General features: G+C 67.3%; 54 protein-coding genes and 2 tRNA genes (1 of these 56 running past the window's edge). 29 read left to right on the forward strand and 27 right to left on the reverse strand.

Annotated features, from left to right (window positions below):
• Window positions 1-103: 103 nt before the first annotated feature.
• Both AWB94_RS06125 and AWB94_RS06130 read left to right on the forward strand, forming a co-directional pair.
• A complete protein-coding gene (locus AWB94_RS06125) occupies window positions 104-2,275 on the forward strand; it encodes a cellulase family glycosylhydrolase (protein ID WP_085122400.1) in 2,172 nt (723 codons plus the stop codon).
• A gap of 669 nt (window positions 2,276-2,944) precedes the next feature.
• The gene (locus AWB94_RS06130) at window positions 2,945-5,029 is read left to right on the forward strand and encodes a cellulase family glycosylhydrolase (RefSeq protein ID WP_165605386.1); all 2,085 of its coding nucleotides are present in this window, start codon (window positions 2,945-2,947) and stop codon (window positions 5,027-5,029) included.
• 150 nt (window positions 5,030-5,179) lie between these two features.
• On the opposite strand, the gene AWB94_RS06135 is transcribed toward AWB94_RS06130, so the two are convergent.
• Window positions 5,180-5,256: transfer RNA gene (locus tag AWB94_RS06135), tRNA-Leu, on the reverse strand.
• A 126-nt stretch (window positions 5,257-5,382) separates the two neighbouring features.
• Between AWB94_RS06135 and AWB94_RS06140 the strand changes: the two genes are divergently transcribed.
• The 6 genes from AWB94_RS06140 to AWB94_RS06165 all read left to right on the forward strand — a co-directional run bounded on the left by AWB94_RS06140 (window position 5,383) and on the right by AWB94_RS06165 (window position 11,327).
• Window positions 5,383-5,994, forward strand: a complete 612-nt coding sequence (locus tag AWB94_RS06140) for a two-component system response regulator PdtaR (RefSeq protein WP_191262636.1) — start codon at window positions 5,383-5,385, stop codon at window positions 5,992-5,994.
• A 198-nt stretch (window positions 5,995-6,192) separates the two neighbouring features.
• The gene (locus AWB94_RS06145; protein ID WP_062658999.1) at window positions 6,193-7,404 is read left to right on the forward strand and encodes a branched-chain amino acid ABC transporter substrate-binding protein; all 1,212 of its coding nucleotides are present in this window, start codon (window positions 6,193-6,195) and stop codon (window positions 7,402-7,404) included.
• A 90-nt stretch (window positions 7,405-7,494) separates the two neighbouring features.
• Complete coding sequence (locus AWB94_RS06150; protein ID WP_062658998.1) at window positions 7,495-8,532, forward strand: branched-chain amino acid ABC transporter permease; 1,038 nt, start codon at window positions 7,495-7,497, stop codon at window positions 8,530-8,532.
• A gap of 29 nt (window positions 8,533-8,561) precedes the next feature.
• The gene (locus AWB94_RS06155) at window positions 8,562-9,755 is read left to right on the forward strand and encodes a branched-chain amino acid ABC transporter permease (protein ID WP_062658997.1); all 1,194 of its coding nucleotides are present in this window, start codon (window positions 8,562-8,564) and stop codon (window positions 9,753-9,755) included.
• Between the two features lie 56 nt (window positions 9,756-9,811).
• Window positions 9,812-10,600, forward strand: a complete 789-nt coding sequence (locus AWB94_RS06160) for an ABC transporter ATP-binding protein (protein WP_234811643.1) — start codon at window positions 9,812-9,814, stop codon at window positions 10,598-10,600.
• On the forward strand, window positions 10,587-11,327 hold the full coding sequence (locus AWB94_RS06165) for an ABC transporter ATP-binding protein (protein ID WP_062658996.1): 741 nt from the start codon (window positions 10,587-10,589) through the stop codon (window positions 11,325-11,327). The genes AWB94_RS06160 and AWB94_RS06165 overlap by 14 nt, the downstream gene beginning before the upstream one ends.
• A gap of 6 nt (window positions 11,328-11,333) precedes the next feature.
• Here the strand turns inward: AWB94_RS06165 and AWB94_RS06170 are convergent, their stop codons facing one another.
• The 4 genes from AWB94_RS06170 to AWB94_RS06190 all read right to left on the reverse strand — a co-directional run bounded on the left by AWB94_RS06170 (window position 11,334) and on the right by AWB94_RS06190 (window position 15,615).
• Window positions 11,334-11,555, reverse strand: a complete 222-nt coding sequence (locus tag AWB94_RS06170) for a DUF167 domain-containing protein (RefSeq protein ID WP_234811640.1) — start codon at window positions 11,553-11,555, stop codon at window positions 11,334-11,336.
• Between the two features lie 853 nt (window positions 11,556-12,408).
• On the reverse strand, window positions 12,409-13,605 hold the full coding sequence (locus tag AWB94_RS06180; RefSeq protein ID WP_062658995.1) for a lipid-transfer protein: 1,197 nt from the start codon (window positions 13,603-13,605) through the stop codon (window positions 12,409-12,411).
• A complete protein-coding gene (locus AWB94_RS06185; protein ID WP_062658994.1) occupies window positions 13,602-14,042 on the reverse strand; it encodes a Zn-ribbon domain-containing OB-fold protein in 441 nt (146 codons plus the stop codon). Before AWB94_RS06185 ends, AWB94_RS06180 begins: the two co-directional genes overlap by 4 nt.
• A gap of 55 nt (window positions 14,043-14,097) precedes the next feature.
• On the reverse strand, window positions 14,098-15,615 hold the full coding sequence (locus tag AWB94_RS06190; protein ID WP_062658993.1) for an Ig-like domain-containing protein: 1,518 nt from the start codon (window positions 15,613-15,615) through the stop codon (window positions 14,098-14,100).
• A 296-nt stretch (window positions 15,616-15,911) separates the two neighbouring features.
• Here AWB94_RS06190 and AWB94_RS06195 point away from each other — a divergent pair, with 296 nt between their 5' ends.
• Complete coding sequence (locus AWB94_RS06195; RefSeq protein WP_062658992.1) at window positions 15,912-16,262, forward strand: hypothetical protein; 351 nt, start codon at window positions 15,912-15,914, stop codon at window positions 16,260-16,262.
• On the opposite strand, the gene AWB94_RS06200 is transcribed toward AWB94_RS06195, so the two are convergent.
• Window positions 16,256-16,927, reverse strand: coding sequence for an alpha/beta fold hydrolase (locus AWB94_RS06200; protein WP_062658991.1), 672 nt, complete (start codon window positions 16,925-16,927; stop codon window positions 16,256-16,258). The two genes, AWB94_RS06195 and AWB94_RS06200, sit on opposite strands and share 7 nt — an antisense overlap.
• Complete coding sequence (locus tag AWB94_RS06205) at window positions 16,924-18,045, reverse strand: FAD-dependent monooxygenase (RefSeq protein ID WP_062658990.1); 1,122 nt, start codon at window positions 18,043-18,045, stop codon at window positions 16,924-16,926. The genes AWB94_RS06200 and AWB94_RS06205 overlap by 4 nt, the downstream gene beginning before the upstream one ends.
• Before the next feature lie 71 nt (window positions 18,046-18,116).
• On the opposite strand from AWB94_RS06205, the gene AWB94_RS06210 reads away from it, so the two are divergent.
• Window positions 18,117-19,007, forward strand: coding sequence for a LysR family transcriptional regulator (locus AWB94_RS06210; RefSeq protein WP_062658989.1), 891 nt, complete (start codon window positions 18,117-18,119; stop codon window positions 19,005-19,007).
• A 4-nt stretch (window positions 19,008-19,011) separates the two neighbouring features.
• Window positions 19,012-21,726, forward strand: coding sequence for a DNA polymerase I (gene polA / locus AWB94_RS06215; protein ID WP_062659012.1), 2,715 nt, complete (start codon window positions 19,012-19,014; stop codon window positions 21,724-21,726).
• A 64-nt stretch (window positions 21,727-21,790) separates the two neighbouring features.
• On the opposite strand, the gene AWB94_RS06220 is transcribed toward polA, so the two are convergent.
• Complete coding sequence (locus AWB94_RS06220; protein ID WP_062658988.1) at window positions 21,791-22,942, reverse strand: PrsW family intramembrane metalloprotease; 1,152 nt, start codon at window positions 22,940-22,942, stop codon at window positions 21,791-21,793.
• Between the two features lie 148 nt (window positions 22,943-23,090).
• On the opposite strand from AWB94_RS06220, the gene rpsA reads away from it, so the two are divergent.
• The 3 genes from rpsA (at window position 23,091) to coaE (ending at window position 27,071) form a co-directional block, all read left to right on the forward strand.
• On the forward strand, window positions 23,091-24,536 hold the full coding sequence (rpsA, locus tag AWB94_RS06225) for a 30S ribosomal protein S1 (protein WP_062658987.1): 1,446 nt from the start codon (window positions 23,091-23,093) through the stop codon (window positions 24,534-24,536).
• A gap of 112 nt (window positions 24,537-24,648) precedes the next feature.
• Window positions 24,649-25,878, forward strand: a complete 1,230-nt coding sequence (aztD, locus tag AWB94_RS06230; protein WP_062658986.1) for a zinc metallochaperone AztD — start codon at window positions 24,649-24,651, stop codon at window positions 25,876-25,878.
• A gap of 29 nt (window positions 25,879-25,907) precedes the next feature.
• Window positions 25,908-27,071, forward strand: a complete 1,164-nt coding sequence (gene coaE / locus AWB94_RS06235) for a dephospho-CoA kinase (protein ID WP_062658985.1) — start codon at window positions 25,908-25,910, stop codon at window positions 27,069-27,071.
• 1 nt (window position 27,072) lies between these two features.
• On the opposite strand, the gene AWB94_RS06240 is transcribed toward coaE, so the two are convergent.
• Genes AWB94_RS06240 through AWB94_RS06250 form a run of 3 tightly spaced genes read right to left on the reverse strand, consistent with a single transcriptional unit; the run spans window position 27,073 to window position 28,405 of the window.
• The gene (locus tag AWB94_RS06240) at window positions 27,073-27,594 is read right to left on the reverse strand and encodes a hypothetical protein (protein WP_084395418.1); all 522 of its coding nucleotides are present in this window, start codon (window positions 27,592-27,594) and stop codon (window positions 27,073-27,075) included.
• Between the two features lie 11 nt (window positions 27,595-27,605).
• Window positions 27,606-28,115, reverse strand: a complete 510-nt coding sequence (locus tag AWB94_RS06245; protein ID WP_474630412.1) for a ribonuclease FAU-1 family protein — start codon at window positions 28,113-28,115, stop codon at window positions 27,606-27,608.
• The gene (locus AWB94_RS06250) at window positions 28,112-28,405 is read right to left on the reverse strand and encodes a hypothetical protein (protein WP_062658984.1); all 294 of its coding nucleotides are present in this window, start codon (window positions 28,403-28,405) and stop codon (window positions 28,112-28,114) included. Before AWB94_RS06250 ends, AWB94_RS06245 begins: the two co-directional genes overlap by 4 nt.
• A 59-nt stretch (window positions 28,406-28,464) precedes the next feature.
• Here AWB94_RS06250 and uvrB point away from each other — a divergent pair, with 59 nt between their 5' ends.
• Entirely contained in the window at window positions 28,465-30,636 is a 2,172-nt protein-coding gene (uvrB, locus tag AWB94_RS06255) for an excinuclease ABC subunit UvrB (protein ID WP_062659009.1), read from the forward strand.
• On the opposite strand, the gene AWB94_RS06260 is transcribed toward uvrB, so the two are convergent.
• On the reverse strand, window positions 30,629-32,422 hold the full coding sequence (locus AWB94_RS06260) for a BCCT family transporter (RefSeq protein ID WP_062658983.1): 1,794 nt from the start codon (window positions 32,420-32,422) through the stop codon (window positions 30,629-30,631). The genes uvrB and AWB94_RS06260 overlap by 8 nt on opposite strands.
• 220 nt (window positions 32,423-32,642) lie before the next feature.
• Here AWB94_RS06260 and AWB94_RS06265 point away from each other — a divergent pair, with 220 nt between their 5' ends.
• The gene (locus AWB94_RS06265) at window positions 32,643-34,079 is read left to right on the forward strand and encodes an MFS transporter (protein WP_062658982.1); all 1,437 of its coding nucleotides are present in this window, start codon (window positions 32,643-32,645) and stop codon (window positions 34,077-34,079) included.
• Here AWB94_RS06265 and AWB94_RS06270 read toward each other — a convergent pair.
• Window positions 34,055-34,789, reverse strand: a complete 735-nt coding sequence (locus tag AWB94_RS06270) for an MgtC/SapB family protein (protein WP_062658981.1) — start codon at window positions 34,787-34,789, stop codon at window positions 34,055-34,057. The genes AWB94_RS06265 and AWB94_RS06270 overlap by 25 nt on opposite strands.
• Window positions 34,790-34,880: 91 nt before the next feature.
• Between AWB94_RS06270 and AWB94_RS06275 the strand changes: the two genes are divergently transcribed.
• Complete coding sequence (locus AWB94_RS06275) at window positions 34,881-35,633, forward strand: DUF899 domain-containing protein (protein WP_062658980.1); 753 nt, start codon at window positions 34,881-34,883, stop codon at window positions 35,631-35,633.
• 60 nt (window positions 35,634-35,693) lie between these two features.
• Window positions 35,694-35,767, forward strand: a tRNA-Cys gene (locus AWB94_RS06280).
• 12 nt (window positions 35,768-35,779) lie between these two features.
• On the opposite strand, the gene AWB94_RS06285 is transcribed toward AWB94_RS06280, so the two are convergent.
• From AWB94_RS06285 to AWB94_RS06300, 4 genes are all read right to left on the reverse strand, one after another.
• The gene (locus AWB94_RS06285; RefSeq protein ID WP_062658979.1) at window positions 35,780-37,048 is read right to left on the reverse strand and encodes an MFS transporter; all 1,269 of its coding nucleotides are present in this window, start codon (window positions 37,046-37,048) and stop codon (window positions 35,780-35,782) included.
• The gene (locus tag AWB94_RS35495; protein ID WP_084395416.1) at window positions 37,045-37,488 is read right to left on the reverse strand and encodes a hypothetical protein; all 444 of its coding nucleotides are present in this window, start codon (window positions 37,486-37,488) and stop codon (window positions 37,045-37,047) included. The genes AWB94_RS06285 and AWB94_RS35495 overlap by 4 nt, the downstream gene beginning before the upstream one ends.
• A 155-nt stretch (window positions 37,489-37,643) precedes the next feature.
• Window positions 37,644-38,150, reverse strand: coding sequence for a hypothetical protein (locus AWB94_RS06295; protein ID WP_062658977.1), 507 nt, complete (start codon window positions 38,148-38,150; stop codon window positions 37,644-37,646).
• A gap of 76 nt (window positions 38,151-38,226) precedes the next feature.
• Entirely contained in the window at window positions 38,227-38,787 is a 561-nt protein-coding gene (locus AWB94_RS06300; RefSeq protein ID WP_062658976.1) for an RNA polymerase sigma factor, read from the reverse strand.
• 140 nt (window positions 38,788-38,927) lie between these two features.
• Between AWB94_RS06300 and AWB94_RS06305 the strand changes: the two genes are divergently transcribed.
• From AWB94_RS06305 to AWB94_RS06335, 7 genes are all read left to right on the forward strand, one after another.
• A complete protein-coding gene (locus AWB94_RS06305) occupies window positions 38,928-39,392 on the forward strand; it encodes an Asp23/Gls24 family envelope stress response protein (protein ID WP_062658975.1) in 465 nt (154 codons plus the stop codon).
• Window positions 39,389-39,694, forward strand: coding sequence for a hypothetical protein (locus tag AWB94_RS06310; protein WP_062658974.1), 306 nt, complete (start codon window positions 39,389-39,391; stop codon window positions 39,692-39,694). Before AWB94_RS06305 ends, AWB94_RS06310 begins: the two co-directional genes overlap by 4 nt.
• A complete protein-coding gene (locus AWB94_RS06315) occupies window positions 39,691-39,870 on the forward strand; it encodes a hypothetical protein (RefSeq protein WP_062658973.1) in 180 nt (59 codons plus the stop codon). Before AWB94_RS06310 ends, AWB94_RS06315 begins: the two co-directional genes overlap by 4 nt.
• 207 nt (window positions 39,871-40,077) lie before the next feature.
• Window positions 40,078-40,290 carry a CsbD family protein gene (locus AWB94_RS06320; protein ID WP_062658972.1) on the forward strand — a complete coding sequence of 71 codons (213 nt, stop codon included), beginning with the start codon at window positions 40,078-40,080 and terminating at the stop codon, window positions 40,288-40,290.
• A gap of 126 nt (window positions 40,291-40,416) precedes the next feature.
• Window positions 40,417-41,022 (forward strand): TetR/AcrR family transcriptional regulator, encoded by a 606-nt coding sequence (locus AWB94_RS06325; protein ID WP_062658971.1) that lies wholly within the window; start codon window positions 40,417-40,419, stop codon window positions 41,020-41,022.
• A 138-nt stretch (window positions 41,023-41,160) separates the two neighbouring features.
• Window positions 41,161-41,745 carry a DUF308 domain-containing protein gene (locus tag AWB94_RS06330; protein ID WP_109762530.1) on the forward strand — a complete coding sequence of 195 codons (585 nt, stop codon included), beginning with the start codon at window positions 41,161-41,163 and terminating at the stop codon, window positions 41,743-41,745.
• A 154-nt stretch (window positions 41,746-41,899) separates the two neighbouring features.
• The gene (locus tag AWB94_RS06335) at window positions 41,900-42,535 is read left to right on the forward strand and encodes a LysE family translocator (protein ID WP_062658969.1); all 636 of its coding nucleotides are present in this window, start codon (window positions 41,900-41,902) and stop codon (window positions 42,533-42,535) included.
• 78 nt (window positions 42,536-42,613) lie between these two features.
• On the opposite strand, the gene AWB94_RS06340 is transcribed toward AWB94_RS06335, so the two are convergent.
• Window positions 42,614-44,194 (reverse strand): Na+/H+ antiporter, encoded by a 1,581-nt coding sequence (locus AWB94_RS06340; protein ID WP_062658968.1) that lies wholly within the window; start codon window positions 44,192-44,194, stop codon window positions 42,614-42,616.
• 66 nt (window positions 44,195-44,260) lie between these two features.
• On the reverse strand, window positions 44,261-44,866 hold the full coding sequence (locus AWB94_RS06345) for a hypothetical protein (protein ID WP_062658967.1): 606 nt from the start codon (window positions 44,864-44,866) through the stop codon (window positions 44,261-44,263).
• 127 nt (window positions 44,867-44,993) lie between these two features.
• Between AWB94_RS06345 and AWB94_RS35020 the strand changes: the two genes are divergently transcribed.
• Complete coding sequence (locus AWB94_RS35020) at window positions 44,994-45,143, forward strand: hypothetical protein (protein ID WP_165576293.1); 150 nt, start codon at window positions 44,994-44,996, stop codon at window positions 45,141-45,143.
• Between the two features lie 51 nt (window positions 45,144-45,194).
• On the opposite strand, the gene AWB94_RS06350 is transcribed toward AWB94_RS35020, so the two are convergent.
• From AWB94_RS06350 to AWB94_RS06375, 6 genes are read right to left on the reverse strand one after another with little or no spacing between them, the layout of a single operon-like run.
• Window positions 45,195-46,283, reverse strand: coding sequence for an NADH:flavin oxidoreductase/NADH oxidase (locus AWB94_RS06350; protein ID WP_062658966.1), 1,089 nt, complete (start codon window positions 46,281-46,283; stop codon window positions 45,195-45,197).
• Window positions 46,280-47,257 (reverse strand): amidohydrolase family protein, encoded by a 978-nt coding sequence (locus AWB94_RS06355; RefSeq protein ID WP_062658965.1) that lies wholly within the window; start codon window positions 47,255-47,257, stop codon window positions 46,280-46,282. The genes AWB94_RS06350 and AWB94_RS06355 overlap by 4 nt, the downstream gene beginning before the upstream one ends.
• On the reverse strand, window positions 47,254-47,691 hold the full coding sequence (locus tag AWB94_RS06360) for a cupin domain-containing protein (RefSeq protein ID WP_062658964.1): 438 nt from the start codon (window positions 47,689-47,691) through the stop codon (window positions 47,254-47,256). Before AWB94_RS06360 ends, AWB94_RS06355 begins: the two co-directional genes overlap by 4 nt.
• A 27-nt stretch (window positions 47,692-47,718) precedes the next feature.
• Window positions 47,719-48,918, reverse strand: a complete 1,200-nt coding sequence (locus AWB94_RS06365) for an FAD binding domain-containing protein (RefSeq protein ID WP_062658963.1) — start codon at window positions 48,916-48,918, stop codon at window positions 47,719-47,721.
• The gene (locus tag AWB94_RS06370; protein ID WP_062658962.1) at window positions 48,915-50,282 is read right to left on the reverse strand and encodes an MFS transporter; all 1,368 of its coding nucleotides are present in this window, start codon (window positions 50,280-50,282) and stop codon (window positions 48,915-48,917) included. The genes AWB94_RS06365 and AWB94_RS06370 overlap by 4 nt, the downstream gene beginning before the upstream one ends.
• Before the next feature lie 30 nt (window positions 50,283-50,312).
• Window positions 50,313-51,803 (reverse strand): aldehyde dehydrogenase, encoded by a 1,491-nt coding sequence (locus tag AWB94_RS06375; protein WP_062658961.1) that lies wholly within the window; start codon window positions 51,801-51,803, stop codon window positions 50,313-50,315.
• Between the two features lie 106 nt (window positions 51,804-51,909).
• On the opposite strand from AWB94_RS06375, the gene AWB94_RS06380 reads away from it, so the two are divergent.
• The 3 genes from AWB94_RS06380 to AWB94_RS06390 all read left to right on the forward strand — a co-directional run bounded on the left by AWB94_RS06380 (window position 51,910) and on the right by AWB94_RS06390 (window position 54,841).
• Window positions 51,910-53,694, forward strand: coding sequence for a helix-turn-helix domain-containing protein (locus tag AWB94_RS06380; RefSeq protein ID WP_234811641.1), 1,785 nt, complete (start codon window positions 51,910-51,912; stop codon window positions 53,692-53,694).
• 61 nt (window positions 53,695-53,755) lie between these two features.
• A complete protein-coding gene (locus AWB94_RS06385) occupies window positions 53,756-54,379 on the forward strand; it encodes a flavin reductase family protein (protein ID WP_062658960.1) in 624 nt (207 codons plus the stop codon).
• 153 nt (window positions 54,380-54,532) lie between these two features.
• On the forward strand, window positions 54,533-54,841 hold the full coding sequence (locus AWB94_RS06390; RefSeq protein WP_062658959.1) for a hypothetical protein: 309 nt from the start codon (window positions 54,533-54,535) through the stop codon (window positions 54,839-54,841).
• Here the strand turns inward: AWB94_RS06390 and speB are convergent.
• A complete protein-coding gene (gene speB, locus AWB94_RS06395) occupies window positions 54,802-55,755 on the reverse strand; it encodes an agmatinase (RefSeq protein ID WP_062658958.1) in 954 nt (317 codons plus the stop codon). The genes AWB94_RS06390 and speB overlap by 40 nt on opposite strands.
• Window positions 55,752-56,993 carry the 3' portion of a purine-cytosine permease family protein gene (locus tag AWB94_RS06400; protein WP_062658957.1) on the reverse strand. The gene runs 222 nt beyond the window's last position, so 1,242 of the gene's 1,464 nt are visible here — the last part of the coding sequence; its start codon lies beyond the right edge, outside the window; it ends in the stop codon at window positions 55,752-55,754. Before AWB94_RS06400 ends, speB begins: the two co-directional genes overlap by 4 nt.

Raw genomic sequence — 56,993 nt, forward strand, 5'->3', positions numbered from 1 at the left:
CACACCCAGCCAACCAGACACCCCAATCACAGGCCGACAGCAGCTGACCGTTCTACACCCTCAATCATGAAGAGCCCGTATTGGGGTCCGTTCCGTAATTGGTTTGACCACCGCCGCCATTGTTGCGGCGACGGGCAGCCATTTCGTCATGCCTCGGGTTCAACCCGTCGTCGCGTACCAGATCGAGAACACCGCCGCGATCGACGACTCCCCGTCGACGGTGGGGATTTCCGAGGGCTCGGACTTCTATATCGCGATCAACAACGCCCTCGCAGCGCCGGACGCCGACCCGGTGGCGATCCTTGCCGAGGTGAACGCTCGCCTCCAGCAGATGCAGGACCTGGGTGTTGAGAACGTCCGGCTGCTGGTGCCGTGGGCCGGCGTGCAGCCGCTGGATCCGGCGCTCGGTTCACCCGCGGGCGACCCGAATTGGGGTGCCCTCGATCTGATCGTCAACGCCGCCCACGACAAGGGCATGGGCATTCTCGGTGTGCTCAACTCGACGCCGTGGTGGGCGACGGAATCGACTCCCATCAACGGTCAGCCGGCCGACTTCAACGAATTCGCCGACTTCGCCAAACAGGTGGCTCTGCGCTACGGCGAGAAGATCGGCGCCTACGAGGTCTGGAACGAGCCGAATGCGGCGTTCTTCTGGAACCCGGTCGATCCGGTCGACTACACCAACATGTTGAAGGTCACCTATACCAAGCTCAAAGAGGCGTCCGCTGAGCTCGGAGTGGATATCACGGTGATCGGTGCCGTCGTCGGCGCGGGGTTGACCAGGGGCGACTTGTCGATGAATCCGGTTGACTTCGTCCAGGCCATGTACAACGCCGGTGCCAACGGCTATTTCGACGCGCTTTCGTTCCACCCCTACAAGTACGACCTGAAATTCTCCGAGGGCGACACCGTGCCTTGGTACACCGACACACCGCTCTACCAGGCCCAGCAACTACGCGCTTTGATGGATTCCTATCTCGCGCCCGGTCAAGAGCAACTCAAGATGTGGATAAGCGAGTACGGACTGCCGACCAATGTGGTGTCTGAAGAACAGCAGCGCGATTACATCGTCGATTTTCTCAAGTACTGGCAATCCTTTGCAGGTGCCGGGCCGGTGTTCCTCTACACCACCCAGGACACGGCCAACCCTGGTGAAGACATTTACAACGACCAAGCGCATTTCGGGCTCTACAACGCCGATGGGTCGCCCAAGGCGATCGCGCTCATCCTCAAAGACCTGATCAAGTCCCTTCAGCCGGAAACCCCGACGAATCCGGTGTCGTCCTTGCTACAGATGCTCGGTCAGCTCATCAGTAATGTGCTGGCATTCGTCCCGAACCTCGTCAGCGCGGTCGTGACCTCGGTGGTGAATGCCGTCAAGCAGTTGTTCAGCGCCATCGGTGGATTGCTGGGCGGGCAGAGTGCCGTGACGACGAGCGCGCTCAGCGCGGCGCGCGCGGGCACCTCGATCGACGCGGCGATCGCCGAGGACGTCGCGCAGGACGCGGCGGTGGACGAGACGGCCGCCGCGGCTTCCGGCGAGCCGGCAGCGGACGAGAAGACCGTCGATGACAAGACCAAGGGCACGACCGAGGCGGTGAGCGCCGAGACGCAAGCCGCGGACGGCACCGTCGCCGAGGAGCCGGTTGCGGCGGAAGCCGTTGTCACGGAACCTGCCGTCACCGAGCCCGTGGTGACTGAGCCTGTGGTGACCGAGCCTGCTGTGACCGAACCTGTGGTCACCGAGCCCGCCGTGACGGAGCCCGTCGTGACCGAGCCCGAAACACCTGCTGCCACCGAGGAATCGGGGACGACGACCGAACCCGGGGAGACCGGCACGGAGACCGAACCCGCCAAGCCGGAGGCCAGCGAGCCCGAAGCCGCGAAGCCTGAGACCGCCAGTCCCGGGACCAAGCCGGAGACCTCGGCGCCCGAAACGAAACCGGACACCTCGACGTCCGAGGCGACCAAGCCCGACACGACGAAGCCAGAATCGACCAAGCCCGACACGACGAAGCCAGAATCGACCAAGCCCGGCACCGGCACGTCGGACTCGAGCAAGCCAGGTGCGTCCGAGCCGGACAGCCCCAAGCCGGGCAGCTCGACGGTGAAAACAGGTCACGGGGCCACCGCGCAAACGGGCCCGAAGCCCGGCGTCAGCGACAAGCCGCGCCACGGTGCGACGTCGACCCCAGCCGCGGCGACGCCGTCGCAGCGGGACAACGACGGGGCGAAGTCGGGCGCGGCATCGTCAGGAGCCGGCGGCTCCGAGTAGCAGGCGAGTGGAAATGAAGGGCCGCGGACCGCGCGGTCCTTCCGGCCAAAAGATCTGACCGGTGACGTGGACGGCAACGTAGTACGAGTCGGTCGGGTCGGCGCAGTCGCGGTGATGGATGGCCCTGTGCACCAGGCCGTGGCGGCCGCGACGAGTGCCGACGCCGAGACCGGCGCGCCGCTGCCGGGTGCTGGCAACGTTGTGCAGGTTGCCGACGACGCGGGGTGATCAGTCGAACGTATAACCGTGCACCGTTCTTTGCTGTCCGGTCTCGTGGCGGCAGGGCCCGTCTCTCGCCGAGTGCGAGAGGCGGCGATGGTCCCCGGATGCTGCGGATGAGAGAGGCGGCTCTCACCCGGCCGATTCTGGTGCTTGGACCGTCGGGCGCTACGGCTGGCGGCCACCGCGGGGGGGTGGGCGCCAACCCCGTGGAGTCCGACCGATCGCTGATTTTCGAAACGGTCAGATGTTTGCCAGAATTGCGTAATTCGGGCCAAACAATGACGTTCGGATCTTACTTTCCGGTAGGTCGATGCCTTTTGTCTCCGGCTTGCTGTCATTCGGCCCTTACCGTTCGGTAGGTATCGCCAGTGGCAGTTCCGCGTGGTTAATTTCCAGCAAAGTCAAAGCCACATCCCGATGGCTCGGCGGAAAACTGAGGTGATCAAAATGTTCGAGCGTATTCCAGTGAGGGGTCGCGGTATTGTGATCCGAGCCCTGGTGGGTTTGACCGCCGCGTCGGTTATTGCCGCAACCGGCAGCCATTTCGTGATCGACGACCGAAAGCGGCTCGATACGAACCAGATCAAGCTGACCGCCGCGATTGACGACTCGTCCTCGACGGTAGGGATCTCGGATTCCAACCTATACTTCAGCACCGATATCGACGCGGTAAACGCCCAACTCGACCTCATGAAGTCGTTGGGTGTCACCAACGTGCGGATCATGATCCCCTGGGCGGGCGTACAGCCGGCGGACCCTGACCTCGGTTCGCCGTGGGGCGATCCGCAGTGGGGCCAGGTCGACATGATCGTCAACGCTGCCCGCGCGAAGGGCATGGGCATCCTGGGGGTGCTCAACTCGACGCCCTGGTGGGCGACGGAATCGACTCCGATCAACGGTCATCCGGCCGATGTCAACGAGTTTGCGGCCTTTGCCAAGTCGGTGGCGCTTCGCTACGGCGACGCCATCCAGGCGTACGAAGTCTGGAATGAGCCGAACGCGTTCTTCTTCTGGAACCCGGTCGATCCGGTCCAATACACCAACATGCTCCAGGTCACCTATGTCGCGCTCAAGCAGGCATCCGTCCAGATCGGGGTGCCGATCACCGTAATCGGAGCCGTCGTCGGCGCCGGCCTAACATGGGGCGATCTGACGATGAATCCCGTCGACTTCGTTCAAGCGATGTATGCGGCGGGGGCGAACGGATATTTCGACGCCTTATCTTTCCATCCATACAAATATGACTTGAAGTTTTCCGAAGGCAACACCGTTCCCTGGTATCCGCAAACACCTCTGTATCAGGTCGAGCAATTGCGGCAACTGATGGATTCCTATCTCGCACCCGGCCAGGAACAACTCAAGATCTGGATTAGCGAGTACGGTCTGCCCACAAATCGCGTCTCGGAAGATCAACAGATGGCATACATCCAGGATCTCGTCGAGTATTGGCAGACATTTTCTGGAGCTGGTCCAATTTTCCTGTACACCACGAAGGACACCGCAGCGCCGAACGAAGACCTCGCCAACGACGAGGCGCACTTCGGACTGTTCAACTCCGACGGCTCACCGAAAGCCGTTGCGCTCATTCTCAGACAGCTCATCGAATCGTTGCAGTCGTCGTCTCCGACCGATCCCCCCGTCCCGTCGATGCTCGACATGCTCGGGCAGCTCATAAAGAATGCGCTGGCCTTCATCCCGAACATCGTCGTGTCGGTGGTCAAGTCGGTGGTGAACGCTGTTGCCCAGCTATTCAAGGCGATCGGTCAGCTGGTATCGGGTCTGACCGGCCAGACCCTGGCGCCAGCTACCACCTTCAGCGCCGCCCGGGTGAGTGGCGGCAGCGCCCTCACCGCGGACGACTCGTCGGCCGGCGGCGTGGTCGGCGATCCTGCCGCCGTCGATGCATCCCCGACCGAGGCGACCGCCGCTGATGATCCGGCCACCACCGGTGAAGCCGAGACGACCGAGTCGTCGGGACCGCAGCAGCTTGCGACATCCGAGGACGTCGTGACGGCCAGTGCGGAGCAGGCTCCCGTCGCCGAGGAGCCGGCGACGTCGGCTCCGATGACCTCGCTTGGCCTGGCGAGCGCGGAGCCTGCCGGGACGATTACTGCAGCCGAGCCGGCTGAATCAGCCGATCCGGCGACGTCGCCGGAATCGGGTGAGGCCGCCGCTTCCGGCGCCGACACTACGGTCGCAGCCGAAAAAGCGGACGCGACAACGGTTTCCGGTTCGAAGGTCGATACAGCCAAGGCCGATACCGGCAAAGTCCGCACCGGCAAGGTCGGCATCCCGAAGCCGGCCGTCGCGCAGCCCGACGGTGCGACCGCCGGGAAGGATGCAACAGGTTCGACAGGTTCGGCTACCAAGCCGCGGCATCCGGTGCGCGACGGCAAGTCCGAAGCCGCGCCGAAGCCTGTCACAGGGGACGTGCCCCGGACCGCCGTCACAGGAGCACCGCCGGTGAACTCGTCGCACCGAGAGAACGCCGGTGCGGCGTCAGCCGCTACGGGCGGCGCCGCCGCAGAGTAGCCGATCTGACCGTTCCACCAGTGTTGGGCCGCGCTCGGCGCGGCCCAACACTGTGCGAGTGATCCTGTCGGCGGAACGTCGGGCGGTCACCGGTAGAGGTCCGCTTTGCCGGCCTCGGTGGCTGAGCGACCCGATGCTGGCTGGTATTTCTGGTGCCCTCGGTGAGATTCGAACTCACACTGCACGGGTTTTGAATCCGTTTCCTCTGCCAGTTGGGATACGAGGGCAGTACTGCTGCGGACTCCCACCATAGAGGATGCCGACACCGGCTCTTGCGACCAGGGACCCCCGCCGCGACGCGCCCATTCACCCCGAGGTCGCTGTCCGGCTACTCTCACGCGACAATGTCTGACATGACCGACGCTCCCGCTCCACGCCGCGTCCTCGTCGCCGAGGACGAAGCACTGATCCGACTCGACCTGGCCGAAATGCTGCGCGAGGAAGGCTATGAGGTCGTCGGGCAGGCCGGGGACGGCCAGGAAGCGGTGGATCTGGCCGAAAGCCTCAAACCCGACCTGGTGATCATGGACGTCAAGATGCCGCGGCGCGACGGTATCGACGCCGCCTCGGAGATCGCCGCCAAGCGCATCGCACCCATCGTCATCCTGACCGCCTTCTCGCAGCGCGAACTCGTCGAGCGGGCCCGCGACGCCGGCGCCATGGCCTATCTGGTCAAACCGTTCTCCATCACCGACCTGATCCCGGCCATCGAGGTCGCCGTCAGCCGGTTCAGTGAGATCAGCGCGCTGGAGAGCGAGGTCGCCAACCTGTCCGACCGGCTGGAGACGCGCAAGCTGGTCGAGCGGGCCAAGGGTTTGCTGCAGGCCAACCAGGGGATGACCGAGCCCGAAGCGTTCAAATGGATCCAGCGGGCGGCGATGGACCGGCGCACCACCATGAAGCGGGTTGCCGAGGTGGTGCTGGAAACCCTCGACACGCCCGGCGGCGAATCCTCGTCTGCCTGATCGCTGTGGCCCAGCTGGGTTAACACTGCGTTTCCGGTCTGCTGCTATCGCCTGCTCGCGACGCCGACGCGCAATGGCCAATCCTTCAACATCACGCAACGCGGCGACCGGTTGGCTAGTGTCTACCCGAAGCGTCAGCGACCGGCCCACCTGGCCGAATCGTTGATGCCGTCGAAATCCATGACCCGGAGGTGAAGCGTGCGCGGTCGCGTGGCACGGAATGCATTTGCGCTCGGTGGTGCTGGCCTGCTGGTACTCGGTATTGCCGGGTGCAACCAGTCCGCCCCCGAACAGGGCACGTCCAAGGCGGACCTGAAGATCGTCGAGCAGGTCCAGATCGACGAGAACGGCGCGGAGGTCAAGACCGCAAGCGGCGCCGCCCCGGCCGATCCCGCCGGTGACGGCAAGGCCACCTGCCCGCCCGTGTCCATCGCGATGGCCGGCGCGCTCAACGGCCCGGACGCCGCGCTCGGCATCAACATCAAGAACGGCGTGCAGCTGGCGATCGACAAGCACAACGCCGCCAACCCGGGCTGCCAGGTGCAGCTCAAGCCGTTCGACACCGAGGGTGACCCGCAGAAGGCAACGGCCATCGCCCCGCAGATCGTCGACGACCAGTACACCATCGGCCTGGTCGGTCCGGCCTTCTCCGGCGAGACCAAGGCCACCGGCACGGTGTTCGACCAGGCCGGCCTGGTCGCCGCCACCGCGTCAGCCACCAACCCGACGCTCAGCCAGAACGGCTGGAAGACCTTCTTCCGCGGCCTGGCGAACGACGCCGTGCAGGGCCCGTCGGTGGCCAACTACTTGAAGAACACGTTGGGCTTCAAGAAGATCTGCGTCATCGACGACAGCACCGACTACGGCCTCGGTCTGGCCACCGCGGTGCGCGAGACCCTGGGCCCGGTCGCCGATCCGGGCTGCAACATCTCGGTGAAGAAGGGCGACAAGGACTTCTCCGCCACGGTCACCCAGGTCAAGGGTGTCAGCCCGGACGCCGTGTTCTACGGCGGCTACTACTCCGAGGCGGCCCCGCTGGTCCAGCAGCTGCGCGACGGCGGCTACACCGGCGTCTTCTCTTCGGCCGACGGCACCAAGGACCCGGAGTTCGTCAAGCAGGCTGGCGAGGCCTCCAAGGACGCCATCCTGGCGTGCCCGTGCGGCCCGGCCACCGGCACCTTCGCCGAGGAGTACAAGAAGAAGTTCAACACCGACGCGGGCACCTACAGTGCGGAGGGCTATGACCTCGGCACCATCCTGCTCAAGGGCATCGACTCGGGCGCCATCACCCGGCCGGCGCTGCTGGACTTCGTGAAGAAGTACAACGGTCAGGGCATTGCCCGTAACTACCAGTGGACCGACAAGGGTGAGCTCACCACCAACCTGATCTGGATCTTCAAGGTCCAGTAGGGACTTGCTGACGGAACGCGTCCGGGACCCCGGTTCCGGACGCGTTCTTGTTCCAGACAGCCGCACCAGCGATCAGGAGTTCGCCACCGGATGACCCCCGACTGCATCGGTCAGTACGTCTGCACCGCAGCCAATATCAACTTCAACGTCGACAACCTGGTGAACGGGTTCGGCCAGTTGACCATTGACGGACTGTCGTGGGGGGCGATCTACGCGCTCGTGGCGGTCGGCTACACCCTCGTGTTCGGTGTGCTGCGGTTGATCAACTTCGCCCACTCCGAGATCTTCATGCTCGGCATGTTCGGCGCCTACTTCGCGCTCGACATCATCCTGGGCTTCACCCCGAGTGGCACGCCCTACAACAAGGGCATCGCGCTGACGGTGCTGTATCTGGCGATCGCCATGGTGGTCGCCATGCTGGTCTCGGGTGCGGCCGCGGTCGGGCTGGAGGTGGTGGCTTACCGGCCGCTGCGCAAACGCAATGCCCGGGCACTGACCTTCCTGATCACCGCGATCGGCATGTCGTTCGTGCTGCAGGAGTTCGTGCACTTCGTGTTGCCCAAGATCATCACGGGCTACGGCGGCAGTAACGCCCAGCAGCCGATCATCTTGGTACAGCCCAAGACTCAGTTCACGATCTTCGGGGCCACCGTCTCCAACGTGACCATCGTGATCGTCGTCGCGGCGCTGGTGCTGGCGGTGCTGACCGATATCGCGATCAACCGCACCAAGTTCGGCCGCGGTATCCGCGCCGTCGCGCAGGATCCCACCACCGCGACGTTGATGGGGGTGTCCCGGGAACGGGTCATCATGACGACGTTCCTCATCGGTGGTCTGCTCGCCGGTGCCGCCGCGTTGCTCTACATCATGAAACTGCCGCAGGGCATCATCTACTCGGGCGGATTCCTGTTGGGTATCAAGGCATTCTCGGCCGCGGTGCTCGGTGGCATCGGTAACCTGCGCGGCGCCTTGCTCGGCGGTCTGATCCTGGGCGTCATGGAGAACTACGGTCAGGCGCTGTTCGGCACGCAATGGCGCGACGTGGTTGCCTTCGTGCTGCTGGTTCTGGTGTTGCTCATCCGGCCGACAGGCATACTCGGTGAGAGCCTGGGGAAGGCGCGCGCATGAGCCGGGCGAGAAGCGGAGCGGGATCGCGCATGAACGACGATCAGCAGACGACGGGGTGGCGTCGCACCGTGCTGGCCCCCGGAGATGGCCTGCGCCAGTGGTGGTCCGAACTCAGTCGGCCGATGAAGTGGATCTTCGGTGTGGTGCTGTTCGTGGTCGTCGGGCTACTGCCGTTGTACACACCTGGCTTCCTGGACACCCCGGGTATCAGCTTCGGTGGCACCATGGCCCAGTTCGCCATGGTCGCCATCATCGCGATCGGCCTGAATGTCGTGGTGGGGCAGGCCGGCCTGCTCGACCTGGGCTACGTGGGGTTCTACGCCGTCGGCGCCTACACAGTGGCGCTGCTCACCAGCCCGGACAGCCCATGGAACAAGGTCGGCCCGGAGGGCTTCTTCAGCAAGGACTGGGCCTGGCTGTCCTGCGTGCCGATCGCGATGGCGGTGACGGCGCTGGCCGGCCTGATCCTCGGCACTCCGACACTGCGGCTGCGCGGCGACTATCTGGCCATCGTCACGCTCGGCTTCGGTGAGATCATCCGGCTGCTCGCCGACAACCTCACCGACATCACCAACGGCCCGCGCGGGCTCAACGAGATCGCCTACCCGCGGTTGGGGGAGAACGAGCACCTCCCCAATGGTGTGTTCTCCAGCGGTAATTCCGGTGGTGACGCGAACTACGGCACCTGGTGGTTCTGGCTGGGACTGGTGCTGATCGTCATCGTGCTGCTGCTGGTCGGCAACCTGGAACGCAGCCGGGTGGGCCGCGCCTGGGTGGCCATCCGCGAGGACGAGGACGCCGCCGAAGTCATGGGCGTCAACACCTTCAAGTTCAAACTGTGGGCCTTCGTCATCGGCGCGGCCATCGGTGGCCTGTCCGGTGCGCTGTATGCCGGGCAGGTGCAATACGTCGCGCCGCCGACGTTCAACATCATCAACTCGATGCTGTTCCTGTGTGCGGTGGTGCTCGGTGGACAGGGCAACAAGCTGGGCGTCATCTTCGGCGCCTTCATCATCGTGTACCTGCCCAACCGCCTGCTCGGCGTGCATTTCCTGGGCATCAACCTGGGTGACCTGAAATATCTGTTCTTCGGCCTGGCGCTGGTGGTGCTGATGATCTTCCGCCCGCAGGGCCTGTTCCCGGTGCGCCAGCAGTTGTTGGCGTACGGCAAGTCCGCGCGGAATCTGCTCAGCAAGGCCGACGACTCGAAGGCGGCAGCGTGACCACCCCCGACATCGACGTGGAAATCGACGAGGAAAAGGCTGCCCTGCACCGCGACATGAAGGCGGCCGAGGGTGAGAAGCTGCTGGAGACAAAGGATCTCACCGTGAAGTTCGGCGGCCTCACCGCACTGGATGCGGTGTCGTTCGACATCCGGCGTGGCGAGATCCTGGGTCTCATCGGCCCCAACGGGGCCGGCAAGACCACCTGCTTCAACGCCATCACCGGTGTCTACCGGCCCAGCTCGGGCAGTGTCACGTTCGACGGCGCCCCGCTGGGCAAGATCAAACGCAACCAGATCACCCGCCGCGGTATTGCCCGCACCTTCCAGAACATCCGGCTCTGGGGCGAGATGACCGCGCTGGAGAACGTGGTGGTCGGCACCGACGCCCGGCACCAGACCTCGGTGCCCGGTGCGCTGTTCCGCACCCCGCGGCACCGGCGCGAGGAGAAGGACGCCATCGAGCGGGCGGCGGCACTGCTCCAGTTCGTCGGCATCGCCCACCGTGGTGAGGAAAAGGCCAAGAACCTGTCCTACGGGGATCAGCGCCGCCTGGAGATCGCCCGCGCCCTGGCCACCGAACCGAAGTTGTTGTGCCTGGACGAGCCGGCGGCGGGATTCAACCCCAGCGAGAAGGCAGCGCTGGTCGACCTGATCCGGGCGATCCGGGACGACGGTTACACCGTGCTGCTGATCGAGCACGATATGCGCCTGGTCATGGGCGTGACCGATCGCATCGTGGTGCTGGAGTTCGGGCGCAAGATCGCCGACGGGCTGCCCGCCGAGATCCGCGAGGACCCCAAAGTCATTGCCGCCTACCTGGGAGTGCCCGATGACGAGCTCTGATCCGCGCCCGGTGCTGCTGGAGGTCCGCGACGTCGTCGTGCACTACGGCAGAATTCAAGCGCTGCACGGTGTTTCGCTGGTGGTGCACGAGGGTGAGCTGGTCACCCTGCTGGGCTCCAACGGTGCGGGCAAGACCACCATGATGCGGGCCATCTCGGGCCTGCGGTCGCTGACGTCGGGTTCGGTGTGGTTCGACGGACAGGATGTCTCCAAGGTCAAGGCGCACCAGCGGGTGGCGCAGGGGCTGATCCAGGCCCCGGAGGGGCGCGGGGTGTTTCCCGGGATGACGGTGGTCGAGAACCTCGAAATGGGTTGCTATGGACGTAAATTCCCGTCCAAGAAGGACCATGACGAGCGACTGGATTGGGTGCTGACGACGTTCCCGCGGCTGGCCGAGCGGCGCAGCCAGGTCGGTGGCACGCTGTCCGGCGGCGAGCAGCAGATGCTGGCCATCGGCCGCGCCTTGATGGCCCGGCCCAAGGTGCTGCTGCTCGACGAACCGTCGATGGGGTTGGCCCCCATGGTGATTTCGCAGATCTTCCGGATCATCTCCGAGATCAACAGTCAGGGCACTACGGTGCTGCTGGTCGAGCAGAACGCCCAGCAGGCGCTCAGTCGGTCCGATCGGGCCTACATCCTGGAGACCGGGGCCGTGACGCGCAGCGGCGACGCCCGCGAACTGCTCAAGGACGACAGCATCCGGGCGGCGTATCTCGGGGTGGCCTGAACCGCGTCAGGGTGTCACGCGAAATCGTTTCACCCGCGCGCCGGCTCCCGACACCAGTTGCAGCCGGGTCTTGGGGACACCGAGGTGTGCGGCAAGCAGCTTGATGACCGCCTCGTTGGCTTTGCCGTCGACGGCGCGCTCCTGCACATAGATGGTCAGCGCCCCGTCGGCATCCGTCTGCACCAGCGGGCCCTTCTTGCTGCCGGGCTTGACGTTGACGGTGATCACGGCCGCCGAGTCTAGTGCCGCGGTACGGAGCAGCTCTGCGACGCCGGCGACACAGCGTCGACACAGAAAGCTCATATCCGGCCATAGCCTGCTCATGGCTCACGCTGATGTACCCCCGCGAGAATCGATTTCGGTTGGGACTCGGTGAACGGAGCACATGAACCCATGAACATAGGCGTCAAAGTGGCGGCGAGCTCGGCTGTCGTGGCCGGTCTGACCGCCGGAGTGCTGTTCGGTGGAGCAGCTGTGGCGACCGCGGCGCCGCAGTGCCCACCGGGAGTGCAGAACTGCCAGGGCGGTGGGCCGGGCGGTCCCGGTGGGCCGGGCGGCCCTGGCGGCCCCGGCAGGCATGACGACGGTCCCGGTGGTCCCGGAGGGCCGGGCGGTCCTGGTGGGCCGGGAGGCCCCGCTGGTCCGGGTGGACCTGACAACGGTCCCGGCGGCCCGGGTGGTCCGGGCTGGCATGACAACGGTCCCGGCGGCCCTGGTCGACCTGATAATGGCCCGGGTGGTCCCGGTGGCGGGCCGCAGCACGACGGAACCCCGGGGTGGCATCCCGATCGGCCGCCGGCGTTGCCGCCCGGCCAATTCGACCGCCCCGCACCTCCGGATGGTGACCCCGCGTGGGGATGGGGGCCGGGGCAGGGCGACGTGCCGATCTGGGCTCACGAACGGCCTGCGCCACCGTGGTGGGCGCCGTTTGCCCGCGTCTTCTGGTCAGATGTGCGCAATTCGTGGGGCTTCTGGTGGGGTCCGTTCTGGTTCCCCGCCTGACCCGACCGACCGAACGTGAACTCGTGCCGGTGAATCCGCGAGGATTTCGCGCCCGAGTTCACGTTCGGCGCAGGGATGGCTAGCGGGCGACGATCACCGACGAGCCGTGCCCGAACAAGCCCTGGTTGGCGGTCACGCCGACCTTGGCGCCCTCGACCTGGCGGCCGGTGGCCTGACCCTTGAGCTGCCAGCTGAGTTCGCACACCTGCGCGATGGCCTGCGCCGGAATGGCTTCCCCGAAACTGGCCAGCCCGCCCGAGGCGTTGACCGGGATCCGGCCGCCGATCGTGGTGGCGCCGCTGCGCAGCAGCCCTTCGGCCTCGCCCTTGGGGCACAGACCCAGGTGTTCGTACCAGTCCAACTCCAGGGCGGTGGACAGGTCGTACACCTCGGCCAGGCTGACGTCCTCGGGGCCGATCCCGGCCTCGGCGTAGGCGGCGTCGAGGATCTGGTCCTTGAATACCCGGTCCGGACCCGGTACCACCGCGGTGGAATCGGTTGCGATATCCGGCAATTCGGGAAGATGCTGTGGGTATTGCGGGCTTTGCAGGCTCACCGCGCGCACCGACGGGACACCTTCGACCGATCCGAGGTGCTTCTCGGCGAAGGACTTGCTGGCCACGATCAGCGCGGCGGCACCGTCAGAGGTGGCGCAAATGTCCAGCAGCCGAAGCGGATCCGACACCACCGGGCTGGCCAGCACGTCCTCGACGGTGGCCTCCTTGCGGTAGCGCGCGTTGGGGTTGTTCAGCCCATGTTTGGCGTTCTTGACCTTCACGTTCGCGAAGTCTTCGACGGTGGCGCCGTAGAGGTCCATCCGGCGCCGGGCCAGCAGCGCGAAGTACACGGTGTTGGTGGCGCCGATCAGGTGGAATCGCTGCCAGTCCGGATCGTTCTTGCGTTCCCCGCCGACCGGGGCGAAGAAGCCTTTGGGCGTGGTGTCGGCGCCGATCACCAGCGCGACATCGCAGAACCCCGCCAGAATCTGCGCCCGAGCGCTCTGCAGCGCCTGCGACCCGCTGGCGCACGCCGCGTAACTGGAGGTGACGGGCACACCGTTCCAGCCCAACTTCTGGGCGAAGGTCGCGCCGGCGACGAATCCCGGATAGCCGTTGCGGATGGTGTCCGCACCGGCGACCAACTGGATCTGGCGCCAGTCCAGGCCGGCTTCGGCGAGCGCGGCGCGGGCGGCGACCACGCCGTACTCGGTGAAATCGCGACCCCATTTGCCCCAGGGGTGCATGCCCGCACCGAGGATGTATACAGGCTCACTCATTGCGCGATCCTCCAGGCGTGGGTCGTCCGGACGACGCCGTCGTCGTCGGTGTAGAGCGGCATCGTGGTCAGCTCCATCTCCATGCCGACCGCGAGATCGGCCGCCAAGGTGCCCTCGACCACCTTGCCGAGCACGATCAAGCCTTCGTCGGCCAGCTGCACCGCGGCCACCGCGAACGGCTCGAACGGGTCGGGCGACGGGTACGGCGGCGGGGGTGCGTAGCGGTTCTCGGTGTAGCTCCACAGGGTGCCGCGCCGCGACAGCGGAACCTGCTCCAGCACGTCGCTGTCACATGCCGGGTTGGGGCAGTTGTTGGCCCGCGGCGGGAAGACGTACGTCGCGCACTGCGGGCACTTGGCCCCGATCAGGTGGGTGGCGCCGGCGTCGTCGGTGGCGAACCACCCTTCGACGGCGGGTTGCGAGGATGCTGCTGGCACGAGGCTCAGCGTACCCAGTTCCGACGCAAAACTGAAACGTGTTGCAGTTTGACGATCAGGTGCTGGTGGGTGGAACGACGGGACCGATGGGCACGCGGATGGAAGCTCCACTTATGGCCCAGGTCAACGCGTCGTAGGGCGGCCAGGAGTAGCTGTAGGAGGGGACCAGGGCTCGCGCAAAATTGCCCAGCGTCGATTGCACGATGAAGTCCTGGATCTGCGGGAGGCCGTGGAAGTGGTCGTTGGCGTTCGTCTCGACCGCCGAGACGAAGAGCGAGAACACCGAGTTCGGCGTCGTCAACGCGGCCTCCGACGGGATGAACGTGTAGGTATAGGTGCCGTTGCCATGATCGGTATAGGTGATGGTGCCGTTGCGCGTCGGGGTCAGATTGACTTGTAGCGGGTCGCCGTCGATATCGGTCGCGGTGATCTGACCCGTATAGCTGCCGTCGGCGTTCTTGGTGGGTGCGCTCATGGTCACGGTGGGGAGGGTGTTGTTGAACGTTCGGTTGAACCATCCCTGCAGGCCGTAGACCAACGTGGTCAGCGGGTCGGTGAATGCGGTGGCGGTGGGGGCCGACGCGGCGGTCAGCTTCGCCGATACCTTCACGCCCGCAGTCGGATCGGTGTTGCCCCACGGCACGCCGGGGACGGTGGCGCGCGTGGTGGCGTAATCAGGTGCGCTGTACGGCGGGTAGTGCAGCTGCCCGAATGCATTGTGCAGGGCGGTCTGCACCACTTGCCCGATGATCTGGCCGAACCCGTGGTAGTGCTTGTCGGCGTTCGCCTCCACCACGGTGACCCCGATGGCGTCGCTGGTGGGTCGGGTCAGGGCGTAATCGGACGGGGTGATCGTGTAATGGCCGCTCTGGTCGACGGTCACGGTGCTGCCGTCGTAGGGCCGGACCACCGAGTAGACCAGGGGGTCGCCGTCCTTGTCGGTGGCCATCACCTGTCCGGAGTAGGTGCCGTCGGAGTTCAGCGTCGGTGCGCTGACGCTGACGATCCTCGGCTTGTTGTTGAAGTACTGGACCTGGATGGCGTGCCCCCAGGATTGGACGGCGGCGATGATGCCGGCCAAGGGATTGGTGGGTGCCGTGGTGGCCGCCGGTGTGGCCGCGGCCTTGGCTGTCACCGCCACTTTCGGGGTGCTGCTCGCGGCTGCCGACTGCACCGCTGGGGTGGTGTCGGGCTTGGTGGTGGCGGCACGTTTGACGGTGCTGTCCTGCGTTGTGCGGGTGGGGTTTTCGTCACCGGCAGACGTCGCGGCGGAGTCGGCGCCCGGTTTCGTGTCGGGTTTGGTGTCGGTCCGGTGCCGCGGCTTCTTCTTCGGCGCCGAGGTGGTGTTCTGCGCCGGCGTCGTCGACGTGGCCTCGTGCGACGGGGTCGTGGAGGCCGAGTCATGGTTCGTGGCGCCGGACGAGTTGGACGCCCCGCCGGAGCCCTCCGCGTCGGCGTTGGCCACCGCCGCGCCGGTGGTGAGTGCGGCACCGATGCCCAGCGTGATCGCGCCGGCGCCCAGCCATGCCGTCACCGCGGGTTTGGCGCGCTCGCTGCGATGCCGTCCACCCATGTCAGATCCCTCCCCGAAGGGATTATTGCTCTAGCCAAATACCATGCGCGTCGGGCTGGAGCAACGATTTCATCCGACGTTTCCGTTGTCGTCGGAAACCGGAATGCCTGACTTGTCGTGGGCAAATATCGGTGATAACGGGACTTTTCGCTCGATGCAGGGGGCAATGGTCATTGCAATGGCAAAGAGTTCGGGTGTTGCTCGGGCCGGTGCTTGTTGGGATCGGTAGCCGCCGGACACCGGTGAGCTCATGGGCAAGCCGGGCCAGTGGGGCACCGGGGAAACGGAGTATTGCCATGGGATTCTTCGACAAGGCCAAAGAGAAGGCCAGGGAAGCCGCAGCCGCCGCGCAGCAGGGTTTGCACCAGCCGATCGACACCGCGATCTTCGGCGGGCCCTCGAATCGGCCGGTGGGCGCCGACGATCCGATCTGGGCGCCCATCAACGGAATATCGCTCGATGACTACGCCGCGTTGGCGCGGGACGCGCGGGCGCGCCGAATCACCGATGAGGCCGGCATGATCGCGCTCGCCCAGGATCGGGGCTGGGATCCGGCTGACACCAAGGCCGCCTTGGACGGTTGGGTGCAACGGATGGGTCAGTCGATGGCCGTCGGTCAGAGGTTCCGCCAACTGCTCGGCTACTGAGCGGCTACCGCGCACAGGATGCGCACCAGATCATCGCGGTTGTCCCGCATCAGATTGTGGGCGCCGTCGAGGGCATGGGTCACCCAGGTCGGGTCGGTGCGCAGTCGTTCGAAGGTGGGCGTGAACGGGGATTCGGCCGGCCACCGCTTGGCGTATACGTAGTCGCGCCGGCGGAAGGCGGACAGGTCTGCCCGCAGACGCACCGGTTGCATCAACGCGGCCAACGGGTGCGCCGTCGCGCGCGGATCGAAGAACGGCAAGGGCGGCACCCCGTAGCCGGTTGCGTCGACACTCGTATACCACTGGCGCTGTTCGTCGTTGGTCAGGGTCCAGCACGACTCGCCGTCGCGCGGCACGAAGGCGTCCAGGTACACCAGCGAATCGACCCGGGCGCGGGCGCGATCGGCCACCGCGGTGCACACCATGCCGCCGTAGCTGTGCCCGACCAGCACGGCGTCGGACACCCGGTGGGCCTCGAGTTCGGCCAGCACATCGGCGATGTGGGTCTCCAGGTTCACCCCGGCGTGCAACAGATGCGCCCGCTCGGCGACACCGGTGAGCGTCGGCGCGATCACCCGGTGGCCGCGTTCACGTAGTGCGGCGGCCATGTCGTCGAAACACCAGCCGCCGTGGCAGGCGCCGGGGATCAGGACGAAGGTGGTCATCGGGAGCTCCTGTCTGCGAGGGTTTTCCGCCGGTAATCGGCAGTCACCCGGGCCAGGTCTTCGGCCGAGCTGCCGTGCATTTCGCGGTTGGCGTGTACCACGGCGGTGGTCTCTGGGATACGCCGCGCCTGGTAGCCGGCCAGACCGCGTCCCGATGCCAGCTCATCGGCCAGTGCCCGGGCATCGAGGATGGCCTGCGAGCCGCCGTTGGCGCCCACCGGATACATCGGGTGCGCGGCGTCGCCGAGTAGGGTCACCCGATCGGTTCCCCAGTGCGACAACGGTTCCCGATCCACCATCGGATACTGGAACACTGCACCCGTTGCGGTGACCAGCCGCTCGGTGTCCAGCCAGTCCAGTTGCCAATCAGCCATCCGGGCACACACCTGGGCCGGGTCCGCGGTGGTGTTCCAGCCGGCATCACCGGGCAGCGGTCCCGGCGCCGACTCGACGACCTGGAGCACCCAGTTCACCAGTCCGCCGCCGAGGGGATAGGTGACCAGTTCGACACCGTCGGGACCTTTGACGATCGCCATGGTGCGCCCGTCCAGGAACGCCGGCATGTGCCCTGCGCCGCGGAACATCCGCACACCGGACCACAACAGGGGATCGGGACCGCCGTGCAGCAGGGACCGGACCCGCGAATGGATCCCGTCCGCACCGACCAGGATGTCGGCGCGGAACTCCCCGGTCCGGGTGCCCACCACGACGCCGTCCTCCGATTCGGTGACACCGGTGACCGCGGCGCCGGTGCGCACGGCGTCGCGGCCCAATCGGTCGAGCACGGCGTCCAGCAGCAGCATCTGCAGGCGCCCGCGGTGCACCGAACACTGCGGATAGCCGTAGCCGCCCTCGATGCCGCGCGGTTCGCGGAACAGGAGGGTGCCATCCGGGCGGTAGAAGTCGATGACAGCCGGGGTGGCCGACATGGCCAGCAGTTGGTCGCCCAGCCCGAGTCCGTCCAGTTCGCGCACCGCGTGCGGCAGCAGGTTGATACCGACGCCGAGGGCACGAAGCTGGCGCGTGGACTCCAGGACGGTCACGTCGATCCCGGCCGCGTGCAGGGTGAGCGCCGCGCTGAGGCCGCCGATGCCGGCTCCTGCGATGAGAATCTTCACGTCTCAAGATTGCGTGGACCTGGTGCTATACGTCCAATACCATCTGCGCTGGAAAACTATAATCATCCGTTATGGAACTTCGGCAGCTCGAGTACTTCGTCGCCGTCGTCGAAGAGGCCAACTTCACCAGGGCCGCGCAACGGATGCTGGTCGCCCAGCCGGCCGTCAGCACGCAGGTCGCGCGATTGGAGCGCGAGCTGGGCCAGCCGCTGCTGGACAGGTCCCGCCGGGAGGTACGGCTCACCGCCGCCGGACAGGCCGTGCTTCCTTTTGCCCGGGCGGCGCTGCGCGCGGTCCGGCAAGCCCGCACCGCCGTCGACGAACTCGCCCAGCTGGTCCGTGGTGTGGTCACCATCGGCACCGTCACCTCGCACAACGTCGACATGCCGCAGCTGCTCGCCGACTATCACCACGCTCATCCGGGTGTCGAGATCATGTTGTCCACCGACACCTCCGACGCCCTGATCGACGGGGTGCGCGCCGGCCGCCTCGACGTGGCGATCGCCTCGGTGGGTGCCGACGAGGTCCCCGACGGCCTTGCGGTGCTGCCCACCACCGAGCAGGTGATCGACGCCGTGGTCGGTGTGGACGACCCGTGGGCCCGGCGCCGCACGGTCGGCCTGGCGGCGCTGGCGGACCGGCCGCTGATCTCGCTGCCCGTCGGTGGCGGCATCCGCCGCCAGTTCGACATCGCGTGCGCGGAGGCCGGGGTGTCCCCGCGGGTGGCGTTCGAGGCCGCCACCCCGGAGGCGTTGGCCGATCTGGCCGCGCGCGGCTTGGGGGTGGCCATCGTGCCGCGCTCGGTGTCGCGGGCGCGCCGCGACGTGCACGCCATCGCGATCGTGCCGGAGCTCCGGGGCCGGCTGGTGCTGGCCTGGCGGGCCGACGGGCCGGTCAGCCCGGCCGCCCGGGCACTCGTGGACATGGCCCGGGAACTGCTGGGCGTCGGGGGTGGTGAATAGAGTGATGTCCGTGAGTTCAACCGCGACGGACACGCAGTCATCTTCGAAGCCGACCCTGATGCTGCTGGACGGCAACTCACTGGCATTCCGGGCGTTCTATGCGCTGCCGGCGGAGAACTTCAAGACGCAGGGCGGCTTGACCACCAACGCGGTCTACGGGTTCACGGCCATGCTGATCAACCTGCTGCGCGACGAACAACCCAGCCACGTGGCCGCCGCGTTCGACGTGTCGCGCAAGACCTTCCGCAAGGACAAGTACCCGGAGTACAAGGAGGGGCGCTCGGCCACCCCCGACGAGTTCCGCGGCCAGATCGACATCACCAAAGAGGTGCTGAACGCGCTCGGCATCACGGTGCTGGCCGAGGAGGGCTTCGAGGCCGACGACATCATCGCGACCCTGGCGACCCAGGCGCAGGACACCGGGTACCGGGTGCTCGTGGTCACCGGCGACCGGGATTCGCTGCAGTTGGTCAGCGACGACGTCACCGTGCTGTACCCGGTCAAGGGTGTGAGCGAGCTGACCCGGTTCACCCCGGAAGCCGTCCAGGCCAAGTACGGGCTCACGCCCACCCAGTACCCCGACTTCGCCGCGCTGCGCGGTGACCCGAGCGACAACCTGCCCGGCATTCCCGGCGTGGGGGAGAAGACCGCCACCAAGTGGATCGTCGAACACGGCTCGCTGCAGGCGCTGGTCGACAATGTCGATCAGGTCAAGGGCAAAGTCGGAGATGCGTTGCGCGCCAACCTCTCCCACGTCGTGCTCAACCGTGAGCTGACTGAGCTGGTCAAGAACGTGCCGCTGGCGCAGACGCCGGACACGCTGCGGATGCTGCCGTGGGATCGCGACCACATCCACCGGCTGTTCGACGACCTGGAATTCCGGGTGCTGCGGGACCGCCTTTTCGACACGCTGAGTTCCGCCGATCCCGAGGTGGACGCCGGTTTCGAGGTGCGCGGCGGTGTGCTGCCCTCCGGAGAGCTGGCGGCCTGGCTCGCCGAGCACAGCAACGGCCGCCGGTTCGGCCTGGCGGTGGTGGGCACCCACAAGGCCTTCGATTCCGATGCCACGGCGCTGGCCATCGCCTCGGCCGACGGTGAGGGCTGCTACCTGGACACCGCGACGCTGAGCCCCGAGGACGAGGCGGCGCTGGCGTCCTGGCTGGCCGATCCGGGGCCGCCCAAGGCGGTGCACGAGGCCAAACTTGCCATGCACGACTTGGCCGGCCGCGGCTGGACGCTGCGCGGTGTCACCTCCGACACCGCGTTGGCCGCCTACCTGGTGCGGCCCGGCCAGCGCAGCTTCTCCCTCGACGATCTGTCGCTGCGCTACCTGAAGCGCGAGCTGCGCGCGGAAGATACCGGGCAGCAACAACTTTCGTTGCTCGATGACACCGACGGCGTCGACGAGCAGGCGGTGCAGACGCTGCTGCTGCGCGCTTCGGCGGTGGGCGATCTGGCCGACGCGCTGGACGAGGAACTGGCCCGCATCGACTCGTCCTCCCTGCTGGACCGGATGGAGCTGCCGGTGCAGCGGGTGCTGGCCGAGCTGGAAGACACCGGCATCGCCGTGGACATTGCGCATCTGCAAGAGCTGCAGAGCGAGTTCGGCGATCAGATCCGTGACGCCGCCGAGGCGGCCTACTCCGTGATCGGCAAGCAGATCAATCTCGGCTCGCCCAAACAGCTGCAGGTGGTGCTGTTCGACGAGCTGGAAATGCCCAAGACCAAGAAGACCAAGACCGGGTACACCACGGATGCCGATGCGCTGCAATCGCTGTTCGACAAGACCGGCCACCCGTTCCTGCAGCACCTGCTGGCGCACCGGGATGCCACGCGGCTGAAAGTCACCGTCGACGGTCTGCTGGCGTCGGTCGCCTCCGACGGTCGCATTCACACCACCTTCAACCAGACCATCGCCGCCACCGGCCGGCTGTCGTCCACCGAGCCGAACCTGCAGAACATCCCCATTCGTACCGAGGCCGGCCGGCGCATCCGGGACGGCTTCGTGGTCGGCGCGGGCTTCGCCGACCTGATGACCGCCGACTACAGCCAGATCGAGATGCGCATCATGGCGCATCTGTCCGGGGATGCGGGGCTCATCGAGGCGTTCAACACCGGTGAGGACTTGCACTCGTTCGTCGCGTCGCGGGCATTCGACGTGCCGATCGACGAGGTCACCCCGGAGCTGCGGCGCCGGGTGAAGGCGATGTCCTACGGCCTGGCCTACGGTCTGAGCGCCTACGGCCTGTCGGCCCAGCTGAAGATCAGCACCGAAGAGGCCAAGCTCCAGATGGACCAGTACTTCGCGCGGTTCGGCGGCATCCGCGACTATCTGCGTGACGTCGTCGACCAGGCCCGTAAGGACGGCTATACCTCCACGGTGCTGGGCCGCCGCCGTTATCTGCCCGAGTTGGACAGCAGCAACCGCAACGTGCGGGAGGCCGCCGAACGTGCCGCGCTGAACGCACCGATCCAGGGCAGCGCGGCCGACATCATCAAGGTGGCGATGATCAACGTCGACGCGGCGATCAAGTCGGCCGGCCTCAAGTCGCGGATGCTGTTGCAGGTGCACGACGAATTGCTGTTCGAGGTGGCCGACGGCGAGCGGGACACGCTGGAGGCGCTGGTGCGTGAGCACATGGGCGGGGCCTATCCGCTGGACGTTCCGTTGGAGGTGTCGGTGGGTTACGGCCGCAGCTGGGACACCGCGGCGCACTAGCGCCGCGTGTCGATGGGGCGGCGCACTAGCGCCGCGTGTCGATGGGGTGGCGCACTAGCGCCGATCAGTGCACGCGGTAGTTGGTCAGCCAGCCCAGTGCCGGTGCCGAGGCCCGGGCGCCATGCACCCAGTACGCCTCCTCGTTGAGCAGTGCCTGGACTCTGGCGTCGCCGAAGCCGCGGTCGATCCGATCCCGGACGAACGCCAGCTCGACCACCTGGGCGGCGAAGTCACGCACCGCGCGGCCGGCGGCCTTGCCGTGGTGGCGGGTGACCTCGGCGATCGCGTGCTTGCGGCCGCGCAGCGACCCGAGCCAGGTGGCCTCGTTGGCGGTGATCAGGCCGGCCGCCACCATCCCCGGCAGCTTGTCCGCCACCACCCGCTGCTCCCGCCTGCGGCTGTACACGCCGAGTGCGATCGCCAGCGCGAAGATCGGCACCATCCACAGCACGTACACCGCGAAGTAGGCCTCGATGCCCAGCAGCGACGACCCGTTCCACAGCATGTGCATCAGCACCGCGGCCCCGTAGCCCAGGCCGATGCAGGCCACCTTGCCGGTCGCGCCGCGCTGCCGGAGCGCGAAGTACACGCCGATCCCGGTGAAGGTGGTGAACAGCGAGTGCGCGAACGGGGCCATCACCAGGCGCAGCGCGGCGGTCAGCAGCGACGTGGCCACCGATTCACCGTTCGCGATGTAGAGGATGTCCTCCAACCAGGCGAAACCGGCGCCGACCAGGCCCGCGTACACCAGGCAGTCGGTCAGTGAGTTCAGCTCGTTGCGGCGCCTCCCGGTCATCATGACCAGCAGGAACAGGCCCTTGGCGGCTTCCTCGATGAGCGGGGCGCGGATCGCGGTGGATTCGAAGCCCTCCGGCAGACCGCCGATCGGGGTGACCGCCGCATCGGCCCACAGTTCGAAGATCAGCGAGACCACGATCGCCAGTGAGGCGCCCCAGATGAACGCCAGTTGCAGCAGCCGCGTCGGCTCCGGCTCCCAGCGGTCCAGCCACAGATAGCTCAGCACCACGACGGTGATGGCGACGGTGGACAGCACGAAGCCGATCGCGGTCCCGACGGGGTTGGCCAGCGTCAACAGGATGATCAGCAGCCCGGTGATCGTGCCGAGGCCGATCAGCACCGCCAGCGGGGCGCCGACGGCGCGGGCCCGGCGTGGCCACGGCGGTATCGGCGGGTGCGGCAGATGGGGTGGGTGCACGTCAGCAGGTTAACCGGGTTTGGCCAGCGTGCACCCGGTCGAGTACGCTTTGGAAGTACCTGTGTGTCCGTCGGTTCGGTGGACGCCCCAGGAACACAACAATCATCATCTGTCCCTACGATTCAACCTGTCCGGAGCAACCCACCACATGCCAAGTCCCTCCGTCACGTCCCCGCAGGTAGCCGTCAACGACATCGGCTCCGCGGAAGACTTCCTCGCCGCCATCGACAAGACCATCAAATACTTCAACGATGGCGACATCGTCGAAGGGACCATCGTCAAGGTGGACCGCGATGAGGTCCTGCTCGACATCGGCTACAAGACCGAAGGTGTCATTCCTTCCCGCGAACTTTCCATCAAGCACGACGTCGACCCCAATGAGGTCGTTTCCGTGGGCGATGAGGTCGAAGCCCTGGTCCTCACCAAGGAGGACAAGGAAGGCCGTCTGATCCTCTCCAAGAAGCGTGCGCAGTACGAGCGCGCCTGGGGCACCATCGAGGAGCTCAAGGAGAAGGACGAGGCCGTCAAGGGCACCGTCATCGAGGTCGTCAAGGGCGGCCTGATCCTCGACATCGGCCTGCGCGGCTTCCTGCCCGCCTCCCTGGTCGAGATGCGTCGTGTCCGCGATCTGCAGCCGTACATCGGCAAGGAGATCGAGGCCAAGATCATCGAGCTGGACAAGAACCGCAACAACGTGGTGCTGAGCCGCCGCGCCTGGCTGGAGCAGACCCAGTCCGAGGTGCGCAGCGAGTTCCTCAACCAGCTCACCAAGGGCGCCATCCGCAAGGGTGTGGTGTCCTCGATCGTCAACTTCGGCGCGTTCGTCGATCTCGGCGGTGTCGACGGCCTGGTGCACGTCTCCGAGCTGTCCTGGAAGCACATCGATCACCCGTCCGAGGTGGTTCAGGTGGGCGACGAGGTCACCGTCGAGGTGCTCGACGTCGACATGGACCGCGAGCGGGTTTCGCTGTCGCTCAAGGCGACTCAGGAAGACCCGTGGCGCCACTTCGCCCGCACCCACGCCATCGGCCAGATCGTGCCGGGCAAGGTCACCAAGCTGGTGCCGTTCGGTGCGTTCGTCCGCGTCGAAGAGGGCATCGAGGGCCTGGTGCACATCTCGGAGCTCTCCGAGCGCCACGTCGAGGTCCCGGACCAGGTGGTCCAGGTCGGCGACGACGCGATGGTCAAGGTCATCGACATCGACCTGGAGCGCCGCCGGATCTCGCTGAGCCTCAAGCAGGCCAACGAGGACTACACCGAGGAATTCGACCCGTCGAAGTACGGCATGGCCGACAGCTACGACGAGCAGGGGAACTACATCTTCCCCGAGGGCTTCGACGCCGACACCAACGAGTGGCTCGAAGGCTTCGACAAGCAGCGCACCGAGTGGGAAGCCCGGTACGCCGAGGCCGAGCGTCGTCACAAGATGCACACCGCTCAGATGGAGAAGTTCGCCGCTGCCGAGGCCGAAGAGGCAGCTCGCCCGACGTCCTCGTCGTCGGCCAGCCGCTCGGAGGGTGAGTCCGCCGGTGGTTCGCTGGCCAGCGACGCCCAGCTCGCCGCGCTCCGCGAGAAGCTCGCGGGCAACGCGTAACCGTTCTGCACGAGAAACTCCCCGGCTGGTTTCAGCCGGGGAGTTTCTCGTTGTGGCACATGCACATATCGCTTTTTGACAATCATTTTCAAAAACTGTTTGACTCGCCGTCATGTCGACGCCGATGCGAGTCCTTGCCGCGCTGTCCGTTTCGCTGATCGCCGCGGGCTGCGGAAAGCCCGACGGCGACACCGCCGCGTCACGGCCGGCCGCGCCGTCCACATCGGTCAAGCCGACCGAGCAAGCTTCGCCCACACCGCGTTTGGCACTGAGCTACGACGGCGGAGTGCTCGTCCTCGATGCCGAAACCCTGCGCCAGGTCGCCGATATCCCGCTGGACGGGTTCGTGCGGCTCAACTCCGCCGCCAACGGCCGGCACGTGCTGGTGTCGCAGTCCGACGGTTTCGCGGTCCTGGACCTGGGCACCTGGACCAACCGGCACGGTGACCACGGCCACCACTACACGGCACCGCCGAAACTGACCGACATCCGCTTCGGCGGCGCCGAACCCGGCCATGTCGTCGCGCACGACGACATGCTCACCCTGTTCAGCGACGGCACCGGCGCCGTCGACGTGGTGGACCCGGCGAAGTTGCTCAAGGGGGACACCGCCGCCCGCAATGCCACCGTGACCACACCGCATCACGGCGTCGCCGTGGCCCGCGCCGACGGCACCATGGTGGTCAGCGTCGGCGATGAGGAAACCCGTTCCGGTGCGGTCATTCTCGACGGTACCGGTGTCCCCGTCGCCACCAACGAGAGCTGCCCGGGGCTGCACGGTGAGGCCGCCGCCGCCGGAGGTGTCCTGACCTTCGGCTGCCAGGACGGCATCCTGATCGTGCGCGGCAACGATATTCGCAAGGTGGCCAGCCCGGACCCCTACGGCCGGATCGGGAATCAGGCCGGCAGCGACGTCTCACCGGTGGTGCTCGGCGACTACAAGACCGACCCGGACGCCGAACTGGAGCGGCCCCGCCGGTTCACCCTCACCGACACCACGACCGGGACGCTGCGGGTGGTGCCCATCGACGCCAGCTACAGCTTCCGGTCGCTGGACCGCGGCCCCAAGGGCGAGGCGGTGATCCTGGGCACCGACGGGCATCTGCACGTCTTCGATCCGGTGACGGCCCGACGTACCGCGCACATCGCCGTCATCGGCGCATGGACCGAGCCCGACGAGTGGCAGTCGCCCATGCCCAACCTGCACATTCAGGACGGCATCGCCTATGTCAGCGACCCGGCCGCCCAGCGGCTGGTCGCGGTGAATCTGGCCGACGGCGCGACCGTCGCCCAGACGCAGTTGGCACACCCGACCGTCGAACTGACCGGCGTGTCCGGCTGAGCCGGGATCGGGCCTGACAGACTGGTGCAGTGCTGCGGATTGGGTTGACCGGTGGGATCGGTGCGGGTAAGTCGACGGTGTCCTCGACGTTCGCCGAACTGGGCGGGATCGTCGTCGACGGTGACGTCATCTCCCGGGAGGTCGTCGAACCGGGAACCGAAGGCCTGGCCCGGCTGGTCGAGGCGTTCGGGGACGACATCCTGCAGCCCGACGGCGCACTGAACCGGCCTGCGCTGGCCGCCGTCGCGTTCAGCGACGAGGAGAAGCGTCAAACCCTCAACCGGATCGTGCATCCGTTGGTCGCGCACCGGCGCTCCGAACTGATCGAAGCGGCAGGCACCGACGCCGTGATCGTGGAGGACATCCCGCTGCTGGTGGAATCCCACATGGCGCCGATGTTCCCGTTGGTGGTCGTGGTCAACGCGGATCCGGAACTGCGCGTCAAACGGCTCATCGAATACCGCGGCTTCACCGAAGCCGACGCCCGGGCCCGCATCGCCGCGCAGGCCACCGAGGAACAACGTCGCGCGGTCGCCGATGTGTGGCTGGACAATTCGGGCTCACCGGGCGAGCTGGTGGAGAAGGCGCGCTGGCTGTGGCACGAGCGCATCCTGCCGTTCGCGCACTACCTCAAGGTCGGCGTTCCGGCCCGCCGGGAGCCGTCCGTGGTGACCTACGACCCGGACTGGGCCGAGCAGGCGCAGCGGATCGTCGCCCGGCTCAACACCGCCTGCGGGCACCGCGCGCTGAGGATCGACCACATCGGCTCCACCGCGGTGCCCGGCATGGACGGTAAGGACGTCATCGACGTCCAGATCACCGTGTCCGGCCTCGACGTGGCCGACGAACTCGCCGGCGCGCTGCTGGCCGCCGGCTATCCGCGCGTCCCGGCGATCACCGGTGACACCGTGCACGGTGATGATCCGGCATTGTGGCACAAGCGGTTCCACGCCTCGGCGGATCCGGGCCGGCCGACCAACGTGCACGTCCGGGTGGATGGATGGCCCAATCAGCAGTTCGCGCTGCTGTTCGTCGCGTGGTTGCGGGCCAATCCCGGGGTGCGCGCCGACTACCTGGCGGCCAAGCGCGCGGCGCTGGCCGCCCCGGACTACGCGGCAGCCAAGGAGCCGTGGTTCCTGGACAACTATCGGCGGGCGCGGCTGTGGGCCGACAGCACCGGCTGGCGGCCCTGAGTTACTGCGCCGGCGGCGGAACCGGTTCCTGGCCGGGTGCCGGGATGTTCAGTGGCGCACCGCATTGCAGCGTTCCGTACAGCGGGTCATCCTTCACGCGGAAGACCCTCGGGGCGATGAACTGATCGGCCTGCGCCACGGTCTGGTCGTCCACCAGGATCTCGCAGTGCAGGTTCGAGCCGTAGGGCCACTGGATGGACAGCTCCATCCCGGCCAGCTTCGGATCCGCCATCACCGTGTTGATCTCGAACGTCTGTCCGGGCAGCAGCGTGGGTTGCTCGCTGTTGACGTTGTGGTCGTCGGCCTTGTAGGCCACCACCGCGCCGCGTGAGGTGCCGTCGGCCCTGGCCTTGTAGGTGACGTTGTGCAGCAGCGGGGCAGCCGGATCCGTGGCCGGTGCGGGCGGCGGTGCGGGCTCCGGGTCGGCGGTCGCGACCGCCGGGAGCACCTGCCCCGCGCACAGCACCAAGGCCGACAGGACCGATAAGAGCCCAGCCACTCCTGCGCGCCTGGTAACACTCATACCGCCAGACATTACGCCCGCCAGGTCAGCGGCATTTCCCTACCTCGCAGCCAGCGCCCGAGGTCGTAGTCGTGACGGGCCAGCGCATCCACCGTGGCAAGTGCGGTGTGGATCGCCCGTTCCGCCGTTTCGGCGCTCAGCAGGCCCGCCCCGACGGCGGCGAGCAGTTCGTCGACGTCGGTCAGGCCGACGTCCCGGCCGGTGCGCACCACCAGGTCCAGGTAATGGTCCTGGGCTTCCCACACCTCGGCGCCGGCGGTGTACCGGCCCACGTCCAGGTAGAAGTCTTGATCGCGTTCGTACCCGGGGTTGAAGTGGAACACCGTGGCCCGTAGATCCAGCTCCGGCAGCAGCCAGGACTCCAGATAGTGAAACTGTGCCCGACCCGGTGCCGGCCGGGCCATGTACAACCCCCAGGGCTGCACCGTGTAGACGTCGACGGCGCGCACGACGCCCTTCGGATCGGTGTTGGTTCCGGCGCGCAGATCGAAGACCTCGCGTTTGGGCGGATGGACGCTCACCGCCACCTGCGCACATCCAGCACCAGCGGACCTTTGCCCGCCGGCCGGGTCAGCAGCCGCAGCACGAAGCCGATGACGATCGACACCCAGCATCCGGTCCACACCAGATCTGCGGCCTCCAGCCAACTGCACGGGTGGCTGATACCACTGCGGTCAGCGGCGCAGCTGGACCCCAAGAATGCGGCGATCTGCGCTGGTCCGGGCCAGATCAGCAGCACGGCGCAAGCCAGGCCGCCGAGCAACAACAGCAGGCCCAGCAGACGCAACGCGATGCGGGCGGGTTCGGGCACGGCGTCACCGTAACCCAGGGGGAATGAAGATGTCGGTGTCCGCGCTTAACCTGGTGACCATGGCTTTCGCTACCGAACATCCCGTGCTGGCGCATTCGGAATACCGACCTGCCGCCGACGCCGTCGACGGCATCGTGCGTGCCGGCGGCCAGTTCACCGTGGTCAGCGAGTACCAGCCCGCCGGTGACCAGCCCGCCGCCATCGACGAACTGGAACGACGGGTCAGGGCGGGGGAGCGCGATATCGTCCTGCTGGGCGCCACCGGCACCGGTAAATCCGCCACCACGGCGTGGCTCATCGAACGACTGCAGCGGCCCACCCTGGTGATGGCGCCGAACAAGACGCTGGCCGCGCAGCTGGCCAATGAACTGCGGGAGATGTTGCCGCACAACGCCGTCGAATACTTCGTCTCGTACTACGACTACTACCAGCCGGAAGCGTACATCGCGCAGACCGACACCTACATCGAGAAGGACAGCTCCATCAACGACGATGTCGAGCGGCTGCGGCACTCGGCCACGTCGAGCCTGCTGTCCCGGCGCGATGTCGTGGTGGTCGCGTCGGTGTCCTGCATCTACGGCCTCGGCACCCCGCAGTCCTACCTGGACCGGTCGGTGGAGCTCAAGGTCGGTGACGAGGTGCCCCGCGACGGGCTGCTGCGGCTGCTGGTCGATGTGCAGTACGACCGCAACGACGTGGCGTTCACCAGGGGATCGTTCCGGGTGCGTGGCGACACCGTCGAGATCATCCCGTCCTACGAGGAGCTCGCCATCCGCATCGAGTTCTTCGGTGACGAGGTGGAGGCGCTGTACTACCTGCATCCGCTCACCGGTGACGTGGTGCGCCAGGTCGATTCGGTGCGGATCTTCCCGGCCACCCACTACGTCGCCGGGCCCGACCGGATGGCGCACGCCATCTCCACCATCGAGGCCGAACTCGAAGAGCGACTCGCCGAGTTGGAGGGCCAGGGCAAGCTGCTGGAGGCGCAGCGGCTGCGGATGCGCACCAACTACGACGTCGAGATGATGAAGCAGGTCGGCTTCTGCTCCGGCATCGAGAACTACTCGCGGCATATCGACGGCCGCCCGGCCGGGTCGGCGCCGGCCACCCTGCTGGACTATTTCCCCGAGGATTTCCTGCTCGTCATCGACGAGTCGCATGTCACCGTGCCGCAGATCGGCGGCATGTACGAGGGCGACATGTCGCGTAAGCGCAACCTGGTCGATTTCGGGTTCCGCCTGCCGTCCGCGGTCGACAACCGGCCGCTGACCTGGGAGGAGTTCGCCGAACGGATCGGGCAGACGGTCTACCTGTCGGCGACGCCGGGCAACTACGAGATGGCCCAGGCCGGAGGCGAGTTCGTCGAGCAGGTGATCCGCCCGACCGGGCTGGTCGACCCGCTGGTGCGGGTGAAGCCGACCAAGGGCCAGATCGACGACCTGATCGGTGAGATCCGGCTGCGCACCGAACGCGACGAGCGGGTGCTGGTGACGACGCTGACCAAGAAGATGGCCGAGGACCTCACCGACTACCTGCTCGAGATGGGCATCCGGGTGCGCTACCTGCACTCCGAGGTGGACACCCTGCGCCGGGTGGAGTTGCTGCGCCAGCTGCGGCTGGGCGAGTACGACGTGCTGGTCGGCATCAACCTGCTCCGCGAGGGCTTGGACCTGCCCGAGGTGTCGCTGGTGGCCATCCTCGACGCCGACAAGGAAGGCTTCCTGCGGTCACCACGCAGCCTGATCCAGACCATCGGCCGTGCCGCCCGCAACGTGTCCGGTGAGGTGCACATGTACGCCGACAAGATCACCGACTCGATGAAGGAGGCGATCGACGAGACCGAGCGGCGCCGCGCCAAGCAGATCGCCTACAACGAGGCCAACGGCATCGACCCGCAACCGTTGCGCAAGAAGATCGCCGACATCCTCGACCAGGTGTACCGGGAAGCCGACGATACCGAGAACGTCCAGGTGGGCGGCTCGGGACGCAACGCCTCCCGCGGACGCCGCGCCCAGGGCGAGCCGGGCCGCGCCGTCAGCGCCGGCATCATCGAGGGCCGCGACACCACCAACATGCCGCGCGCCGAGCTGGCGGACCTGATCAAGGACCTGACCGAGCAGATGATGACCGCGGCGCGTGATCTGCAGTTCGAGTTGGCGGCCCGGATACGCGACGAGATCCAGGACTTGAAGAAGGAGCTGCGCGGAATGGACGCGGCCGGGCTTAAGTAGTGACCTGTCCGGGGCTCTCCTCACCCAGGGGGTCATCGGGGATCGCGATCGTTACTACGCCGGTCTCCGGGTTCACTTCGACGGTGTCTGGGCCGACCGAACGAACCGCAACCAGTCCGGACAGCGTCGCTGAGATGTCGTGGCGCGGGTAAGGATGGCCGGCGCTGTGGTGGGCGACATCCGGCGTAGAGAGGTTGGCGACGTCCGGGCTGGAGATGTGAAGGTATCGCGGGCTGGTAGCCAGGTCATATCGGAAGGCCCTCAACATCGCCCAACACGCGAGCACCATCACCACGGAGAACGGCGCAGCAGTGGCAATCGATGCCGTCTGCAGCGCGGTCAGCGAACCAGCGCCACCGACGACGAGCAGGACTGCGGCCGCGACCCCTTCGAGCGCCGCCCAGTAGATGCGGGTGACTTTGGGGGGATCGAGCTCGCCACCCGAGGACAAGATGTCGATCACCAGCGATCCCGAGTCCGACGATGTCACGAAGAAGAAGACGATCACGGCCACCGCGAGCACGCTGCTGACGACGCTGATCGGCAGTCCGTCGAGCAGCCGGAAGAGCGACGTATTGGTGTCCACTGCGCCGTCGACGAGCATATCGCCGTGTTCGCGCTCCCTGAGCACCGCAGAATCGCCGAATACCGTGAACCATAACGACCCGATGAGCGTTGGTACGAGGAGCACCCCGGTGACAAATTCCCGGATGGTACGGCCGCGGGAGATCCGGGCGATGAACATCCCGACGAACGGTGCCCAGCTTATCCACCATCCCCAATAGAAGATGGTCCAATTACCCATCCACGTGCCATCGGTGAACGGTGCGGTGCGCAGCATCAGCGATGGTAGTGACTGCACGTAGCCACCGAGATTCTGTACCCACGCTTGCAAGAGGAAGAGGGTGGGTCCGAGCATGAGAACGAACAGCGCCAGTGCCGCTGCGAGCACCATGTTGACGTTCGACAACCACTTCAACCCTTTACCGACGCCACTGACCACCGACAGCGTGGCAATAGCTGTGATGATGGCGATCATCGCGACCGTCCACCAGTTGTTGACCTCGATCCAGCCGAGGTACTCCAGCCCCGCAGCGATCTGGGTGATCCCGAATCCGAGTGAGGTGGCAACACCGAACAACGTGCCGACGATCGCGACGACGTCCACTACATGGCCGATCACACCCTCGACGAGTCGGCCGCCCAGCAGCGGTTCGAGTAACCACCGCACCGTCAGCGGGCGTCCACGGCGATAGCTCATGTACGCCATGCCCAGCCCGACCACGACGTAGATGCCCCAGGCATGAAAACCCCAGTGGAACAAGGTCAGGGACATCGCTTGATTGGCTGCCGCGTCCGTCAGTCCTGGCACTCCGCGGGACGGGGGCGGACTCACGTAGTGAGTGAGCGGCTCGGCCACGCCGTAGAAGACCAGCCCGATGCCCATCCCGGCGCTGAAAAGCATGGCCAGCCAAGACCAGAATCCGAATTCCGGTTTTTCGTTGTCTTGGCCCAGTCGGATGGTGCCGATCCGCGATATTGCGCAATAGATGGCGAACAGCACGAATCCCGTTGTGGCCAATATGTACCACCAGCCAATTCCGCTGGTGATCATCGTGTTCAGCTGCGCGAAGGCGTCTTCTGCGACACGGGAGTAGGCGGCCGCGAAGACGATGAGCCCGACCACGATTGCCGATGCCGGGACGAAAACCGGCATGCTGATGCTCTGCCTCACCCGATTGAGTGCGCCTGGCTTGCGGTCGCCGACGGAGTCGGTGGTCGGCATGGCTGTGCGGCCTCCTTCATCGATTGCAGCGCGGGAAGGCTCGCGGATACGGGGCACGGAACATGGTCCGCCCACCCCGGCGGGGGATGTCTTTCGCACCCGCTTCGATCCCGACGGCGGGTCTGACGTTACCCGACTCGAGCATCACTGTGGCAAATCGGTGCATCTGACAGGAGGGTTGGGTTGACCTCAATGTAAGTTGAGGTCGTAGCGTCACAGCGTGACTCGAACATTGCCGACCGATGATGCCCAAATGGGCCGCTGGCGGGACCTTCTCGGCCCGAAACATCTTGGTGCGTCGACGGTTCTGGCCGGTGGCGTCGCGCTGTATGCGACCAACGAGTTCCTCACCATCAGTCTGCTGCCCAGTGCGGTCGCCGAGATCGGTGGGCACCGGTTCTACGCCTGGGTCACGACGGTGTACCTGGTCGCCTCGGTGGTGGCGGCCACCACCGTCGGCGCGGTACTGAGCCGCCTGGGGCCACGCCGGTCGTATCTGGCCGGGCTCACCGTGTTCGGGGCGGGCAGCCTGCTGTGTGCGGTCGCGCCCACGATGGAATTGCTGCTCGTCGGCCGGGCGGTGCAGGGCGCGGCGGGTGGCCTGCTGGCCGGGCTGGGCTACGCGGTCATCAATGCGGCGCTGCCGCAGTCGTTGTGGGTGCGGGCGTCGGCCCTGGTGTCGGCGATGTGGGGGGTGGGTACCCTGCTGGGTCCCGCCGGTGGGGGATTGTTCGCGCAATTCGGTTCGTGGCGTTGGGCTTTCGGTGCCCTGGTGGTCCTCACCGCGGCCATGGCCGTGCTGGTGCCCGTTGCGCTGCCCGGCCGGGCGGCCACCGGCACCGAGTCGTCCGCGCTGCGGATCCCGGTCTGGTCCCTGCTGTTGTTGGGTGCCGCGGCGCTGGTCATCAGTGTGGCGGGCATCCCGCGCAACCCGGTATGGACGGCGGTGCTGCTGGCCGGTGGGCTGGGCTTGATCGCGGCCTTCCTCATAGTGGACCGGCTCAGGGCAGGCCAGGCGTCATCGGTGTTGCCGCCCACCGCATTCCGGCCCGGACCGTTGAAGTGGATGTACGTGACCCTCGGACTGCTGATGGCCGCGACGATGGTGGACATGTACGTGCCGTTGTTCGGCCAGCGGCTGGCCCACCTGGAGCCGTTGGTCGCCGGTTTCCTCGGCGTCGCCCTCGCGGTCGGGTGGACCACCGGCGAACTTGCCAGCGCGTCCGTGGACCGGCGTCGGGCGGTGGTCCGGATCGTGGCCGTGGCACCACTGGTGATGGCGATCGGGTTGGGGTCGGCCGCCCTGAGCGTGCGCCCGGACGCCTCCGCCGGGGTGACGATCGGCTGGGCGCTGGCCTTGCTGCTGACCGGCACCGGGATCGGGATGGCGTGGCCGCATCTGTCGGCGTGGGCCATGGGGGCCGTGCAGGACCCGTCGGCCGAAGGTGCCACGGCGGCCGCGGCGATCAACACCGTGCAGCTGATCTGCGGGGCATTCGGCGCGGGCGTGGCCGGCGTGATCGTCAACGCGCAGCACGACGACGGGTCGGCGGCGCGGTGGATGTTCGCGGTGTTCAGTGCGCTCGCGGCGGCCACGGCGGTGGCGGCGTACCGGGCCACCCGGCCGACACCTCAGTCGGGATCCTCATCCAGCTGACGGATCGACGTCACCCCGTCGATGCCGGCGAGCACCAACGGTGCCTGGGTGACACCGTTGCCGGCCAGCGTGAGGATCGCCCCGGACAGGTGGGCGGGGGCGTCCAGCGGTTTCCCGCCCGGGTCGGCAGCCAATTCGGTGAGCTGCCAGCGACGCCGATCGCATGCCGCCAGGAGCTGCGTCATGACCCCGCGGCCCTCCTCGTAGGTGACGTGCATGCGGACCGATCCGGACAACCGGGCCGCCAACCGGCGTGCCACCGGCATGAACCCGACGATGATCAGGAAATGGATTGCCGTCACGGTGACGGCCAGTAGTAGCAGGCCCGCGCCGGCGGCCATCCCGATGGCGGCCGATTCCCACACCGCCGCTGCGGTGGTCAGGCCGTGCACCGCGCCGCGGCGGGTGATGATGATGCCCGCACCGAGAAAGCCGATACCCGAGACGATCTGGGCCGCCACCCGGGACGGGTCGACCATGACCGTCCCGGCGACCAGCACGTCGGCGAACCCGTACTTGCTGATCAACATGATGAGCGCCGCGGCGGTGCCGACGATGGTCTGGGTGCGCAGCCCGGCCGCCTTGCCCTGGATCTCGCGCTCCAGGCCGATCAGTGCGGTCAAGCCGAAGGCGGCGAACAGCTCGACGACCTGACGGGTGCCCTGGCCGGGGCCGCCGAACAGTGGGGGATCGGCCAGCCACTCAATCATGCGAACAACCTAGACCGCGCGGCGTCCGTCGTGATGAATTTCCGCGGCGCGGCAGGTCTGCATCACGACCGGACTCGAAGGAGGTCGACCGATGTCGTTCAGCACCGCCTATCCCGATGTGGTGTCCCGTGAGCAGTGGCTGGTGGCCCGCAAGCGGCTGTTGGCGCGGGAGCGTGAAGTCACCCATCTGCGCGACGCCGTGAACGCCGAACGCCGGCGGCTGCCGATGGTGGAGGTGGACAAGGACTACCGGTTCGACGGGCCTGCCGGCGAGGTCGGACTGGTCGACCTGTTCGAGGGGCGCCAGCAGCTCTACGTCCACCACTTCATGTGGCTCGATGATATCGACCAGGGCTGCCCGAGTTGCACGGCCGCCGCCGATCTCACGTTCACCGAATCGGACCGGGCGCTGTTGACCGCCAAAGGTGTCGCCTTCGCCTGTGTGTCCCGCGCACCGTACGTCAGCATTGCCCGGTATCGCGACGCGCACGGCTGGACGTTCCCGTGGTACTCGTCGCGGGACGGGGACTTCACCTACGATTTCGGCGTCACGCTCGACCCGGAACGCGCTGCGGTGCAGTACAACTACAAGTCACTCGACGAGTTGCATGCCGACGGCTGGTCGGATCGTGACCTGCGCGGGGACTGGCCCGGCGCCAGCGTGTTCCTGCGCCGCGGTGACGAGGTATTCCACACCTACTCGGCGTATGCCCGCGGGCTGGACCACGCCGCGGTCGGGTATCCCTTCCTGGACCTGACGCCGTTCGGCAGGCAGGAGCCGTGGGAGGACTCGCCACCGGGCTGGCCGCAGCAGGGGATCGCCGCGGGCATGCCGCACGAATAGCGATCACGGCGAGCGCAACCGTTGGCGCCGGTCAGCGGTGGTGGCAGTGTTCATGGTGCTGCGGGTGTGGCTGAGTGGCTAGGCACCGGCCTGCAAAGCCGTTTACACGGGTTCGAATCCCGTCACTCGCTCCAGCAACGCTCGGGTCAACCGGCCAAGGTGGGTTCACCGGCGATCTGGTCGTCGCGAGCCGGTGGGTCGGCATCCCGGTTCAGCGTTTCCGGGACGCCGACCACCAGCACCGCCAACGCCAGAACCGAGATGGCCGTCAACGTGAACATCGCTGCCGCATAACCGAATCCGGCGTACACCGCACCGGCCAAGGTGGGGCTCAGTGCGCCGCCGATACCTTGCACCATGGTCGCCGCGCCCATCGCCACGTTGTAGCGGCCGGTGCCTCTGGTCAGGTCGGCGACCATGACCGCGAACAAGGGTCCTTGCAACCCGGCGCCCACGCCGTCGAGGAGTTGGATCGCGATCACCACGGCGGGATTGGCGGCGCAGGTGAACAGCAACCCCCGCAAGGGGAGCACGGCGAACGCCAGCAGGAAGAGGGGTTTGCGGCCCCAGCGTTCTGTCCGCCCGGTCAGCAGGGCCATCGGGATCATCACCAGCTGCGCGACGACGATCAACGCGGCCTGATAGAGCGCCCCGGTGTGACGGTGTCCCAGCGCGAGTTGTTGTCCGGCGATGGGCAGCATGGCTCCGTTGGCCAGTTGCCACAAGCCGACGACGGCGGCCAGCACCAGCAGCGGTCGGTTGCGCAGCAGCACACCGAATCCGGACGGTTGTTCGCCGGGTTCCGGCTCGTCGCGCAGGCCGCGGGCCCGCCGGTCATCGATCAGCGATCCCTTGATCACCAGCGTGGTCAACACCACGAGAATGCCGAACAGACTGGCGATCCAGAAGCCCAACCGCAGGCTCACCAGGTAACCGGCCAGGCCCGCGACGGTGGAGCCCACCACGTTTCCCGCGTGGTTGAACGCCGTCATCTGCCCCGTCTGCGCCGCATAGCGTTTCGGACCGACCAAACCCAGCGCCATCGCCGCGAGCACCGGGCCGACCACCACACCACCGATCCCGGTCAGCAGTTGCGCGGCGGTCACCACGGCCAGCGTCGGCTCCAGCGTGACGATGAACGTTCCCACCGATGTCAATGCGGCGGCGACGGCGAGCAAGGTGCGCTTGTGCGTCGACCTGTCGATCAACGCACCCGCCGGCGCGTTCAGGAACAACCCGATCACGCCACCGAGGGTCAGCATGACGCCGATGCTTGCCGGGTTCCAGCCGTGCGTGTTGATCAGGTACACCCCGAGGAAGGGGCCGAGACCGGACTGCACGTCGGCGATGAAGAAGTTCACCGCGTTCAGGGCTCGCAGCGAGCGGCGCAGGTCGGCCGGCGTGCCGGGCGTCACGGGGTGCGCCGGGTCAAGGTTTCATAAGCGAGGCGCCCTCTGGTGAAGGTCGCGGCGTCACCGCCTTGGTCCGGATGATGCCGGGCGGCGTACCGACGCCACGCTCGCCGCACGTCTGCGACGGTGAAAACCTCGCCCAGCCCGAGCACCTTGCGTGGATCGTCGGGCGGCTCGGGCAACTGTGGCAGCCCCATGGCGGGATCTCCCGTGGACGATCTCGTCGAGCCGCCCGGCGGCCGTGGATTACCCGAAGTGGCCTTCTTGCCAGCCGCTTTCTTGCCGGGGGCTTTCTTACCGACAGCTTTCTTACCGGGCGCCTTCTTTCCGGCAGCTTTCTTGACGGCCTTCTTCGCCGGGGCCTTCTTTGCGACCTTCTTCGCGGCTTTCTTGGCCGGTCGCGCGGAGTCACCTGCATCCGATCGCCGTGCTGGTTGTCCCACGGGCGGCGCCCTTTCGGTACGGGCCGTCCGGCAGCGCGAAGGCTGCCTTACGACATCAGAACAAGGCCGCCCCTGGGGCGGCGATTTGTCATACCCACCGACCGGTTCGATCGAAACCACCCACAGCATTGGCCAAGGAATCTCGAAGGGACTGGCTAGGTTATGACGACGTCATCCCAGCTGGCCGTGATCTCGGCCGCGTTCTCGCCGATGGCGGCATGCACCACGCGGGCGGCTTCCCTGCGCAGGGCGTCGCCGTCCTGAAGATACGTGCGGTCGCGCGGCTCGGCTCCGACTCCGATCAAATGCACGTGCACCGCGGTCAATTGCTCTGCATCGACCCGCAGTTCGACGTCGGCGATCGCCGCCGCGACGTCAGCCGCCGGCTGGGCAAGGGCCGACGTGAGCAACTTCGCCAACGCGATGTGACTCACGTTGATACCCGGCTGCGAGGTGCGGATCGGTTTACCTTGGCGGGGAAGTGCCGAAATGCGTTGGGTGATGGAGGCTCGTAGATTCCGCAGCGCCGCACCGGTCTGTGACCACCGTTCGTCGGCGTCGAGCTCGGATTCACTCAGACCGGCGAAGCGGCGGGTGGCGTCGGCGATCCACGCGGTCGCTTGCGCGGTCGCTTCGTAGTCGTCGTCGGCTGCCGTACTCATCGAATCTCCAAAATGGTTTCGTTGCTCAGTGTCACGCATACGTCCGTGGCTGTACAGCCCACCGAGTGCGGCGGCATCATGGTTTGAACTCCTCAAGCGTTGTGGCCAGGCGTTTTCTGGTCCGCTGTAAGTGCCCGCGCACCGAGCCTTCGGTGGTGTTCAGCACCGTCGCGATTTCCGAGAGGGACAGGTCGTACACCTCGCGCAGCCACCATGCCGCGCGAGCCTGATACGGCAACCGGGCCAACTCCCGGTTCAAAGCCGTCATGAACGCGCTGTGCTCGGCCTGCTGACCTGGCCCCGGCCGGAGGTCGGCGGCCTCGGCGGCCGAGTCGAGATCGTTCTGCGGGCGCCGGCGACGCAAGGCGTCGACGGTCTTCCGCGATGCCAACGCGTAGAGCCAGGTGCGGAACTGAGAATGAAATGCAAAGGTCGGCAACGCCTTCCACGCGGCGATGAACGTCTCCTGAACGATGTCGTCGCAATCGGCGGATTCCGGATAGGTGTGCGCGATGAAACGCCACAGCGCCGCGGCGTGCCGGGCGACCAGGACGTCGAACGCGGCCGCGTCACCCCGCTGCGCCCGGCGGGCCAGCGTGTTGTCGGGCAGGGAATCGAGCACGTCGTCGATCGGCACGCGGCGTCCTCCAAGTCTTGTCTCGAAAACCGGGGAGTGTGTTCTACGTCTCGTTGGCGTGCGCTCTGCCCGCCCCGGCGCGACAAAACGATTGTGCCGGACACAACGTCCGGGTCAGCCGAGGAACGAAGGAGTTACCGATGACCGCAGCAACGCAGCCGCACGAAGCTGGTACGCCCACATCCCCTGGCGCCGCGCTGGAGAAGCTGGTCAGCGACCACGGGTCCACCACGATCGCCGACATCGTCGTGTCGAAGATCGCGGGCATTGCGACCCGCGAGGTGGACGGGGTCTACGACCTTGGCGGTCAGGCGGCCAGAGTCGTGGGAAAGCTCCGCGAGACCCTGCCGGGTGCCCGCGACCTCACCCAGGGGGTCGCCGTCGAGGTCGGTGAGCGGCAGGCGGCCGTCGACATCGGCGTCGTCGCCGAGTACGGCGTGGCCATCCACGACCTGGCCGAAGGTATTCGCAGCAATGTCGTTGCCGCGGTGGAGAACATGACCGGTCTGGAGGTGACCGAAGTCAACATCACGGTGCACGACGTGCACTTCGAGGACGACGATCGCGGCGACACAGCCGGCGACGCCCGGCCACGGGTTCAGTGACCGAATCGAGTGCCGCACGCGTCAACCGTGTCCTCGCGGCGGTGACCGCGGTCGACGGCGTCGTCGGCCTGCATTCCGGCCCCGGAGTGCCCAGTACGCATCTGCCCGGCCGGACGGTGGCCGGGCTGCGGCTAGGACCGCAGGGCGGCAGGGTGCACGTGATCGTGCGGCTGGGCGATTCGTTGCTTGTCACGGCCGAACGGGTCCGGGCGGTGGCCACCGAGGCGGCCGGGATCCCGGTCGATGTGGTCGTCGGTGATGTCACCGTCCCTCACCCGGAGAATCAGGAGAGGCAATCATGAACGGAAAGTATTTACCGACAGTTCTTTTCGCGGGACTGTTGCTGGCGCTCGCCGCGGTCACCGGCGGTCTTGGCGGGTTCCTGCTGGCATTGGTGCTGGGCGCCGCCTGCGCCGCCGTGGGAGCGCACCTGGACGGGGCCATCGATCTGACCGCGCTCGGCCGCCAGAGGGGCTGAGATGACCACCGAGGTGATGGAGCCCGCCGACGCACCCGCCCGACGGGGACGGACCATCGTCGAGGACACGGTCTGTCGCCGACTGGTCGAATGCACCGTACTGACCTGAGGCCGTAGGTGTCCGGCGCGGACCAGGGATTGCGCCGGTCGAAATAACAACGGGCAGAACATCATCGGATGACTGCCCTCGACGAAAGGAAGATTGCGATGGGAATCGCAGACGATGCCAAGAACAAGGCCCAGGACCTCAAGGGGCAGGCGAAGGAAGCTGTCGGCTCGGCGACGGGCAACTCTGACCTGGAATCCGAAGGTCAGCTGGATCAGGCCGTCGCGGCGGTGAAGGATCACATCGCGGATGCGGCGGACAAGGTCAAAGACGGTGTCGAGGCCGTCAAGGACAGGTTGACCGGTAACTCGTAATCGGGTGTGACAAGGGTGGTACCGGGCCGCAACCCGGTACCACCCTTGCGTTCGCGACAAGGGTGCCCCGGCAGTCATCGACATCCGGCACTTGCCGATCTACCTACTAGAAGGTAGATTGGCTGTATGTCGAGCACCGTGTCCACCCCTGAGGCGATCCTTCGGTGCGCGCGTACATCCATCATCGCCGGGGGCTACAACGGCTTCAGCTACGCCGATATCGCCGCGGTCGTCGGCATTCGCAAGGCCAGCATCCACCATCATTTCCCGACGAAGGTCGACCTCGTCCGAACCCTCGTGCAGCAGTATCGTGCGGAAGCCGAGGCGGGAATCGCTCACATCGAGCGCCACCATCCGGACCCACTCGATCAACTCCGCAGCTATATCGGCTACTGGGAGTCGTGCATCGGGGAGCCCGAAACCAGTTACTGCCTTTGTGCATTACTGGCAACGCAAATTCCCGTCCTCCCCGACGAGATCGTGTTCGAGGTGCGGTCCTACTTCCGACACCTGTCGGCCTGGCTGACGTCCGTGCTCGAACGCGGCGCTCGGCAGGGCACCTTCGCGCTGACCCATGACGCTCACACCGAAGCCGAAGCGTTGATGGCCGCCGTACACGGCGCCATGCTGTCGGCGCGGGCCTACGGAGACCCGCACGCTTTCGCTGCGGTCACCCAACCGGTCGTCGAGCGACTGTGCGCCAACCCGTCGACAGCGAAGCAGCGCCAGTAGTACCACCTACTGATAGGTAGAACACTTGCCGAAGCCGTCCGTGGCTTCGGTTGACCCGCCATGTGCGGGTACGGCACGAGCGGAGCGGGTTTCATCCTCGCTCTCATCGCTGGTGCTCACCGAGATAGAGGAGAGATGATGACAGAGACCGTCGGTGAAGTGCGGCAGACCACTGGTGGAGATGCCTGGCTGAAGCGTTATTACTTTGCCCGCGCGGCATTTTCGATTGTCTGGGTGGGCGCCGCCGTCAGCCTGGCGGACGCCGCGACGGCCGTGGTTGCCACACTCCTGCTGATCTACCCGGCATGGGATGCGGCCGCCAATGTGGTGGACGCTCGGCGCAACGGCGGGCTGCGGAGCAACCCGACACAGGCTTTCAACACCGTGGTGAGTTCGGTGACAACCATCGCCGTCGCGGTCGCGTTGGCGTCGAGCATGAACGACGTGCTCCGAGTGTTCGGGATCTGGGCTTCGCTGTCGGGTCTGCTGCAACTGGCCACCGCCGTGCGCCGGTGGAAGAGCCACGGGGCACAGTGGCCGATGATCATCAGCGGCATCCAATCCACGGCAGCAGGGGTCAGCTTCGTCATCAAAGCGGGTGGCCCCGTGGCACCTCAGGTGGATGCCATCGCACCGTACGCCGCCTTCGGTGCGTTCTATTTCCTGATTTCGGCGCTCTGGCTGACGTTCACGCAGGCCCGTCGTCGTCGCATAAGCGGTTAGCGGACATCATCGTTCTCGGCTAGCGTCGCAAGGAGCGGGTGGAGCATTTCGGCCCGTGCTGATACCGCGATCTTGCGCCGCCCGCATCGTCAATTCGACAGGGCAGCGGCGAGTTCGCCGGTGAACGCCTCGAATCGGAGAGGATCAACTGCAGATGAACGGCGACGTTGTGGCTTTGTTGGCCATCGCCGGGGCCATCGCGATCGGCGCGATAAGCCCCGGGCCGAGTTTCGTGATGGTGGCGCAGACGGCATTGTCGACCACACCACGCAACGGTCGTGTTGCTGCTCTCGGAATCGGCTGTGGCGGACTCGTTTTCGCTACGGCCGCGACGACCGGGCTGGGCGCCGCGCTGATCTACGCAGGGCCACTGTTCCTGGTGCTGAAGATCGCGGGCGGCATCTACCTGATCTATCTCGGGGTTCGGCTCTGGCGGAGCAGCACCCACGAGACGGGCGCCCTGCAGGCGCAGGACGTTGCGACCAGCCGGACATTCGTCACCGCGCTGTTGACACAGCTGAGCAACCCGAAGGCGATCGTCGTGTACGGCAGTGTGTTCGCCACCGCGCTCCCGCTGCGCCCGGCACCGTGGCTGTTGGTCGCACTGCCCATCACCGTGACCGCCGTCGAGGCGTGCTGGTATCTGATCGTGGCGACCGTGATGTCACGGCCGGCGCCGAGGCGGGCGTATCTGCGGGGCGCCGCAGTGATCGACCGGCTTGCCGGCATCGCCATGGGTGGGCTCGGCGCTTTCTTCGCCATCGACGGGGTGCGGCGCGCGGTCCAGTAGTTGCCGCACACCTGCGACCCGCGTCGGCAGCGCAGGCATCGGCTTGGCGTGGGTACGCGAGGCGCGGGTGCGGGTGGCTCAGCCTTCCAGCCGCGACTCTTCCAGGTCCAGGTCGCGCAGGATCCGGTTGAGAACCTCGTTGGACAGCCGACCCTCCCTGCGCATGGTGAGCAGCGTCTGCCGCTGAGCCTGCAGCACCAAGCGGACCATCTGCTGATAGGCGCCGGAACGGTCCTCGTAGCCGTCGTCCTCGATCTTGCCCAACCGCGCCGCGAAGCGCCGCGACCGGTACTCGTAGAGCGCGCGCATCCGTTGCACGGTTTCCTCGCGCGCCCAATCCTCGTCGGCCAGCAGGTCGATCTGGGCTATCGCCGCCTTGGACGCCAGCAGCCGGGCGCGCACTTCTTCGTCGGTGTCGGGTTCTTCGTCGACGGGGTGTAGCCGGCGGATCAGGGCCGGCAGCGTGAGCCCCTGCGCCACCAGCGTGAAGAAGATGACGGCGAAGGTGAGGAACAGGATCAGGTCCCGCAGCGGGAACGGTCCGGTGTCGGTGGACAGCGGGATGGCCAGCGCGACGGCGAGGGAGACGGCGCCCCGCATGCCGCTCCACGCCGTGATCAATTGCCATGGCGCCGAACGCGGCCCGACCCGCGGCGGTGGCCGGCGTGCCAGCCGGCCGATGAGGGAGGGGACGGCGCAGAACCACAGCAGGCGCACCACGACCACGGTCCCGGCCGCGGCGAGCGCATACAGCGCCAGTGCCGGCAGCCGATAGTTGTGCAGCCCGGCGACGATGGCGTGCAACTGCAGTCCGGTGAGCGCGAACAGGGTGGCGTTGATCAGGAAGTCGACGATGTCCCAGACGAAGTAGCCCTGCAGCCGCGGACGCGCGTCCAGCACTTCCGGGCTGCGGATGGCCATGAAGATGCCTGCGGTGACGGTGGCCAGCACCCCGGATGCACCCAACGCCTGCGCCGGGAGGAACGCGGCGTATCCGGTGAGCAGTGAGATGGTCACGCTGATCTGGGTATCGGTGATCCGTTCCCGGATCCACGCCGACATCCAGCCGACCGCCAGCCCGACCGCGACCCCGCCGATGACACCGAGGACGAAGTTGCGCCCAGCGTCGGCGAACGCGAAGCTGCCCGCGACCGTGGCGGCCACCGCCACGCGATAGGCGACCAGCGCGGTGGCGTCGTTGAACAGTCCTTCCCCTTCGATATCGCTGACCAGCCGGCGCGGGACGTCGAGTCGGTGCATGATGGCCGTGGCCGCCACCGGGTCGGTCGGCGACACGATCGCCCCGAGCACGAACGCGACCGGCCAGCTCATCCCCGGGATGACCAGGTGCGCCGCGCAGGCCACGGCGGACATGGTGACCAGGACCAGGACCACCGAGTTGAGGGTCAGGCCACGGAAATTGCTGCGAAAGTCACCGAAGTTGGCGTAGATCGACGACTTGTAGAGCAGCGGTGGTAGGAACAGCGCCAGCACCAGTTCGGGATCGAGCCGGATATCGGGCAGGCCCGGGATGAAACCGAACGCGGCGCCGCCGAGCACCAGCATGATCGGGTACGGAACCGACAGTCTGCAGGCGAGCGCGCCGAGGATGGCGACTGCCGCGAGCAAGCCGGTGACCACGACGTCGAGGTGACTCACCCCACTACCTTGTGGGCTACCACGGGTGGACGCAACGGATGTGCCGCCTGAGCGTGGCGGCGGGCGTCAGATGCAGGGGCGGAAGAAGGCGAACTTCACCGGCAGGCAGTTCTGGAACAGCTTCGGCATGCCGATCTTGGGCAGGCCCACCTTGGGTAGACCGACCTTCGGCACCCCGGGCGACGGCAGCGCCTGGGCGGCGTCGGCGACAGCCGACAGCGGGTTGATCGTGGGCACGGCACCGCCGGCGCCGTTCAACGCGAGGCCCGCGAAGTACAGCGCGTTCGCGGTGTCGGCCAGACCGCCGGAAATACTGGTCGGGATGTCGATGGCTGCGTTGACGATGCTGTTGACGTCGTTCAGCGTGCCCGGAATCCGGCGGACCTGGTCCAGCGTCCGCGCCGAGTTGGACCATTCCTCGGGGGTGACGTGTGCGATCGCGGGGGCCTCGGCCTTACGCAGGGCCTCCACCAGGCCGCTGCGGCACGCGCCGGTGTCGGCGTCGCGGACCTGGCCCCTCTTGCACGTCACGGGCGCGCAGTTGCCGTTGAACTCGGTCTGGCCCTCGGCACAGGACGCGGCGCTGGGCGCGGCGGTGATCACGGACAGGGCGGCCAACGGGGTGAAGGCGGCCAGCGCGGCCGCGGTGTAGCGGCTTCTCGACATCTGCACGGGTCGTCGTCCTCAATATGGCGTAGCGAATGATCCGTAGTGAGTCTAGCCCAGCAACTGCGCTGGCGGTCGCCGCCGGCGCAACGCACGCTATTGTTCGGGCGCAACCGACGACAGGGGAGAGCCGATGCCGGAACCAGAGCAGCAGCTGACGTTCGGACAGAAAGTCAAGCTGGGCGGCCAGGCCGCGGTGGCGTTGGCCCGCAATCCGAAGGCCTTGGTCGCGCTGGTCAAGTACAAGCTCGCCGAGCGGAAGTCGGCCAACGGGGCAAACTGACCCGGCGGTCCCTGCGCCGCGAGCGCGGCGCCGACACGCTCATCGGCGGGGTCACGTGAACGCGCGGGTGTACTGCGGCGGGAACGGCAGGGTGACCCCGCTGCGTTGTGCGGCATCGCGCACCCAGTTCGGGTTGCGCAGCAGGCTGCGACCCAGGAACACCGCGTCGGCATCACCGCCGGAGATGATCGCTTCGGCCTGCTCGGCGTCGGTGATCAGTCCCACGGACGTGGTCGGGATCTCCGCTTCGGCACGGACCCGCTTGGCGAACGGGACCTGGTAACCCGGTGCCACCGGGATCCTGGCATCCGGCACCGCACCGCCGGTGGACACGTCGATCAGGTCCACCCCCACCGTCTTCAACTCGGACGCCAGTGCCACGGTGTCCGCGACGGTCCAGCCGGGACGCGGGTCGTCGGTGTCACCGGCCAGCCAGTCGGTCGCCGACACCCGGAAGAACAGCGGCAGGTGGGCGGGCCACGCCGCCCGGACCGCGGTGGCCACCTGTAATGCGAACCGCATCCGGTTGGCCGGCGATCCGCCGTACTCGTCGGTGCGCGCGTTGGACGCCGGTGACAGGAATTGGTGGATGAGATAGCCATGAGCGCCGTGGATTTCCAGCACCCGGAAGCCGGCGGCGGCGGCCCGCCGGGCCGCATCGGCGAACCCCGCCACGATGCTGTCGATATCCGCGCGGCCGAGCTCGGCCGGAACGTTGTTGCGGCCGAACGGAATCGGGCTGGGCGCCACGGTCGTCCAGGATTCGGGTGCCCGGTCGGGGTCCGGCCAGGGCCGCCCGGTGCAGCCCTTGCGGCCGGCGTGCACGATCTGAATGCCCGGAACGGCCCCGTGGTCGGCGATGAAAGCCGCCAACCGTGCGAAACCGGGCACCTGCGCGTCGTTCCACAATCCCAGGTCATAGACGCTGCTGCGGCCCGCCGGGTGCATGGACGTGGCCTCGACCATGGCCAGGGCCACGCCACCGACGACACGCGCCCCGAAATGCTGCAGATGCCAATCGCTCGGGGTGCCCGCTTCGGGGCCGTCGACGACCGCGGAGAACTGCATCATCGGTGACATCCATGCCCGGTGGGCAAACGTCACGTCGCGCAACGTCAACGGGGTGAACAGGCTCGTCATCGGCTCATCCCCAGGAACGCTCGTGCGGCCCGGGCCAAGGCCTGCTCGTCGGGCCCGTGTTTGACGGCGAACCGCACCGGGTCGGCTTCGGCCATGTCGAACGGATAGTCGCTGCCGCACACGATCTTGTCGGTGCCGGCGATCTTGCCAAGCAGTTCCAGCTGCGGTGCGTCATGGGTGACGGTGTCGAAGTACAGGTCGGCGACCACCTCCGACGGCAGCCGGGTGCAGCCGCCACGCGCGTCGGCGCGGGCACGCCAACCGTGATCCCAGCGGCCCAACAACCCGGGTGCGCAGCCACCGCCGTGCAGGAAGCAGATGCGCAGCGCCGGAAGTTCGTCCTTGAGACCGCTCAGCACCAGGTTGGCCACCGCGGTGGCGGTCTCGACCGGGTTCCCGATGAGGTTGGCCAGGTAGTAGTCGGCCCACTCGGGGCGGCCGATCTGCATGGGATGCACCAGCACCGCCAGGCCCAGGCGGGCGGATTCGGTGACGATGTGCCGCAACACGCCCCGGTGCAGGGAGCCGCCGTCGACCACCGGCGGAATCGCGACGCCGACCAGGCCGTCGGTCCCGGCGATCGCGGTGAGCTGATCGGTCACCGACTCCGGTGTGCTCAGGCTGACGATGCCCAGCCCCAACAGCTTTCCGTCCGCTCGGGTCACCACCTCGGCGAGCGCGGTGTTGAACGCCCGCGCGTAGTCGACCCCGGCCGCCTCGGCACCGAGCGGAAAGGCGAACGGCGGTGCCGAGAGAACCCGGATGCCCACCCCGGCGCGGGCCATGTCATCGATGATCGCGGCCTCGTCGCTCATCGCGTCGGTGGCGATCGACAACGGCAGGTCACCGAGGTACAACTGGCCGTCCCGGTCGTTCATCGGCCCGTAGGGCGCGCCGGGCGGCAACCCGAACAACGCGCGGGGCAGCCAGTGGGCGTGCACGTCGATGACGCCGTCGGCAGGGGTGGCGGTCATCGGGCGATGTCCAGGGCGGTGTTGGCGCTGTCGAGGTGTTCCACCGTGGTGAAGACCAAGTCGGTGTCACCGATGTTCTCGATATCGTGCAGCAGGAATTCCCCTGGCCCGAACTGGAAGTGCCGGGTCTCACCGGCCTGGTAGGAGACCTCGCGCACGGTGCCGTCGTGGGTGTGCTGGCGGCTGCGGCCGGCGTTGACGGCGGTCCAGAAGTAGTCCAGCACGTGCCGGTGCGCATGCCAGCGCTCGCCCGGCGCCAACCGGATCTCCCAGACCCGCACCCGGGTATCCTCGCTCAGCAGTCGGGATCCGACGTTGCCGTCGAACGCGTGCTCGGCGAACTCGGTCTTGAGCCATTCGGGCCAGCTGTCGAAATCGGTGGCCACCAGTTCACCGGCCAGCGGCAGATCGGTCAGGTAGTTGTTGTCGGTCATGTCAAGATCCTCTCGTAGCTGGGGAATTCAGAGTCCGGGCCCGTACAGGCCGAAACGCAGGTCGGGGTCGCCGGGTATCCAGGTGTTGCGGAACTGGGAGCGTTCGCCCATGTCGACGACCCGGCGCAGCAGCGAGTCGCTGAGTTGCAGTTGCGCCGGCTCCCACTTGGCCAAGGCCGACGCGATGTCACCGGACGCGGTGGACAGGGCGTCGGCCAGCGCCCACGCGTCGGCGGCGGCCTTGGCCGTCCCGGCGGCGGCGTGCGGCCGCGACGCGCACGCGGCATCACCGATCAGCGCGGCCCGCCCGAGCGCCATCCGCGAAGACCGCACATCGGAAAGTACCTGTAGGTAGGGCTGTTCGGTGCCGACCACGACGTCGGCCACCGCAGGCGGAAGTTGTGTTCTGGCCGCCGCGCGCAGCTCGTCGACGAAGCGGTCCTGTACCTGTCCCGGATGCACAGACACCGACCCACTGAATCCTCTTTTGTCGGTGAGTAATTCGCTGAGCTGCGGCCCCGCGGGGACGTTGCGGTACCACACGTAGTTCATCAGCCTGTCGGCTTCGTCCAGGCTCTGCTCGCCGGGGATGGGGTACATGGTGATGTGTGAGTGCGGGATCACCGTGTAGGTGATGGAATCCCGCAGCACCTCCTGCGTCGCCGGGTCCAGGCTTGCCAGCGCGACGGTGCCGCGCCAGCCGACGTACCCGGCGTAGGCGAGCTTCGCCTCGGGGTCGAAGTACTCCCGGGCGGGGGAGGTGATGCCGTCGGCGAACACCACCAGGTCGGCGGACGCGGTCCGGCCGCTGACGAACCGCACGGTGACGGAATCGGCGTCCTGGTCGAATCCACTGGCGTACTCCCCGTAGTGGTAGTACTCGGTGCCGAAATCGGCGAGCAGGGCCCGGTAGAACGTTCCCCACGAGGTGTAGGTCCACAGCGCCGGTTCGCGATGGATGACGGCGCCGCTGGGATCCAGATACTGCACGTAGGCGGTGGCGGTGTGCAGGTCGGCCGGGTCCTGGGAACTGCGCTCGGTGAACCACCGCACGGTGTCGGGCTGCAGCACGATGCCGCTGCCGCGGCCGTCCAGCGGCGTCGCGGTGCGTTCGAACACGTCGACGTGAAAGCCGAGGTCGCGCAACAGCAGTGCGGTGGTGAGGCCGCCGATGGACCCTCCGACGACGATCGCCGACGCGGTGGAGTATGCGGACTGTCCGGTCATGACGCGCTCTTTTCGCTCAGCGGGACCGTGCGGTCCGGGGTCTGCTCTGGGGTCGTGTCCATGGGCATGGGCTCACCCTTGGTCTCCCTGGCGAATGCCAGCCCGATCACGGCGATCAAGCCGATGGCCGACACCGACGCAGTCGCGATGCCCAGATCACCGTCGAACCAGGAGGAGGCAATGACGCCCGCGGTGAGGGGACCCAGCGCGGTGACATAGCGGCCCACGCTGTTGCACACCGCCAGGGCGGTGGCCCGGACACTGGGCGGGAACAGTTCCGGGCCGTAGATGAAGGTGCCCGACAGCGCGCCGAACAGACCGAAGCCCAGCAGTGGCATCGCGATGAGTACCTCGTCGAAACTGCGGTCGAGCGGAAATGTCCACACGATGGTGGCGGCGGACACCGCGAAGCTGATCAGGAAGGCCTTCTTGCGGCCGATACCGTCGGCGATGAATCCCCATGTGGCGTAACCGATGATGCCACCGGCGTTGAACAGCATCGCGGCCACGGCCACGCGGTGGTCGGCGACATCCTTGGGCAACTGATCGGCCGTCGTCATCTGCCGGATGATCTGCGGATACCAGGTCGACACGCTCCAGAACGCGATCAGGGCTCCGGTGGCCAGCGCGGTGCACACCAGCATGGGGTGCAGCAGCGGCGGACCGACCAGCCGGCGCAGCACGAACCGATCGTGATCGGGCTTGCGCCCGAGCGCTTTACGCTCCTTGCGGGCCTCCAGGTGCGCGCCGATCTCGGGCGGTTCGGGGACGTAGCGGCGGATGAACCACACCACCAAGGCCGGGATCCCGGCGAGCAGCATCATGGCGCGCCAACCGTGATCGCCCAACAGCGCGTAGGCGGCGGCGGCCATGAAGAACCCGGCGGCGTAGCCGGCCATCATCACTCCGCCGGCGCGGGCGCGGAAACGGTTGCGCCACGTTTCGGCGATCAGCGCCGCCCCCACGGGGGCCTCGACACCGGATCCGAGGCCGGCGATGAAGCGCAGTGCTCCCAGTTGCCACCAGGTGTCGGCGAACACGGCCAGGGCGCTGAAGACGGCGTAGGTGAGGATGCCGATGGACAGCACCCGGGTTCGGCCGAAATAGTCGGCCAGCATGCCGAACAGGATTCCGCCGGTTGCCCAGCCGATGAGGAACAGGGCCACGGTCATGCCGCCGTAGAAGCCGATCGCGGCGCCATCGGTGGCGATCCCGCTGTGCGGCAACAGCTCGGTCATGGCGGGACCCAGCACCAGGACGTAGAGACTGCCGGCGAAGCCGTCGAGCCCCCAGCCCAGGGTGGTTCCCGCCAGGACGAGCCATTGTGTTCGGGTGATGTCGTGATACCAACGTCCGGGGGACATGCGTGAGCCTTTCGGTGACGGGGCGGGGGATCAGTTCAAGCGACGCTGCGGCTGGTCGCCGTACCAGTCGACGGGCTCGGCCGCGGTGCGCACGACGATCGTCTTGACCCAGGAGAAGTCGTCGAATGACTCTGTGCCGGCGTCTTTTCCGGAACCGGACTCCTTGATGCCGCCCCACGGCAGGGACGGTTCCAGCCGGTGGTGGTCGTTGACCCACACCATGCCCGCGTCGATCTGTGCGGCCACCCGGTGGGCGCGGCTGACGTCGGTGGTCCACACCCCGGCGCCCAGACCGTAGGGATTGTCGTTGGCCATCCGGATGGCCTCGCACTCGTCGTCGAAGGGGATGACCACCGCCACCGGGCCGAAGATCTCCTCGCGGGCCACCGTCATATCCATGGTGGCGTCGGCGAGCACAGTGGGGGACAGGAAGAAGCCGTTGTCGAACGGGCTTGGCAGTGTGGGGGTTTCGCCACCGGCGCGCAGGCTGGCACCCTCGTCGAGCCCGGTCTGGATCAGGGCGGCCACCTTGTCGCGCTGGCGGGCGCTGATCAGCGGTCCCATCTGGGTGTCGGGCAGTGCCGGATCGCCGAGCCGGATGGCATGTGCGCGCGAACTGAGCGCGTCGACGAACTGGTCGTAGATACCGCGCTGCACCAGGAACCGTGAGCCCGCCACGCACGACTGCCCCGCGGCGACGAAGGCCGCGAACGCCGCACCCTCGGCCGCGACGCGCGGGTCGACGTCGTCGAACAGCAGCACCGGTGTCTTGCCGCCCAATTCGGCGGTGATCCGCGCGAACCGGGACGCCGTCGCGACGGCGGCGGACCGGCCGGCTTCGGTGCCTCCGGTGAGGGTGATCTTGGCGACGTCGGGGTGGCCGGTGAGCCGTTGGCCCGCCTCGCGCGCCCCGGTGACCACGTTGAGCACGCCGTCGGGCAATCCGGCTCCGGTGAGGATCTCGGCGAGCGCCAGGGTGGTCAGCGGTGTCAGCTCGGACGGTTTGACCACGACGGTGTTGCCGTTGGCGAGAGCGGCGGACAGGCTGCGGGCCAGGATCAGCATCGGGTGGTTGAACGGCGTGATGATGCCGCACACCCCGAGTGGCAGCCGCTGCTGATAGGTCAGGTACGGGCCGTCACCGGGCAGCACGGCCGGCCGCTGCGCCGCCAGCAGCCCGGCGTTGTACCGGAACCACTCCGGGACCCGGGACAGCTGGGCCCGGGTCTCGGTGATCGGCCGTCCGTTGTTGCGGGCCTCCAGCGTGTAGAGCCGCTCGCTGGCGTTCTCGATCGCGTCGGCGATGCGCAGCAGCAGCCGGGCGCGGTCGCTGCGCACCATGGCCGGCCACGCACCGTCCTCGAACGCGGTGCGCGCCCGGGTCACCGCGGCGTCGACGTCGCCGGCGCCGTGTTCGGGAACGGTGGCGATCACCTCGCCGGTTGCCGGGTTGACGATGTCGCGGAACTCGCCGGGCAGCGGTCCCGTGCGGTGGGCGTCGGTGACGGTAGCGGAGGTCATGCTTATGAGTGTCGTCACAGCGCGCACGACCTTCAATGTCCATGCGGACATATTCAATGCGGATGTATGTTCTCCCGAACATAGGTGGCTGGGGCAGACTGATGTGGTGACCACATCGACGGGCCAGGACCGGCCGGGTGCCGAGCTGGTGACATGGCTGGCCGCCCTGCGCACCCTCAGTGCCAAGGCCGGCGCCGAGACCGACCTGCCCGAGGTGCTGTGCCTGGTCGCCGATACCGCCCGGACGCTGCTGGGTTTCGATTTCTGCGGCGTGCTCATCCCGGACGCGGACCGGGACCGGCTGTTGGTGCAGGGCTGGAGCGGGCTGTCGGAGGAGTATGTCCGGCGGGTCAATTCGGACCGGGCCATCCGGCTCGACAGCGGTTCCCCGTCCAGTCGGGCCTTCCACGGTGGTGAACCGGTGGCCATCCGGGATGTGCGCGTCGAACCCGAATTCGCCCTGTGGGCCGGCGTGGCCCGCGATCAGGGGTACCGGGCCATCGTGGCCGTGCCGCTGGTCGCCGGCACCGAGGTGCTGGGCACCCTCAACGGCTACTACGCCTCGGTGCACACGTTCACCCGGCACGAGATCGAGCGGTTGATCCTGCTGGCCAACCATGCGGCGATCGCGGTCACCTCGGCGCGCCGCCTGGACGAGCTGCGCACCATGACCGTTTCGCTGCGCGAACAGCGCGACGCGCTGGCGCGCTCCGAACAGATCCACGAGCGGTTGCTGGCGGTCACTCTGCGCTCGGGCGGGATCGGCGGTATCGCCGCCGCGCTCGGCGATCTGATCGGTCGGGCGGTCCTGATCGACGATGCGCGCTACGTCGAATTGGCCCGTGCTGGTGACGATACCGAGTTACCCTCGGCCGCAACGCGTTCCGGTATCCCCGACGACGACTCAACGGCGACCGTGGTGCCGGTGCGTGACACCGAGGGCGTCCCGACGGGCTGGCTGGTGGCCAACGTGCGGCTGGGCCAAGAGGTGGCCGCCCGGATCTGGTTCCCGGGTGCGGTGGATTCCCTTGACGCGCTGCAGGTTCGGGCGGTGGAGCACGCGTCCATCGTGGTGTCGGTCGAGTTGCTCCGTGAACAGACCGCGGCCGAGGTGGAGCGGCGGCTCCGTGGCGAATTGCTGGCCGACGTGCTGACCGGTGGTGCGTCGTTACCGCCACAACTGCTGGAGCGGGCCCAGCGTCTGGGCCACGACCTCACGGTTGCGCACGTCGCGATCGTGGCCACCGTCACCGGGCCGAGCGAGGCGGGGCTGCGACGGGCGTGGCAGCGCGCGCTGTCGGTGGTCACCGAGCTGGCATCGGCCTTCGCGCCGCGACCGCTGGTGGCCACGCACGGCGGTGCCCTGGTGGTGCTGTGGCCCGACACTGCCGAGGCCGACGCGCCGCCGGGTGTGCTGGTGCATCAGGCGATGGCCCGGGTGGCACCGGAGATCACCGCTACCGTCGCCGTCTCCGATTCGCAGCCCGCCGGCGGCGGCGAATCCTACCGAATCGCCAAGGGCGCATTGGATATCGCGCTGCAGGCCGGCCGTACCGGCGCGGTGGTGACGCTCGACGATCTCGGGATCGTCGGCCTGTTGCTGCAGCTGGACGATCCGGTCAAGCTCACGGCCTTCGCCGGGCGCACACTGGGCCCATTACTCGACTATGATGCCGACCACCGAACCGAGCTGATGTCCACTCTGCGAACATATTTCGCATGCAAGCAGGATCGCAACGTGACGGCCGCGGCGCTGGTGGTCCATCCCAACACCGTTGCGCAGCGGCTGCGTCGCATCGAGCACCTGTGTGCGGCCGACCTCGCCGACCCCGGGGTCACCACACAGTTCTCGGCGGCGCTCATGGTGCATGATATTGCGGCGCGGCGCTGACGGCCGCGGTGGCGGGTGCACCGCGCTCGCAACTGAACCAGTGGGGAGTGAGAGATCAGACATGGCCGGCCGCGACGCCCACTTCTACCGCCCCGCCGAGGGAACCGGACTTCCCCACGACCCGTTCAACGCGATCATCGGCCCGCGCCCCATCGGGTGGGTGGCCACCCAGGACCGCGACGGCGTGCGAAATCTGGCTCCGTACAGCTTCTTCAACGGCTTCAACTATCGTCCGCCGATCATCGGATTCGCCTCGATCGGCTGGAAGGACACCGTCGCCAACGTCGACGCCACCGGCGAGTTCGTGTGGAACCTGGCCACTCGTGACCTTGCGGCCCAGATGAACGAGACCGCCGCCACCCTGCCCGCCGATCAGGACGAGTTCGAGCGCGGCGGGCTGACGCCGGTCCCGTCGGCGGTGGTCTCCGCACCCCGCGTGCTGGAGAGCCCGGTCAACTTCGAATGCCGGCTGACTCAACTGACCCGACTGCAGGATGCCGGCGGGACCGCCCTGGACACCTGGCTGGTGCTGGGCGAGGTGGTCGCGGTGCACATCGACCGCGACCGGTTGGTCGATGGCGTCTATCAGACCGCGGCGGCTCATCCGATCCTGCGGGCGGGCGGCCCGGCCGACTACGCCGAGATCAGCCCCGCCGCGATGTTCACGATGGTGCGGCCGGCCTGAACCGGGCAACGCCGGTCCTCTCGGACTTTGCCAGGTCGGTGCACCGGCGAGCAAAGTCCCGGTGCGCACGTGGTGTGCAATCGGTGCGGCGGTAGCGGTGAGTAGTCGGCCCCCGGGCGCGCGCACCGACCGAATCGATGAGAAGATCCGCATGTGCGTGAACACCCCGAGGACCCGGCCGTGAGCCAGGCGCGGCAGTTCTTGGCCGCACTCTACGATCAGGTCGCCGAGATCTCGCACAAGCTCGAGGTCGTCGATGCGCGTAACCGGCGCGCTCGTGCCCGCGGCACCGCACGGGTGGATCCCCGGGCCGGTGATCTGCGCCGGGAACTGTACGAGGCGCATCGGTTGATCGACGGCTTGCATCGCCGATTCCCGGAAACCGCTGCGCCCACACTGTCTTTCGGGCGGCAGGTCCGCGGTCAGGCTCGATTGGCGGCCAGCACGGAGAGCAATTCGTAGCCGACGTGTGCGGCGGCGATGCCGGTGATCTCGGCATGGTCATAGGCCGGTGCCACCTCGACGATGTCGGCGCCCACCACGTCCAGCCCGATCAGCCCGCGCAACGTGTTGAGCAGTTCGCGCGAGGTCATACCACCGGCTTCGGGGGTACCGGTGCCCGGTGCGTGGGCAGGGTCGAGCACGTCGATGTCGACCGACACGTACACCGGGCCGCCGGACAGCCGCTTGCGCATCCGTTCCACGATCGAGGCCACCCCGTCGACCTCGTAGTCGTCCGAGCGGATCACCTGGAATCCGAGCACGGCGTCGTCCTCGAGATCGTGTTTGCTGTACAGCGGGCCGCGGATGCCGATGTGCTGCGACCGTTCCATGTCGATCAGGCCCTCCTCGCTGGCCCGCCGGAACGGGGTGCCGTGGGTGAACGGCGCCCCGAAGTAGGTGTCCCAGGTGTCCAGGTGGGCGTCGAAGTGCAGCACGCCGATGGGGCCGTGGTCGCGCGCCAGGGCACGCAGGATGGGCAGGGCGATGGTGTGATCGCCGCCGATGGTGAGCACCTTCGCACCGTCCTTGCGCAGGTCGGTGACGGCGGCGTCGATGGTCTCGATCGCGTCGGCGATATCGAACGGATTCACCGCGATATCCCCGCAGTCGGCCACCTGCTGAGCGGCGAACGGCTCGACGTCGACGGCGGGGTTGTACGGCCGCAACAGCTTCGACGAGGCGCGGACGTGGCCCGGGCCGAACCGTGCGCCGGGACGGTAGGACACCCCGCTGTCGAACGGGATGCCGACGATGCTCACGTCGGCACGGCCGACCTGGTCGAGGCGCGGCAACCGGGCAAACGTGCCGGGCTCGGTGTAGCGCGGATGGCGGGTGGCGTCGATCGGACCGATGGGGCCGTCGGGGTGACTCATTTTTCCTCCGCTTCAACGGTGTTGGCGATCGCGGCGGCATCGGCGGGATCACTCAGGGACGGGTCGGCGGCAATGCGGGCCAGCTCGTCGGACACATCGAGGGTCCGGGTGACGGCGATGTAGACCACGCCCGACACCAGTAGACCTATCACGAAAGCGATGTCGACATCGCCCATCGCGGCGGCGACCGGTCCGGTGTAGAACGGCAGTACCAGGAACGGAATCTCGGCGGCGATGCCCGCGGCGAACGCCGCCAGCCCGCGCCAGGACCAGGCGCCGTACACGCCCGCCGGGGTGAACAGGTCAGCGATCACGTAGTGCCCACGGCGCACGAAGAAGAAGTCGGTGAGGTTCACCGCGGTCCACGGCACCAACAGGTACAGCATGATCAGCAGCGTGGTGTTCAGCGCCGCGGTCGCGTTCGACAGCAGCAGGCTCATCGCCAGCCAGGCCGCCGCCAGCACCAGGATGGTGACCACCCGCAGCCGCCGGGTGGGACGCACGGAACGGACCGAGTCCAAACCGGTGACGACGGTGAGCATTCCGCTGTAGGCGTTCAGCCCCATGGTTGCCACCAGCACCAGCGTCGAGACCACCGCAAGGACGCTGCCCAGCATGGGGACGGTGGCGTTGCCGGTGGTGTTGATGCCCGCCAGCGCGTCGGACGCCCCGAGGTAGGTGGCCATCCAGCCGCCCAGCGGGATGAGCCACATCGGCGATGCGGTGGCGCCGACGAACACCGAGGTGATGATGGCCGAGGGCTTGGTGTCCCGAGGCAGGTACCGGCTGTAGTCGGACACGTACGGGGCGTAGGTGATGTTGTACGACGCCGCCACCCCGAACTGCGCCAGGAAGGCCACCCAGGTGAAGCCACCGGCGGCCGGTGTCGTGGCGTGTACGTCACCGGACAGCACGCCGTAGGTCAGCATCAGCCACAGCGGCAGCGAGATCCAGAACAGCACCCGGAAGGCCTTGTGCAGCAGGTCATGCCCGAAGATGGCCAGGCCGGCGGCGACGGCGGTGATCGCCACGGCCACCGCCACCGAGTTCCAGCCGAAGATCTCCTGCAGACCGGATTTGATGATCACCACATCGACGACGTTGAATCCGACGAAGGTGAACAGCGTGCCGATCAGCGGCAGGAGCACACCGCGGTAACCGAATTGGGCCCGCGACTGAATCATCTGCGGCAGCCCGAGCACCGGGCCCTGGGTGGCATGGAACGCCATGAACAACGT

Origin of the sequence: Mycolicibacterium canariasense, assembly GCF_002101555.1 — a bacterium.
Classification (GTDB): Bacteria; Actinomycetota; Actinomycetes; order Mycobacteriales; family Mycobacteriaceae; genus Mycobacterium; species Mycobacterium canariasense.

Coding starts and splice junctions, on each gene's coding strand:
- AWB94_RS06130 (WP_165605386.1), top strand. CDS start 2,945: ATGTTCGAGCGTATTCCAGTGAGGGGTCGCGGTATTGTGATCCGAGCC.
- AWB94_RS06140 (WP_191262636.1), top strand. CDS start 5,383: ATGACCGACGCTCCCGCTCCACGCCGCGTCCTCGTCGCCGAGGACGAA.
- AWB94_RS06150 (WP_062658998.1), top strand. CDS start 7,495: ATGACCCCCGACTGCATCGGTCAGTACGTCTGCACCGCAGCCAATATC.
- AWB94_RS06155 (WP_062658997.1), top strand. CDS start 8,562: ATGAACGACGATCAGCAGACGACGGGGTGGCGTCGCACCGTGCTGGCC.
- AWB94_RS06160 (WP_234811643.1), top strand. CDS start 9,812: ATGAAGGCGGCCGAGGGTGAGAAGCTGCTGGAGACAAAGGATCTCACC.
- AWB94_RS06165 (WP_062658996.1), top strand. CDS start 10,587: ATGACGAGCTCTGATCCGCGCCCGGTGCTGCTGGAGGTCCGCGACGTC.
- AWB94_RS06180 (WP_062658995.1), bottom strand. CDS start 13,605: ATGAGTGAGCCTGTATACATCCTCGGTGCGGGCATGCACCCCTGGGGC.
- AWB94_RS06190 (WP_062658993.1), bottom strand. CDS start 15,615: ATGGGTGGACGGCATCGCAGCGAGCGCGCCAAACCCGCGGTGACGGCA.
- AWB94_RS06195 (WP_062658992.1), top strand. CDS start 15,912: ATGGGATTCTTCGACAAGGCCAAAGAGAAGGCCAGGGAAGCCGCAGCC.
- AWB94_RS06200 (WP_062658991.1), bottom strand. CDS start 16,927: ATGACCACCTTCGTCCTGATCCCCGGCGCCTGCCACGGCGGCTGGTGT.
- AWB94_RS06210 (WP_062658989.1), top strand. CDS start 18,117: ATGGAACTTCGGCAGCTCGAGTACTTCGTCGCCGTCGTCGAAGAGGCC.
- polA (WP_062659012.1), top strand. CDS start 19,012: ATGTCCGTGAGTTCAACCGCGACGGACACGCAGTCATCTTCGAAGCCG.
- rpsA (WP_062658987.1), top strand. CDS start 23,091: ATGCCAAGTCCCTCCGTCACGTCCCCGCAGGTAGCCGTCAACGACATC.
- aztD (WP_062658986.1), top strand. CDS start 24,649: ATGTCGACGCCGATGCGAGTCCTTGCCGCGCTGTCCGTTTCGCTGATC.
- AWB94_RS06240 (WP_084395418.1), bottom strand. CDS start 27,594: ATGAGTGTTACCAGGCGCGCAGGAGTGGCTGGGCTCTTATCGGTCCTG.
- uvrB (WP_062659009.1), top strand. CDS start 28,465: ATGGCTTTCGCTACCGAACATCCCGTGCTGGCGCATTCGGAATACCGA.
- AWB94_RS06260 (WP_062658983.1), bottom strand. CDS start 32,422: ATGCCGACCACCGACTCCGTCGGCGACCGCAAGCCAGGCGCACTCAAT.
- AWB94_RS06270 (WP_062658981.1), bottom strand. CDS start 34,789: ATGATTGAGTGGCTGGCCGATCCCCCACTGTTCGGCGGCCCCGGCCAG.
- AWB94_RS06275 (WP_062658980.1), top strand. CDS start 34,881: ATGTCGTTCAGCACCGCCTATCCCGATGTGGTGTCCCGTGAGCAGTGG.
- AWB94_RS06295 (WP_062658977.1), bottom strand. CDS start 38,150: ATGAGTACGGCAGCCGACGACGACTACGAAGCGACCGCGCAAGCGACC.
- AWB94_RS06305 (WP_062658975.1), top strand. CDS start 38,928: ATGACCGCAGCAACGCAGCCGCACGAAGCTGGTACGCCCACATCCCCT.
- AWB94_RS06315 (WP_062658973.1), top strand. CDS start 39,691: ATGAACGGAAAGTATTTACCGACAGTTCTTTTCGCGGGACTGTTGCTG.
- AWB94_RS06320 (WP_062658972.1), top strand. CDS start 40,078: ATGGGAATCGCAGACGATGCCAAGAACAAGGCCCAGGACCTCAAGGGG.
- AWB94_RS06325 (WP_062658971.1), top strand. CDS start 40,417: ATGTCGAGCACCGTGTCCACCCCTGAGGCGATCCTTCGGTGCGCGCGT.
- AWB94_RS06330 (WP_109762530.1), top strand. CDS start 41,161: ATGACAGAGACCGTCGGTGAAGTGCGGCAGACCACTGGTGGAGATGCC.
- AWB94_RS06335 (WP_062658969.1), top strand. CDS start 41,900: ATGAACGGCGACGTTGTGGCTTTGTTGGCCATCGCCGGGGCCATCGCG.
- AWB94_RS35020 (WP_165576293.1), top strand. CDS start 44,994: ATGCCGGAACCAGAGCAGCAGCTGACGTTCGGACAGAAAGTCAAGCTG.
- AWB94_RS06350 (WP_062658966.1), bottom strand. CDS start 46,283: ATGACGAGCCTGTTCACCCCGTTGACGTTGCGCGACGTGACGTTTGCC.
- AWB94_RS06355 (WP_062658965.1), bottom strand. CDS start 47,257: ATGACCGCCACCCCTGCCGACGGCGTCATCGACGTGCACGCCCACTGG.
- AWB94_RS06360 (WP_062658964.1), bottom strand. CDS start 47,691: ATGACCGACAACAACTACCTGACCGATCTGCCGCTGGCCGGTGAACTG.
- AWB94_RS06365 (WP_062658963.1), bottom strand. CDS start 48,918: ATGACCGGACAGTCCGCATACTCCACCGCGTCGGCGATCGTCGTCGGA.
- AWB94_RS06370 (WP_062658962.1), bottom strand. CDS start 50,282: ATGTCCCCCGGACGTTGGTATCACGACATCACCCGAACACAATGGCTC.
- AWB94_RS06375 (WP_062658961.1), bottom strand. CDS start 51,803: ATGACCTCCGCTACCGTCACCGACGCCCACCGCACGGGACCGCTGCCC.
- AWB94_RS06385 (WP_062658960.1), top strand. CDS start 53,756: ATGGCCGGCCGCGACGCCCACTTCTACCGCCCCGCCGAGGGAACCGGA.
- speB (WP_062658958.1), bottom strand. CDS start 55,755: ATGAGTCACCCCGACGGCCCCATCGGTCCGATCGACGCCACCCGCCAT.